We start from the raw sequence: 55,811 nt of genomic DNA on the forward strand, positions 1-55,811 counted from the left end.
CGGTGATCCGCCGCGCCGGCAGCGGGCACCCAGCGCTCGACGCCGCCGATCGGACGCGTTCTCGTGCTTCGCCGAGGGACGTGTCGGGGAGCCCGATGATGCTGAACCCCGGGAGTTGGCTGGTGAGGTGTGCCTCGACCTCGACGAGTCGCCCGCTCACCCCGAGCAGTGCGACCGCGGAGGTCCGGGCGATCTCGGTCACGCGATCGCCTCGACGTGCTCGACGACGGCGTGGTCGCCGAGGAAGTGGACGGCGATGGCGTCGATCCGGATGTCGCGCGCCGACGTCTCCGGGTGCGCGGCGAACCAAGCGGGTACGAGCCGACGCAAGCGCCTGCGTTTCGCTGCCGTGATCGATTCGAGCGGGTGCCCCGTGCTCGCACTCGCCCGGGATTTCACCTCGACGAAGACGACGTCGCCGGATTTCCCGGCGACGATGTCGACTTCACCGCGGGCGCACCGCCAGTTCCGGTCGACCACCGTGTACCCGTGCGCTTCGAGCCATTCGACGGCGATCGTCTCGCCGCGGGCTCCCAATGTCGCTGTTCCCATGCAGCCAGCGTCGCCACGTGCCCGCGAATCCGAACGGCACTGAGCAGACCGGTGGAGAACCGATGACGAACACAAACCTGTGGAGGAACGACGAAACCCGGCCGACCATCACGGTCGACCGGGCTCGGAGCAGTGCGCTCAGTGCGCGGCTGCGTACGCTTCCTGCACCTGGGTGGAGATACGACCACGGGTCGAGACCTCGTACCCGTTCTCCTTGGCCCATTCACGGACCTTCGCGAGCTCTTCGGAATTCCCCCGCTTCGGCGCGGACTTCGACGCGGTCCCGCCGGTGCGGCGCCCGCTCACCTTGCGCGCGGCGGCGACGTAGTCGGAGATCGCTTCACGGAACTTGTCGACGTTGTCGTTGCTCAGGTCGATCTCGTAGGTGGAACCGTCGAATGCGAATTCGACGGTACGGCCTTCGCCTGCGGTGATCGGCGAGTCGTCGAGGTCGTCGACGAGCTGCACGGTGACCTTCTGTGCCATTGGGTACTCCTCTGCACGATGGATGAAATCTCGTTCATCGTAGCGGCGAATACTTCACGCACGGAAATGCACCCGGCGTTTCCCAGCGATTCCGTCGAATTGACGATCACTCGTCGAGTGCGAGTTCCTTCGGGAGTTCGAGTTCACGCGTGGTGAGTTCTTCGACATTGACGTCCTTGAACGTCAGGACCCGGACGGACTTCACGAAGCGATCTGAACGGTAGACGTCCCAGACCCAGACGTCGTTCATCGTCAGTTCGAAGTAGAAGTCGTGTTCGGTGTCGCGGCGCGCGAGTTCCACCTCGTTGGCGAGGTAGAACCGTCGCTCGGTCTCGACCACGTAGCGGAACTGCGACACGACGTCGCGGTACTCACGGTAGAGGGCGAGCTCGACCTCTCGGTCGTAGTCGTCGAATTCGTCGTCATCCATTGCGCCCACAGTCTACGGCGCAGACGCGCCCCTCGGACGAACGTCAGCCAGCGAGCTCGTCGAACCCGTCCAGCGCGACGCTCGACGCCGCATGCAGCCAGCTCTTCCGGTGCAGCGCGTGCGGTCCAACGGCACGGATCGCGTCGTAGTGCGCCGTCGACCCGTACCCCTTGTTCGACGCCCAGGCGTAGTGCGGCGCGTCGTCGTGCGCCGCCACCATCAGCGCGTCCCGCTCGACCTTGGCGACCACCGAGGCCGCCGCCACGGATGCGCAGTCGCGGTCCGCCTTCACGCGCACCACGACGTCGAGCGGCGACGAGACCGGCGCCAGTGTCGGCGGGAGCGCCCGTGAGAGCCAGTCGAACGACCCGTCGAGGACCACGATCGCCCCGTCGAACGACACACCCGATGCCGCCAGGGACGACAGGGCCCTGGCTCCGGCGAGTCCGAGCGCCGGCACGATCCCCTGGTCGTCCACGAACTCGGCGGACGCCATCCCCACCGCGGTCCTGGCCCACCGTGTGACGACCGGCACGAGCTCGGTCCGTCGTGCGGCCGAGAGCAGCTTCGAGTCGGCCAGACCCTGCGGGACGCGGCGGACGTCCACCGTCACCGCGGCGACCCCGACCGCGACGGGTCCGGCGATCGCTCCGCGCCCGACCTCGTCGACGCCGATGACCGTCACGCGCCCCTCGGCGAAGTAGGACTTCTCGAGCCGGAGCGACGGACGGACGGGGGTCACTGGTCCTTCTCCTCCACGCCGGCGAAGACGTTCGGGTAGTCGTCGAGCCACGTCCAGCGGCTGGTCGGCCAGGAGATCACGAACGCACGGCCGGTGACGTCCGACAGCGGCACGAAGCCCTTCGACGGGGTGTCGCCGTTGTACCGGGAGTCCTTCGAGTCGTAGCGGTTGTCGCCCATCACCCAGATCGTGCCCTTCGGCACCGTGACCGAGAAGTCCGTCCCGGATGCGCGGGTCTCCCCCGTCGGCAGCTTCAGGTACGGCTCCTTGAGCGGGACTCCGTTCACCGTCATCTGCCCGAGGTCGTTGCAGCACGCGACCTTGTCGCCGGGCAGACCGATCACACGCTTGATGAGGTGGTCGTCGCTGTCGCCGGTCCCGAGCCCCACCTGGGTCAAGAGCCAGTCGATCGCCTTCGCGGGCTGCGACGTCGGCGTGACGCTCGGCACCTCGGAGCCGGTGAGCCATCCCCCCGGGTCCTTGAACACGACCACGTCGCCGCGCTTCAGCGACACCGCGTCCGGGACGAGCTCGTTCACGATCACCCGGTCGTTGATCTGCAGCGTGTTCTCCATCGACGCCGACGGGATGTAGAACGAGCGGATCAGGAACGTCTTGACGAGGAACGAGACCAACAATGCCGCGAGGAAGATGATGAGCAGGTCGCGGAGGAAGGTCAGGACACCGTTCCGCTGCTTGTGCGGACGAGGCCTGCGCCCCGGCTCCTCGGTGGTGTCGGTCATTTCCGCTCTCGTTCAGGACACAGGCCGGCGCAGCACACCGGCCCACGCGGGCGGTACCCGCGCAAAGGGAAAGCCCCCCGTCGATGCACAACCGTACATGGACGAGGGGCTGCCAGCGGAGTCCGGCTCGCGGACGCTCGCTGTGAAGGCGATCAGTTGTCGCGCTTCTCCTTGATCTTGCGACGGGCCGCCTTGCCGCGCAGTTCGCGCAGGTAGTACAGCTTCGCGCGACGGACGTCACCGCGGGTGACGACCTCGATGTGGTCGATGATCGGCGAGTGCACCGGGAACCAGCGCTCGACGCCGACCTGGAAGCTGACCTTGCGGACCTTGAAGGTCTCGCCGAGGCCGTGGCCCTGACGGCCGATGACGACACCCTGGAAGACCTGGATACGCGAACGCGTGCCTTCGACGATGTTGACGTGGACCTTGACGGTGTCACCGGCGCGGAAGTCCGGGACGTCGGTACGCAGCGATGCTGCGTCGACGTTGTCGAGGAGCTGGCTCATGATTGGGTCACTCTCTGCGGACGCGCACGGGTCGCCGCGGATCGAATTCGGAAAAGTGGTGATGGTGCCCGGTGTCGGCGACTCCCCCGTGGCAGAGTCCAGCCAGGGCACAGCGATCCATCATGCCACACCGACGAGCACCGACCAAACGCGGCCGACCGTGCAGGATGGACGCATGATCGAACTCCGCACCCCCGCTGAACTCGACGGACTCCGCGTCGCCGGGCGGTTCGTCGCCGACGTGCTCGACGAGCTCCTCACGACGGTGGACGTCGGCGTGAACCTGCTCGACCTCGACCGGGTCGCCGCGCGGATGATCGCGGAGCGTGGTGCGGTGAGCTGCTACGTCGACTACCACCCGTCGTTCGGCAAGTCGCCCTTCGGCAAGAACCTCTGCACCTCCGTGAACGACGCCGCGCTGCACGGTCTGCCGTACGACCGCACCCTGCAGGACGGCGACCTCGTCAGCCTCGACTTCGCCGCGAGCGTCGACGGCTGGGTCGCGGACTCCGCGGTGACGGTGCAGGTCGGCACGCACCAGGCCGAGGACCAGCGCCTCATCGACACCGTCGAACGCGCACTCGCCGCCGGCATCGCACAGGCGGCACCCGGCAACAAGCTCGGCGACGTGTCCCACGCCATCGGCGCGGTCGCGCACCAGGGCGGCTACGACGTGAACCTGCAGTTCGGCGGACACGGCGTCGGGCGCACCATGCACGGCGACCCGCACGTCCCGAACGACGGCCGCCCGGGGCGCGGCCTGAAGCTCCGCCCCGGACTCGTCGTCGCGATAGAGCCCTGGCTCATGCAGGGCACCGCCGAGCTCTACCAGGACGACGACGGCTGGACCCTGAAGAGCGTGGACGGCTCCCGTGCTGCGCACGTGGAGCACACCGTCGCGGTCACCGAGACCGGCCCCGAGGTCCTGACCCTGCGTCGCGCACAGCGCGCAGCGTGACCACCTGACGGCCTGGAGGCCCGGTGCCAGCCCGCACCGGGCCTCCCGTCCGTCGATCGGTCCTTCCCACACCGCGCTCCATGGAAAGCGAAAACGCGCGTAGGCGGTCGAAAGAAACGACCACCTACGCGCGATTCAACTCCCCACGCGCGAAACAACCGACCCCGCGCGAACGACCCCGCGCGCGAAACGACCCACCGCGAACGACCGCTCGCACCCCGCCCGCTACGCGTCCGGCAGCAAGTCGGGCCGGACGCGCCGCGTCCGCTCCACCTGCTGCTCGTGCCGCCACGCGGCCACGCGGCCGTGGTGCCCGCTGAGCAGCACCTCGGGCACGTCGAGATCCCGCCAGGAAGCGGGCTTCGTGTAGGACGGGTACTCGAGCAGGCCGTCCTCGTGCGATTCCTCGACGAGGGACTCCGGGTTGCCGACCACACCCGGCACGAGTCGCCCGACGGCCTCGATCATGGCCATCGCCGCGACCTCGCCGCCGTTCAGCACGTAGTCGCCGAGCGAGAGCTCCACGACGGTGCAACGCGACGCCGCCCACTCGAACACGCGGGCGTCGATCCCCTCGTACCGCCCGCAGGCGAACACGAGGTGGTCCGACTCTGCGGCCAGCGACCGGGCGATGGACTGCGTGAACGGCGTGCCGGCGGGCGTCGGGACGACGAGCGTCGACGACCCGTCCGGTCGCAGCAGCGCGGACAGCGCCTGCGCCCACGGCTCCGGCTTCATCACCATGCCGGCACCGCCGCCGTACGGGGTGTCGTCGACGGTGCGGTGCCGGTCGGTGGTCCAGGAGCGGAGGTCGTGCACGTGCAGGTCGAGGAGCCCGCCCTGCCGTGCCTTGCCGAGCAGCGAGACGTCGAGCACCCCGAAGAACTCCGGGAAGATCGTGACGATGTCGATGCGCACGGCTAGAAGGTCTCGGGTCGGGACGTGTCCTCGGGGTCCTCGAACAGGCCCTGCGGCGGCGTGACCGTGACCTGGCCCGCGGCGATGTCGACGGAGGGCACGATCGCGGAGACGAACGGCACCAGGACCTCGCCCCGGTCCGGCGTCGACACGGCGAGCAGGTCCTGTGCCGGCAGGTGGTCGACGCGGGCGACCGTGCCGACGGTGACGCCGTCACGGACGACGTCAAGGCCGACCAGCTGGTGGTCGTACCAGGCGTCTTCCTCGCCGGTCTCCTCGTTCGGGTCCTGGTCGACCCACAGGATCGCCCGCGCGAGTGTCTCGGCGCCGGAACGGTCCGCGATGCCCTCGAAGAAGGCGACCGGGTGGCCGTTGTACCAGCGGAGCTCGTCGATGGCGATGGTCTTCCCCGACCACGGAGAGTCGTCGGGGACCTGGAGCGTGAAGACCGCTCCGTGCGTGAACCGACGATCCGGGTCGTCGGTGTAGAGCTCGAGCTTGAGACCGCCCTTGAGCCCGTGCGCCTTGGTGATGCGACCCACCCGGAGTTGGGTCGCCTCGTCAGGAATCGGTGTCGACCACGTCGACCCGCACCCGCTTGCCATCGGCGAGAGCCGTGACGAGGGTGCGGAGCGCCTTGGCGGTCCGACCGGCGCGTCCGATCACGCGGCCGAGGTCCTCGGGGTGCACGCGCACCTCGAGGACCTCGCCCCGCGCGGAGGTGGAACTGGCGACGCGCACGTCGTCAGGGTGATCGACGATCCCCTTGACGAGGTGCGTCAGCGCGGATTCGAGCAAGGAATTACGCCTCGGTCGTCTCTGCGTCGGCGTCGGCCTCGGCCGGAGCGGCCGGGGCCTTCTTCTCCGACTTGGGCTTCAGGACCGCCTTCTTCGACGAGTCGACGACGAAGGCCTCCTTCGGCTGCTTGACCTTGACCTTGGACTCGGTGTCCTTCTCGCCCTTGAACTTGGCCCAGTCACCGGTGAGCTTGAGGAGCGCCGCGACCTGCTCGGTCGGCTGCGCGCCGACGCCGAGCCAGTACTGCGCACGGTCGGACTTGACCTCGATGAACGAGGGCTCCTCGGTCGGGTGGTACTTGCCGATCTCCTCGATGACGCGACCGTCGCGCTTGGTGCGCGAGTCGGCGACGACGATGCGGTAGTACGGCGCCCGGATCTTACCGAGACGCTTGAGACGGATCTTGACAGCCACAAATGCTCCTGTTGCGTGTTGTTGTGGTTGAACCGGAACCGCGGGCGTGGGGGCACGCGCGGTGGAAGCTCGAGAGAATACGTGATCCGCTGGATAGAGGGTCGAGCGGACACGTTTCGACCGTTCATTCTTACAGATGTCGGCCCGAGAAGCGAGCCGGGACGCGCCGCTACGGCGCGAGTGTGCGCACCGCTTCGAGCGCTTCGGACGTCGCGCGGACCGCGTCGACGCTCCGGGCGTCGCGTGCGCCGCCGACGACGGCGAACGGCACACCGACTGCCTGGAGGCCCGACACCAGTCCGGCGGGGTCGTCACCGTCGGTGTCGATCGCCTTCTCCTGCCCCGCGCAGATCACGACGTTGTCCGCCGGCACCATGCGCTCCGCGCCGTCCTCGTCCCGGATCCAGAGCGCCCCGGGTTCGATGCGCAGGTACTCCTGGACGCCGCCGACCATGCGCACGCCGGCGTCCCGCAGCCGGCCGAGCGCCACCCACCGCGAGGTCAGCCCGACGCCCTGGCCGAACTTGCCCGAACGCCGGAGCACGGTGACCTGGTCGCCCGGACGGATGGTCCGCACGGCGACCGGCTGGCGCTGCGGCAGGTCGCCGGTGAGCTCGTCCGCCACGGTCAGGTCCCAGCGCGCGCCGAACTCCGCGGCGCGCACGACCTCGTCCGGGGACTCGGTGAGGAAGGCCGCCGTGTCGACGCCGATGCCTCCGCCGCCGATGATCGCGACCGTGCCCTCGGGGACGCCCTCGCGCAGGGCCTGCTCGTAGGAGCGGACGTGCGGCAGGTCGGCGCCGGCGATGTCGACCGTGCGCGGGACCACCCCGGCCGCCAGCACGACGCCGTCGCTCGACGCCAGGTCGGCTGCCGTCGCGGCACGACCGAGGTGCACGGTGGCCCCGCGGTCCCGCAGCTCGGCGCGCGCGGCCCGGACGGTGGCGGCGTAGTCCTCTTTGCCGGGTACGAGCGCGGCGAGGCCGAACTGGCCGCCGAGCTCGTCCGAGGCCTCCCACAGGGTGACGTCGTGCCCGCGCCGGGCGGCGTCCACGGCGGCGGCCAGCCCGGCCGGTCCCCCGCCGACGACGTCGATGCGCTTCGGGTCCGTCGTCGGGCGTGCCGGGAACGCCACCTCACGGGCGGCGCGCGGGTTGACCAGGCACGAGACCGGCTGGCCGATGATCGAGCGGTCGAGGCATGCCTGGTTGCACCCGATGCAGGTGTTCACCAGCTCGAACCGACCGGCGATCGACCGCGACACCAGCGCGGGGTCCGCGAGGAACGGTCGTGCCAGGGCGACGGCGTCGATGAGTCCGTCGGCGAGCACGGCCTCGCCGTCGCGCAGGTCCGTCATCCGGTTCGACGCGATCACCCGGACGTCCGGGTGCTCGGAGTCGCGGACGACCCGGGCGATGCGCTCCGCGTAGGACAGCCACGCCCCGTGCGGCACGGCGGCCTGCACGGTCGGCGTGCGGGACTCGTGCCAGCCGATCCCGACCGAGATGCCGTCGAGGCCGAGCGGCAGGAGCTCGTGCACCAGCGCGTCGACGTCCTGGTCCGTGGAGGACCCGGGCATCAGGTCGGCGCCGGAGAGCCGGATCGTCACGGCGATGTCCGGCACCGCGGCGCGGATGGCGCGGACGACGGCGACCGGGAACCGGCGACGTGCGGCGGCGGACCCGCCCCACTCGTCGTCACGGAGGTTCGTCAGCGGCGACGCGAACTGGTTGATCAGGTAGCCCTCGGACGCCATGATCTCGACGCCGTCGAAGCCGATGTCGCGTGCGGTACGGGCGGCCGCGGCGAAGTCGGCGATCGTCCGCTCGATGTCCGACGCGGTCATCTCGACCGGCACGACGCCCCGGGCCGCTGCCCACGGCAACGCCGACGGTGCGATCGCGCGCTGCGGCTCGCCGTTCCGGTCGGTCATGCCGCCGACGAGCGCGTACCGGCCGGCGTGGAACAGCTGCGCGAGGATCGTCGCGCCCTCGTCGTGCACGGCGTCGACCGCCACGCGGAAGCGCTCGTCGGCGCCCCCGACGCCGAACACCGCGAAGTCCGGGCCTCCGCGGGCCTCGTCGTTGACCGCGATGCCACCCGTGATGATGCACGCCGCTCCCCCGGCGGCACGCTCACGGTAGAACGCCGCCATCCCGACGCCGCCGTCGTCGTGCACCTCGAGTCCGGTGTGCATCGAGCCCATCACGACCCGGTTGGGCAGGTGCAGCGGGCCGAGCGTCCACGGGGACGCGACGGTTGCGACGGCGGTGTCGGGAGCGGCGACGGTCATGGCTACGAGGCCGAGGCGTCCGTGACGGAGCCGTCGGACGGCAGCACGGCGTCACGGAGCGGCGACGTGGTGTCGGCCCAGTACGGCGGCGCGATGACGGTCAGGCCGCCGTCGACGGAGAGGACCTGGCCCGTGATGTAGGACGCCTTGTCGGACAGCAGGAAGTCCACCGCGTCGGCCATGTCGTCCGCGGTGCCCGGACGCTGCAGCGGCAGCTTCTCGTACACGGTCTCGATCGGCGCCTGGCCGGGGACCTTCGTGTAGAAGTACTCGAGCGAGTCGGTGTCGATGAGCCCGCCGTTGACCGCGTTCACGGTGATCTGGCGCGGGCCGAACTCGACCGCCATGTACTTCATGTAGGACTCGCTCATGGCCTTCGCTGCACCGAGCGCGGCGTAGGTCGGGAACGCGCGGAGCGAGCCGTACGACGTGACGACGACGATCCGGCCGCCCTTGTCCATCAGCTGCGCGGCGCGCTGGGCGCCCAGCACGAACGACCGCGCGTTGGTGGCGTAGCTGCGGTCGAGGTGGTGCAGCTTCAGGTCCGCGACGGGCTTGAACGCGCTCGCGGCGGCGTTCGCGACGAAGTAGTCGAGGCGGCCGTACGTGTCGCGCACCAGGTCGAACAGGGCGTCGATCGACTCCGGCTGCTCGATGTCCACCTGCGCGGTGATGCCGTCGCCGCCGGCGGCCTTGACGTCGGCGAGCGACTCCTCGGCCAGGTCGGCGTTGCCCTTGTACGTCACGACGACGGTCGCGCCGCGCTGGCCGAGCTTCTGCGCGAGCAGCCGGCCGATGCCGCGGGAGGCGCCGGTGATGAGCGCGATGGGTGCGGTGCTGTCGGTCACTTCAGTCCTTTGCGTTGCGTGAGCAGGATGCGGACTGGAGGCTCGTGGCGGGGCCGCCACGAGCCTCCAGGACGGTGCGTGGTGCGGTTCAGAACCCGGCCTGGCCGGTCACGACGGCGCGGCCGACGACGAGCTTCTGGATCTCGTTGGTGCCCTCTTCGAAGCGCTGCGCGCGCGCGTCGCGGTAGACGCGCTCGATGGCGTTGCGCTTCCAGTAGCCCTGGCCGCCGTGCACCTGGAGCGCCTTGTCGGTGACGCGGGCGAGCATGTCGACCGCGACCATCTTCGAGGCGCTGGAGAGCGTGCCGGCGTCGGGGCGGCCCTCTTCGTAGGCGCGAGCCGCCTCGAGCACCAGGGCCCGCGCTGCCGCGATGTCGGCGTAGTTCTCCGCGATGTAGAACTGGATGGCCTGGCGGCTGGAGAGCTTCTTGCCGAACGTCTCGCGCTCGTTCGCGTACTCGACGGCGAGCTCGTTCGCCCGCTCGGCGAGGCCGACGGCGCTCATCGCGACCGAGACGCGGCTCGGGAGCAGGAACCCGCCGAGTGCGACCTCGAGGCCCTGGCCTTCCTCGCCGAGCAGCGCGCTCGCGGGGACGGGGGTGTCGGTGAAGCGCAGGATCGCGTGGTCGGTGCCGCGGATGCCCATGGTGTCGGAGTCGTCGATCACCTCGGCGCCCGGCAGGCCGGTGTTCGGCATGAGGAACGCGACCGTGCCGTCCTGGCCCGTCGTCCCCTCGAGCCGGGCCGCGATGAGCCAGTAGTCGCACTTGACCCCGAACGTGATGAGGTGCTTCTCGCCGTTCATCACGTAGGTGTCGCCCTCACGGCGGACGGTGGTGCGGATGTCCGCGCCGGTGCCGGCCGTGGCCTCGGTCAGGGTGAACGCGACGAGCTTGTCGCCGGCCACGGAGGGCTTGACGACCTCCTCGATCTGCTCCGGGCTGGCGTAGGGGGCCATCGCCCGCCACGTACCGTTGATGACGTGCACGAGCATGCGGATCGACGCGTGCGAACGCGACACGATCTCCATGATCTCGAGGTAACGCGAGAACGGGATGTCCCGGCCGCCGAGCTCGGTCGGGGCCGCGAGGCTCAGCCAGCCCTTGTCCTTGAGTTCCTGGAAGAGCGCGGGCGAGACCTGGCCGGTGCGCTCGATCTCGTTCGCCCAGTCCTCGCCGCGGCCGCGCACCCATTCGGTGACCTCGGCCTTGAGCTGCTGGAAGTCGGCCTCGTTGAACGTGGTCATCTTCGTTACTTCTCCTTCGTCGCGACGAGCGCCGCAGCCTGCTCGCGCAGGACGTTCTTCTGGACCTTGCCGACCGCGTTGCGCGGCAGTTCGGCGATGTACTCCAGGCGCTCGGGCCAGTAGTACTTGGACACGCCGGCACCCTCGAGGTACTGCTGCATCGCGTCGAAGTCGAGTGCTTCGTCCGCGCGGGCACTCACGACGAAGGCGCAGGCGCGCTCCCCGAGGCGCTCGTCGGGCATCGCCACGATGGCGACGTCGGTGACGAGCGGGTGCTGGTAGAGCAGGTTCTCGATCTCGACCACCGGGATCTTCTCGCCGCCGCGGTTGATGACGTCCTTGATGCGCCCGGTGATGGACAGGAAGCCCTGCTCGGACAGCTTCGCGAGGTCGCCGGTCTTGTACCAGCCGTCCTCGGTGAAGACGTCGTCGGTGAGGTCGGGTCGGTCGAGGTAGCCGTCGAACATCGTCGGCGAGTACAGCTCGAAGTTGCCCTCGGTGTCCGCCGGCAGCTCGTTGCCCTCGTCGTCGACGATCCGGATCGTGATGCCCGGCAGTGCACGGCCGTCGTGGCCGTAGGCGTCCGCCGGGTCGTCCGTCGGGCTGGAGAGCGCGCCGAGGCACGTCTCGCTCGTGCCGAACGCGCCGAGGATCGCGGTGCCGAGCACCGTCGCCGCGCGCTGGGCCAGTGCCCGGGGAACCGCGGCCCCGGTCGGGACGAAGATCCGGAGCGCCTCGGGCTGCGGGGCGCCGGCCTCGACCAGGTCGACCAGGTCGGTCAGGAACGGCGTCGCGCACTGCACGAACGTCGCGCCGGCCGCGCCGAAGGCCTGCTCGAGGGCGACCCGTCCGTCCCACACCGGCTGGATGACCTGTGCGGCACCGAGGCGGAACGCCAGGAGCATGCCGTAGAGGAACCCGGTCTGGTGCGCGAGGGGCGACGGGATGTAGATCCGGTCAGCGCTCGTCAGACCGGACTGCGCGACGTGCATCGCCGTGGCGAGGCCGAGCGTGCGGTGCGGGTGCTGCACGCCCTTGGGCTCTCCGGTGGTGCCGGAGGTGAAGAGCAGCTGGCAGATGTCGTCCGGGGTCGGCGCGTGCGAGGCGATCTGGTCGAGGTCCACCTGGACGCTCTCGAGCGCCGTGTCGAAGTACCGCCAGTTCCACTCGCTCGCCGCGACGCGCTCGGCGGCGTCGGCGGGCAGGGGCGCCTGGTTGGTGGGGGTGTCCCCCTGGCCGCGTGCCTCCGAGCGGATGACCACGACGTGCTCGACCGCGAGGCGCCGCTTCTGCGCCTTCGCCTCGTCGACGACGTCGAGGAGCTCGAGCGCCGGGCGGCGCTTCCGGAACACGTTCGGCAGGAACACCACGCGGGCGCGGGACCGGGCCAGCGTCATCGTGGTCTCGCGCGGGCCGAAGACCGGCATGATCGGCGTCGCGACGGCACCGATCTGGATCGCGCCGAGGGTGATCGAGACGAACTCGCGCCAGTTCGGGAGCTGCATCGCGACGGACTCGCCGGTGCGGACGCCGAGCTCGAGGAGCAGGGCGGAGACCTTGTCGGCCTCGTCCTGGAGTTCCTTCCACGTCGTGTTGACGGGCTCGGGACCGCCGACCTCGATCACGGCGAGGCCGTCCGGGTCCTGCTGGGACAGGGTGCGGACCTTCTCGCTGAGGACCAGCGGGTCGGCGTCCACTCCGGTCAGCTCGGGGAGGTCCTCGGCGCGGGTGACCGCGTCGGTGTCCTCACCGAGGTCGGTGTGCTGGTTCGCCACGTCCGCACGGTCGGCGCGGGCATCCGCGGCGGCCATCGCGGCCTCGGCGTCGCCGACCTCCATCTCGAGGCCGACGGAGTTCATCGCCTCGAGGAAGGTCGGGTAGGAGATCCGGTAGGCGCGGGGGTACGTCAGCGCCGAGACGCCGTCGGCTTTCGACGCGGCGACGGCGAGCGACATCAGCACGCGGTGGTCGTTGAACGAGGACATCGAGGCCCCGTGCAGCTCACCCGGGCCGACGCCCGTCACGCGGAGCTCGTCGGCGCCCTGCTCGGCACGGCCGCCCATCCGGTTCAGCTGCAGCATCGCCGCGACGCGGTCGGACTCCTTGAGGCGGATGTGCGCCACGTTCCAGAGCCGGGTCGTGCCCTCGGCGAAGGTCGCCATGGTGGACAGGATCGGCAGGAGGTCCGGGATCGGCTGGCAGTCGATGTCGAGGGGCCTGAGCGGGGAGCCGTCGTGCTCGATGCGGACGAAGCCGGTCTCCTCGTCGATGCGCATCGGCACGCCCATCGCCGTCGCGAGGTCGAGGAACTCGCTCTCCGGGTGGTCGGTGTCGGCGGTCGTGAAGGACGTCATGCCGCGGAGCAGCACGTTCGACTCGCGGATGCCGGCGGCGGCGATGCCGAAGGCCGCGGAGCCGATGTCGGGCGGGATCACGTAGTCGTGCGGGGTCGCCTGCTGGTTCGCCGGGATCCGGTACTCGAGCCAGTCGTCGGAGACCTCGACCGTCAGGCCGAACTGGCGCATCATGCGCACGGTCAGCTCGACGTAGGGCTGCTCGTTCAGCCGGCCCCCGGTGATGTGGATCCGGGTCTCCTGGTCGGCGAACGGCGCGACGAGGAGCAGGCCGGAGATCCACTGCGACAGCGTGCCGGCGATCTGCACGTCGCCACCACGCGGGCGCTTGGGCTGGACGGTGACCGGCGGGCAGTCGTTCGTCGCCTCGAGCTCGACGCCCATCTGCGTCAGCGAGGTGAGCAGCGCCTTGATCGGGCGACGCTGGAAGTACTTCATGCCCGACAGGGTCATCGGCTTGTCCGCCAGGGACGCCAGACCGGTCATGAAGTAGAGCGTCGTGCCGGATGAGCCCATGTTGAGGACCCCGTCGGCGCCACGCGACCCGTGGTCGACGACGTCCGTCGCCTCGTACCGCCCACCGAGCCCGGTGACGTGGTACTCGTTCCCGCGGCGCTTGATGTCGATCCCGAGCGCACGGAGCGTCCCGACGGTCCACTCGACCTGTCGTGTGGTGCTGATCCCGGAGACGATGCTCGTCCCCTTCGCCAGGGACGCGAGCACGAGCGCGCGGTGCGCGTGGTACTTCGAGACCGGGATGTCGAGCTCTCCGACGAGCGGTGCGGACGTACCGCGTACGACCAGCTGCATGCGTTCCTCTTCCCTGTTGAGCGCTTCTACGGTAGTCCCGGTGGGAAGGTCCTGAGAAACCGATCCGCACGATGGGGACAACTGTTCCTTGTGCGTGTCCGACAACGCCCCGGCAGGATGGCTGCATGGACATCCGCTTCACCGAGTCCCGCCCGTCGACCATCGGCGTCGAGTGGGAGCTCCCGCTGGTCGATCGCGAGACCGGCGACCTCACCCCGCGTGCCCCCGCCGTGATCGCCGCCGTGCACGAGCGGCTCGGCGACCACGACAAGGTCACCGAGGAGCTCCTGACCAACACGGTCGAAGTGGTCACCGGTGTGCACTCCCGGGTCCGCGACGCCACGAGCGAGCTGTCCGACACCATCGGCGAGGTCATCGACGCCGCCGCTCCGCTCGACGCCCAGGTCATGTGCTCCGGTACGCATCCGTTCGCCGTCTGGGACCAGCAGGAGATCACCCCGGACAGCGAGCACTACACGACACTGATCGACCGGACGCGCTGGTGGGGACGCCAGATGCTGATCTGGGGCGTGCACGTGCACGTCGGCATCGACGACCGCGACAAGGCACTGCCGATCCTGGGCGCGATGCTCGCCTACGTGCCGCACGTGCAGGCGTTCACCGCCTCGAGCCCGTTCTGGGCGGGGACCGACACCGGGTACGCGTCGAACCGTGCCCTGATGTTCCAGCAGCTCCCCACCGGTGGGCTCCCACCGCAGCTCGGCGCGTGGGCGAACTTCGAGGAGGTCGTCGGCGACCTCACGCACACCGGGGTCATCGAGGGCGTCGGCGACCTGCGCTGGGACATCCGGCCCTCGCCGAAGTGGGGCACGCTGGAGAACCGCGTGTCGGACGGCATCTCCACCCTGCAGGAGGTCGGGGCCGTGACCGCGCTCGTGCAGTGCCTGGTCACCGCGTGCTCCGACCGACTGGACGCCGGCGAGACCCTGCCGACGATGCAGCCGTGGTTCGTCCGCGAGAACAAGTGGCGCGCCGCCCGCTACGGGATGGAGGCGGAGATCATCACGAACACCGCCGGGGACGAACGGCTCGTCACCGACGAGGTGCACGACCTGGTCGCACGCCTCGACCCCGTGGCCGAACGGCTCGGCTGCCAGGAGGAACTGCACCACCTCGACACGATGATCGAGCGCGGCGCGTCCTACCAGCGGCAGCGCAAGGTCGCGCGGGAGAACGGCGGCGACCTGCGCGCCGTCGTCCGCCACCTGGTCCAGGAGTTCACCGACTCCCTCTGACGCGCCGGTCGGATCGCGCGTCACCAGACGACGGACGGGAGGCCCGGTGCCAGCTGGCACCGGGCCTCCCGTCCGTCAGGTGGTCGCGTCAGCGACCGAGGAACTTCTGCAGGCTCGCGAGCTCTTCCTCGGTGGGCGCCTTGCCACCCTTGGCACCGCCGCCCAGGCCCAGACCGGACCCCTTCGGCGCCTGCTGCGGCGCGGCGGCCGTGCCGGCCGCGATCGCCGCACGCTTGGCCGGGTTGCCGACCTTGGACTTCTTCTTGCCGCCGCCCTGCTGCTGCTTCTTGCCGCCGTGCATGCCCGGGATCGGACCCATGCCCGGCATCTGCGGCACCCCGCCGCGGGCGACGGTCTTCATCATCTTCGCCGCCTGCTCGAAGCGGTTCACGAGCTGGTTGACCTCGGTGACGGTGGACCCGGCGCCCTTGGCGATGCGGAGCCGACGCGAACCGTTGAGCAGCTTCGGGAGCTCGCGCTCCTTCGGGGTCATCGACTGGATGATCGCCTCGGTGCGGACGATCTCGCGCTCGTCGAAGTTGTCGAGCGCCTCGCGCATGCCCTTCGCGCCCGGCAGCATCCCGAGCATGCCCTTGATCGAGCCCGCCTTGCGGAGCTGCTGCATCTGCTGCAGGAAGTCGTTCAGCGTGAAGTTGTCGGTCGCGATCTTGTCCGCGACCTTGCGCGCCTCTTCCTCGTCGAAGGCGCCCTGCGCCTGCTCGATGAGGGAGAGGATGTCGCCGAGGTCGAGGATGCGGCTCGCCATGCGGTCCGGGTGGAACGGCTCGAAGTCGTCGAGCGACTCCCCCGTGGACGCGAACATGATCGGGCGGCCCGTGACGCTGGCGACCGACAGGGCCGCACCACCGCGGGCGTCGCCGTCGAGCTTCGACAGCACGACGCCGGTGAAGTCGACGCCCTCCTGGAAGGCACGCGCCGTGGTGACGGCGTCCTGACCGATCATCGCGTCGATGACGAACAGGACCTCGTCGGGGTCGACGGCCTTGCGGATGTTCGCGGCCTGCTTCATCAGCTCGGCGTCCACACCGAGACGACCCGCGGTGTCCACGATGACGGTGTCGTACTGCTGGTCGACCGCGGCCTTGATCGCGTTCTTCGCGACCTTCACCGGGTCACCGACGCCGTTGCCGGGCTCCGGGGCGAAGACGTGCACGCCGGCCTGCTCGCCGACGACCTGCAGCTGCTGCACGGCGTTCGGACGCTGGAGGTCCGCCGCGACCAGCATCGGGGTGTGGCCGTCCTTCTTGAGCCACTTGCCGAGCTTGCCCGCGAGCGTGGTCTTGCCGGCGCCCTGCAGGCCCGCGAGCATGATGACCGTCGGCGGCTTCTTCGCGAACTCGAGACGGCGCTGCTGCCCGCCGAGGATGCCGACGAGTTCCTCGTTGACGATCTGGACGACCTGCTGCGCCGGGTTCAGCGCGCGGTTGACCTCGTCGGAGAGGGCACGCTCGCGCACCGACGCGGTGAAGGCCTTGACGACCTCGAGCGCGACGTCGGCGTCGAGCAGGGCCCGACGGATCTCGCGGACGGTGCCGTCCACGTCCGCCGGGGAGAGTCGTCCCTTCGTCCGCAGGTTGCGGAAGGTCTCGGTCAGCCGATCAGAGAGAGATCCGAATTGCGCCATGATCCGACGATTCTACAGGCCCCTGTATCGACGAGCTCGTCACGACGACAACCAGTTGTTGGACGGAGTCCAACAACTGCCGTACGCTCGCCGCATGCCGGAACTCGAGGTCGTCCGTCTACCGGGCCTGCTCCCCTACGCGGACGGGCTCGCCCTGCAGCGCACCCTCCGCGCCGACGTCGTCGCCGGCCGTTCCCCCGGTGCGCTCGTCCTCTGCGAGCACCCGTCCGTGTACACCGCCGGCAGGCGCACGGAGCCCGCCGACCTGCCGACGAACGGTGCCCCGGTCGTCGAGGTCGACCGCGGCGGCCGCATCACCTGGCACGGTCCAGGGCAGCTCGTCGCGTACCCGATCGTCCGGCTCGCGGAGCCGCTCGACGTCGTCGCGTGGGTGCGCGACCTCGAGCAGGTGGTCATCGACGCCGCGGCCGCCGTCGGGGTCGTCGCCGAACGGGTCGACGGCCGCAGCGGCGCCTGGGTCCGGAATCCGGATGGCACGCACGACAAGGTCGGCGCGATCGGGCTGCACGTCGCCGAGGGCGTCACGAGCCACGGCATCGCGATCAACTGCGGCAACATGCTCGACGCCTACGACGCGATCGTGCCGTGCGGGATCGCCGACGCAGGTGTCACGACGCTCAGCGCAGCGGCGGCGCGGCCCGTCAGCGTCGACGACCTCGCCGACGTCGTGGCGCATCGTGTCCAGGACGCGGTCGACGGCATGCACACCGGCGGACGCATCAGCACGAGTACCAGCAGCACGAAGGAACGGATCCCCGCATGACCCTCACCCCCGAAGGCCGCCGCATGCTCCGGGTCGAAGCGCGCAACGCCGAGACCCCGATCGAGACCAAGCCCGCGTGGATCAAGACCCGCGCCACCCAGGGACCGGAGTTCCGCGACGTCTCGGCGCTCGTGCAGAGCAAGCAGCTGCACACCGTCTGCCAGGAGGCCGGCTGCCCGAACATCTTCGAGTGCTGGGAGGACCGCGAGGCGACCTTCCTGATCGGCGGCTCCCAGTGCACCCGACGCTGCGACTTCTGCCAGATCGACACCGGCAAGCCCGAGCCGCTCGACCGTGACGAACCCCGGCGCGTCGCGGACTCCGTCGCCGACATGGGTCTGCGCTACGCCACGGTCACCGGGGTCGCCCGCGACGACCTGGACGACGGCGGTGCCTGGCTCTACGCCGAGACCATCCGGGCGATCCACGAGCACTCCCCCGGCACCGGCGTGGAGATCCTGGTGCCCGACTTCAACGGCCGCCCCGACCAGCTCGGGCAGGTCTTCGACGCCCGCCCCGAGGTCTTCGCCCACAACGTCGAGACGGTCCCGCGCATCTTCAAGCGCATCCGGCCGGCGTTCCGGTTCGAGCGCTCGCTCGACGTCATCACGCAGGGGCGCGACGCGGGCCTGGTGACGAAGTCGAACCTGATCCTCGGCATGGGCGAGGAGCGCGCCGAGATCGAGGACGCCCTGCAGCAGCTCCACGACGCGGGCACCGACATCATCACGCTGACGCAGTACCTGCGCCCATCGCCCCGGCACCTGCCCGTGGCGCGGTGGGTACGACCGGAGGAGTTCGTCGAGCTCCGCGAGCTCGCCGAGCAGATGGGCTTCGCCGGGGTGCTCGCCGGACCGCTGGTGCGGTCCTCGTACCGCGCCGGGCGCCTGTGGGCACGCGCGACGGTCGCCCGCGGCGGCACCGTGCCGACGCACCTCGCGCACCTGGTGGACGCTCCGGTGGGGCGCCAAGCGGTCTGAGCGCGGCGGAAGCGACAGCGCACGACCATCTGCGCGCCGCAGACCGGCGTACGTCGTCGCTTTCGGCGCGTGCACGCGACCAGGACGACGAACGGGAGGCACGGTGCCAGCTGGCACCGTGCCTCCCGTCGGGTGTTCCGCGCCTATGCGCGGCCGCGGATGCTCCGCAGCAACCATCCGATGACGGCCAGGATGATGAGGACGATCCCGACCCACAGCAGGAACTTCAGTGCACCGACGAAGATGCCGCTGAAGAGCAGGACGAGGCCGACGATGATCGCGATGATCAGCAGTGCTGGCATGTGGGGACTCCTTCCGACGTACCTGGACGATCCCTGTACCGCAGAGACGGTACCCGGAATCAGCCGACGAGGTTCTGCACGAACACGTGCGGGGTGAAGCCGGTGAGGTCGTTGATGCCCTCGCCCTGGCCGATCAGCTTGATCGGGATGCCGGTCTTCTCCTGCACGCTGAGCACGAAGCCGGCCTTCGCGGAGCCGTCGAGCTTGGTGATCACGAGCCCCGTGACGCCGGCGCCCTCGATGAAGGCCTGGGCCTGCGCGAGGCCGTTCTGCCCCGTCGTCGCGTCGAGCACCAGGAGCACCTCGGCGATCTCGGTCTGCTTCTCGACGACGCGCTTGATCTTGCCGAGCTCGTCCATCAGGCCGGCCTTGGTGTGCAGGCGGCCGGCGGTGTCGATGACGACGATCTCGGTGCCGTCGGCGATGGCCTTCTCGACGGTCTGGTAGGCCACCGACGCCGGGTCCTGGCCGGGCTGCGACGGGCGGACGACGTCGACGCCGGCGCGCTGCGCCCAGGTCGCGACCTGCTCGACCGCTGCGGCTCGGAAGGTGTCCGCCGCGCCCACGAGCACGGTCCGGTCGTAGGTCTTCAGGAACTTGGCGAACTTGCCGATCGTGGTGGTCTTGCCGACGCCGTTGACGCCGACGACGAGCACGACGGCGGGCCGGGCGCTGAGCTTCAGCGTGGTGTCGAGCTTCGAGAGTCGTTCCTCGAGCACTTCGCGCAGCATCCGCTGCAGGTCGGCCGGGTCCGTCGTGCCGTAGCGGTCGACGCGGGCACGGAGGTCCTCGATGATCCCCTCGGAGATGTCCGGGCCGAAGTCCGCGCCGATGAGCGCCGTCTCGAGGTCGTCCCAGGTGGTGTCGTCGATGGTCTTCCGCTGGAAGAGACCGCGCAGCCGGGAGGACAGTGACCAGGAACTCGCCATGCTCCCAGCTTAGGGCGCGGCGCTCGCGCCCGGTCCCCGGTATGCTCGGACCCACGAAGGGGAGTATTCCCTCTCGGTGACCCCGTCAGTACGGCCCGGAACGACCCGGGCCCGGGGCGCCGGTCGTGATCGGCCCGGATCCCGGACCACTCGCGGCGGAAGAGACCTTCAGGCCTCGGCGTACCCACCTCTGGGTGTGCCTCTCGACCTGAAGGAACTCCGTTGGACGTCCCCACCTCAGTCTGGCTCATCACCATCGCCGGCATCCTCGCGCTGCTGGTGTTCGACTTCTTCTCGCACGTGCGCACCCCGCACGTGCCACACATCCGCGAGTCGGCGATCTGGTCGGCGGTCTACATCGCCCTCGCCATCGTGTTCGGCATCGGCGTCTGGGTCTTCGGTGGACACCAGGCGGGCGGTGAGTACTTCGCCGGGTGGCTGACCGAGAAGGCACTGTCGGTCGACAACCTGTTCGTCTTCCTCATCATCATGAGCTCGTTCGCGGTGCCGAAGGAGTTCCAGCAGAAGGTGCTGCTCGTCGGCGTCGCGATCGCCCTCGCCGCCCGCGGTGTGTTCATCGCACTCGGCGTCACGATCATCGACAACTTCTCGTGGGTGTTCTACCTGTTCGGTGCGCTCCTGTTCTGGCTCGCCTGGTCGCAGGCCCGCAGCGGCAACGACCACAGCGCCGAGGAGGGCGACTCCCGGCTCATCCGCATCCTCAAGCGGGTCATCCCGACGTCCGACCACTACGACGGCGACAAGCTGACCACGCGGGTCGACGGCAAGCGCCTGTTCACGCCGATGCTGCTCGTGATGGTCGCGATCGGCCTCACCGACGTGCTCTTCGCGCTCGACTCGATCCCCGCGATCTTCGGCCTGACGCAGGACGCCTTCATCGTGTTCACCGCGAACGCGTTCTCGCTGCTCGGGCTCCGGCAGCTGTACTTCCTGATCGCCGGGCTGCTCGAGCGCCTCATCTACCTGGGCCAGGGCCTCGCGGTGATCCTCGGGTTCATCGGCGTGAAGCTCGTGTTCCACGCGATGCACGTCAACGAGCTGCCGTTCATCAACGGCGGCGAGCACATCGAGTGGGCGCCGGAGATCCCGATCTGGTTCTCGCTCGGGTTCATCATGCTGACGATCGCCGTCGCGACGGTGGCCTCGCTCGTGGTGTCGAGCCGGCGCCAGGCGCGCGGGCTGACCCCGACGGGCTCGCAGCCCACGGTGTCGTCCGACGCCTCGTAGCGTTCCGGTCAGGCGACGGCGGGCTCAGCGTCCGCCGTCGCCGGCTCGACCGACCGGCGCTGCACGCGCTGCCCCACGACCGCGGACACGCCGTCCTGGCGCATCGACACCCCGTACAGCGCGTCGGCGATCTCCATCGTGCGCTTCTGGTGCGTGATCACGATGAGCTGCGAGGCCTCGCGGAGCCGCTCGAACACGGTGAGCAGCCGGCCGAGGTTCGCGTCGTCGAGGGCGGCCTCGACCTCGTCCATGATGTAGAACGGCGACGGCCTGGCGGTGAAGATCGCCACGAGCAGCGCCACCGCCGCCAGGGACCGCTCCCCGCCGGACAGCAGCGTCAGCCGGTCGATCTTCTTGCCGGCGGGCTTCACCTGCACGTCGATGCCCGTCGCGAGCAGGTCCGTCGGGTTCGTCAGCGTGATCGAGCCCGAACCGCCCGGGAAGAGGATCGGGAAGATCACGTCGAACGCGTCCTTCGTGTCGTTGAACGCCGACTCGAAGATGGTCTGCATCTTCGCGTCGAGCTCATCGATGATCGTCATCAGGTCGGTCCGGGTCTTCTGCAGGTCCTCGAGCTGCTCGGCGAGGAACGCGTGCCGCTGCTCGAGCGCCTGGAACTCCTCGAGCGCGAGCGGGTTCACCTTGCCGAGCTGGCCGAGGTCGCGCTCGGCGGCCTTGAGACGGCGCTCCTGCTCCGCGCGGACGTAGGGCACGGTCGCCACGCCGGCGAGGTCGACGTCGTCGGTCGCGTCGAACTCCGGCAGCGCGTCGGGCAGCGCGGGGCCGCCCGGCAGCGTCGACTCGGCCTCGACGAGCGCGATCGAGTCAGCGTCGTCAGCGTCGTCGGTGTCCACGACGTCCGCGGTGTCCTGCTCCACCGTGTCTGCGGCGTCGGCGGGGTCGGCCGCCGCGGCAGCAGCCGCCCGCTCGGCCTCGCGGTGCTTCCGGGCCAGGACGCGCGGGTCCACCAGCACGTCGACGGGCACCGGCACGTCCGGGCCGTACTCCGCCACGAGCACGGCCTCGACGAGCCCGAGCTCGCTCTGCGCCCGGTCGAGCACGCCGGACACGTGCAGCTTCTTCTCGTAGATCTCCATCTCGAGCGAGTGCACCCCGTCGGTGATCGACTGCAGCCGGTCCCGGAGCTCGCGTTCCTCGTTCCGGATGGTCTGCAGCTCGGTGTTCCGCTTCGAGCGCTCCGACTCCTCGGTCGCCAGCTGCACCCGGGCCTGGGCGAGTGAGCGGTCCACCGCGGCGAGTACCTCGGGCAGGTCCGCGAGGACGCTCTCCGCCGTCGCCATCTGGCCACGGCGGATGACCGCGAGCCGTGCCGCCTCTTCGGCCGCGGCCCGTTCCGCCTCGAGCTGCCGGCCGAGCTGGGCGGCACGACCGCGCTCGGACCGTGCGCGTTCGCGGACGGTCTCGATCTGGATGCGCTGCTCGATCTCGGCGGCACGTGCGGCCTCGAGCGCGTCGAGCAGCGCGGGACGCTCGGAGGCGTCCACGGTCGGACGCTGCTCGGCGGCGTGCGCCTCGCGCGCCTGCTCAGCCTCGGCGAGCACGGCCTCCGCCGACTCCACGGCGCCGTCGGTCTCGCCGAGCGCGGCCCGCAGGCGCTCGACCTCGGCGTTCGCGTTCTCCGCCCGTGCCCGCACCGAGGCACTGGTCCGGTCGTACTCCGCCACCGCGGCGGCGTGCGCACGGCTCGCGCGGTCGGCATCGTCCGCAGCGCGTCGCGCGTCGTCGACGGCGCTCCGCGCGGCCTGGAGGCTCGTGGCCACGTCCTCCGCGTCGGTCGCGATCGCGTCGCGGCGCGCCACGGCGTCGTCGCGTTCCGCCACGAGCTCGATCCGCGAGGTGGTGCGCTCACCGCCACCGGTCACGCGGACCGCACGGACGAGGTCACCCGACCGTGTCACGACCGTCGCGCGCGGGGCGGCGGCGAGCACGGCCTCCAGGTCGACGTCGTCGTCCACCGCGACCAGCGTGTCGGCCAGGATCGCGGCGAGTGCGGGCGGGCCGGTGACCAGGTCGAGGGCACGGCGGACGCCGGCGGGGATGGTCGCGGTGTCTGCCGGTCCGGGGGCGCCCCCGTCGGCGACGACGACGTCGATGCGGCCGATGTCCTGGTGCCGGGCGTGCGCGACGGCGTCGAGCGCCACCGTGCGGTCCTCGGCGAGGACCGCGTCGGCCAGGCCGTCGAGCGCGGCCGCGATGGCGCCCTCGAATCCCGGGGTCACCGTGAGGTGGTCGGCGAGGCGGCCGACGATCCCGGCGCGGCCGGCGTCGATGAGCGCCTGCGAACCGTCGCGGACGTCGATCGACATGCCGAGGGCGGCCACGCGGGCGTCCAGGGCGTCGCGTTCGCGCTCGAGGGCGTGCAGCCGGTCGCGCAGGTCGTCGCGGGCGGTCTGTGCCCGCTCGAGCCGGTCGCGCGCGGCGTCGAGCGTGGTCTGCAGCGTCTCCGGGTCCGTCTCCGCGGACGGGTCGGTGCCGACGTCGGCGAGGGCGGCGTCGGCGACGCGGGCGCGCTCGGTCGCCTCGGTCAGGGCGCGCTCGCGGCGTTCGCGGTCGGCGACGGCGGAGCCGCGCTTCGACCGGGCGACGTCCACCGTGCTGGCGAGACGCTGGGCGTCCAGGTCGTGCTGCGCGACGAGCGCGGCCTGCGCGGCGATCCGCTCGTCGAGCGCGTCGAGGGCGGCGCGGGCGCTCCGGACGGTCTCGGCGGCCGTGGCCTGCCCGCCGGCCATCTCGGCGGCCCTGACGTCGAGCCGGTCGGCCTCGGCGCGGACGCCGGCGACGCGTTCGGGCGTGATCGTGGGGCCCTGCTGCGGGGCGTCGGCCTGCTGCGCGAGGAACATCAGGCGCTGGTTCGCGAGGCTCGACAGTCCGCGGAGCCGCTCCTGCACGCTCTCCAGCCGGTGCACGACGGTCCGGGCGCGGTCCACGTCGTCGCCGACCATGCTCTGCTCGACGTGCTGCTGGCGGGCGCGGGTCTGGTCGAGGCGCTCGGTGAGGACGATGCGCTCCGACTTCCGGCCGGCCTCGACCTCCTGGTGCTCGTGCAGCTCGCGGCGCAGGCGGACGACGTCGTCCGCGAGGATGCGGGCCTTGGCGTCACGGGCGACGGCGGCGACGGACTGCGCCTTGCGGGCGACCTCGGCCTGGCGCCCGAGGGGCTTCAGCTGGCGGCGGATCTCCCCCGCCAGGTCGGACAGGCGGGTCAGGTTGGTCTGCATCGCCTCGAGCTTGCGGAGGGTCTTCTCCTTGCGCCGGCGGTGCTTGAGGATGCCGGCGGCCTCCTCGATGAAGCCGCGGCGGTCCTCCGGGGTGGCGTGCAGGACCTTGTCGAGCTGCCCCTGCCCGACGATGACGTGCATCTCGCGGCCGAGGCCGGTGTCGCTCAGCAGCTCCTGGACGTCGAGCAGGCGGCAGTTCTCGCCGTTGATCGCGTACTCGCTCCCGCCGTTCCGGAACAGCGTGCGGGAGATCGTCACCTCGCTGTAGTCGATCGGCAGCAGCCCGTCGGCGTTGTCGATCGTCAGGAGCACCTGTGCACGACCGAGCGGACCCCGGGTCGAGGTGCCGGCGAAGATGACGTCCTCCATCTTGCCGCCGCGGAGGGTCTTCGCCCCCTGCTCCCCCATCACCCAGGCGAGGGCGTCGACCACGTTGGACTTGCCGGAGCCGTTGGGACCGACGATGCAGGTGACGCCGGGCTCGAACGCGAAGGTCGTCGGCTGCGCGAAGGACTTGAACCCCTTGATGGTCAGGCTCTTCAAGTACATGCGGTCTCCGGGTGGGTCGTTCCTTGCGGTACTGGCTCGCTTCCGGGCAGGCTAACGCGTCCGGACCCGCGGGCGCGGTTGGCACACGGGGCAGACGTGGCTCGAACGGTTCATGAACTCCTGCCGGACGATCGTCGTGCCGCAGCGGGGACACGGCTCCCCCTGCTGCCCGTAGACGTTGAGCCGCTGCGAGAAGTACCCGGACTGCCCGTTCACGTTGACGTACTGGGCGTCGAAGCTCGTGCCGCCGTCCTCGAGGGCACGCGCGAGCACGCTCCGCACCTCGTCCAGGAGCAGCTGCACCGACGCACGCGGCAGTCGGTCGGCGGGCCGGTCGTAGTGCAGCTTCGCGGCCCACAGCGACTCGTCGGCGTAGATGTTCCCGATGCCGCTCACGACCCCCTGGTCCAGGAGGACCCGCTTGATGCCGCTCGAGCGCTTCCGGGCCATCTGGACGAACCGGGCGTCGTCGAACGCCGGGTCGAGGGGATCGCGGGCGATGTGCGACACCTGCCCCGGGATGTCCCGACGCCACGGTGCGTCGGGCTCACGCTCGTCGACGGCGCCGGCGAACCCGGCGGGAGCACCGTCGATCGTCGGCACCATCGTGTCGAGCGCCATCGAGCCGAACGTGCGCTGGTCGACGAACTCCAGCTCGACGGGTCGTTCGGGGCTGCCGTCGCGGTCGGTGCCGGCCGGCTGGACCTCGAGCAGGATGCGGCGGTGCTTCGCCACGGGGCGGTCGCGGCCGAGCAGGATCTGCCCGCTCATGCCGAGGTGGGCAACGAGGGCCTCGGGGCGACCGTCCTCCCCGGGTTCCACGAGGGGCATCCAGAGGAACTTGCCACGGCGGACGGCCGCGGCGATGGTCCGGCCGGTGAGGCGGTGTGCGAAGTCCTCGGCAGGGCCGTCGTGCCGGGTCAGGGCGCGGTCGTCCACGACGTGCACGGCGAGGACGCGGGCGCCGCTGACGGCGGGTTCGAGGCCGGCGCGGACGACCTCGACCTCGGGGAGTTCCGGCACGCCCTACGCCGCCGGGGTGCCGGCGGCCGCGTCCGCTGCCGGGGTGCCGGCGGCATCTGCCGTGTCGCTGCTGCGGCCGGAGAGGCGTGTCCAGGCGTCGAGCGCCGCGGCCATCTCGGCCGTCTTCTTGCTGGAACCGGAGCCGGTGGCGACGTCCTCGCCGTGGAGCACGACGGTCGCGTGGAAGGTCTTGTCGTGGTCGGGGCCCTCTTCGGTCACCCGGTAGGCCGGGTTGCCGAGGGACAGCGACGACGCGAGCTCCTGCAGGCTCGTCTTCGGGTCCATCGCGGCCCCGAACCGGTCGGGGTCGATGAGGAGCGGCTCGACGAGCCGGAGCACGAGTGCGGTGGCCTCGTCGGGGCCGGCGGACAGGTAGGTCGCGCCGATGATCGCCTCGACGGTGTCCGCGAGGATCGAGGACTTGTCCCGACCGCCGGTCTGCTCCTCGCCCTTGCCGAGCCGGAGGTAGGCGCCGAGCCCGTTGATCCGGGCGATCTCCGCGAGTGCGACCGTCGAGACGAGGCTCGCCCGGCGCTTGGCCAGGTCGCCTTCGTCGAGGTCGGGGAAGTCGCGGTACAGCTTCACCGTCACGGCTTGGCCGAGGATGGAGTCCCCGAGGAACTCGAGGCGTTCGTTGTGCTTGATCCCGCCGTGCTCGTACGCGAACGAGCGGTGGGTCAGTGCGAGTCGGAGCAGCTCCGGGTCCACCTGGACCCGGAGGAGCTCACCCAGACGAGCGACGTCCGACCCCGCGGGGTTGGACCCCGCGGAGCCGGACGTCGTGCTCATGTGGTTCGTCCGATCAGACGTCGGCGACCTTGCGGCCCTTGTACTCCATGTACAGGGGGGTGCCGGCCGAGTCCTCGACGACCTTCGCACGGTGCGGGAGGCTGTAGGTGACCTGACCGTTCTCGATCGTCTTCACGAGCTGGACCGGCGCGGCCTTCCACTGCGAACGACGGGCGTGCGTGTTGGCACGGGACTGCTTGCGCTTGGGAACGGCCATGGTGGTTCTCTTTCGGTTGGTCGGTGGTCAGTCGGTGGGAGTGCGGTCGCTGTCGTCGAACATCAGTCCGCCGAGTGCTGCCCAGCGGGGGTCCGTGGGCTCGGAAGCCGCGCGGTCACCCAGGTCTGCCAGGCGTTCGCCCGTCTCCGGGTCGAGTCCGGGGCAGTCCGGCCGGCAGACCGGCTGGAACGGCAGTGACAGCACCACCGCGTCTCGAACGACCGGTTCACAATCCACGTGGTCATCGTGAACATGGAAGTCGAAATCCTCCGAGGGATCATACGCGAACAGCTCGGCGAAATCGACTTCGACCGGTTCGGAGATGTCGATGAGGCAGCGCGAGCACTGCCCCGTCGCCTCGGCGGAGGCGTGTCCGGAGACGAGCACGCCCTCGTGGAGGCCCTCGAGCCGCAACTCGATGTGCATGTCATCGCCCTCACGGACGGCCACCACGCCGGCACCGAGGGTCTCGGGGACGGCGATGTCGAGCGTGTGCTCGCGCATCTCGCCCGGGCGGTGCGCGAGGTCACGCACGCGCAGGGCGTAGGGGCTGTTCACGGGGGAAGACACGATCGACCATCCTAGCGCGGGTACGCCGCCACGTCGAGGAGCGGCGTGCCGTGTCGCGCTCCGGCTCAGCTCCTGCGGCTCCGGAGTGCCCGGTCGACCACCGCGGGGACGTACGGGCTCACGTCGCCCCCGAGGGAAGAGACCTGACGGATGAGCGAGCTGGACACGTGCGCACGGGACGCCTCGGGCAGCAGGAACACGGTCTCGACGTCCGCGAGGTGGCGGTTCATGATCGCCATCGGGGTCTCGTACGCGACGTCCTCACCGGAGCGCACGCCCTTCACGAGGACGGTCGCGCCGACCTGTCGGCAGTAGTCGACGAGCAGCCCGGCGGTCCACTCCCCGACCCGGATGTTCCCCGGGGCGCCGGCCTCGGCGAGGGACTCCTCGATCAGCCGGACCCGGTCGACCGCGTCGAACATCGCGGAGGGCTTCTCCGGGTTGTGGACCACGAGGACGTGCACCTCGTCGAAGAGTCCGGCGGCTCGGCCGATCACGTCGAGGTGCCCGAGGGTCACGGGGTCGAAGGAGCCGGGGACGACCGCGATCTGCGCCATGCCCCCGACGATACCGGGACCACGCGCGCGCGCGCCCGACGGGTCAGTTCTTGCCGAGGAACGCGGCGTCGGACTCGTCGAGGCGCCGGGCCAGGGCGTCGCGGAGTTCGGCCTGTCCGTCGAGTTCGGGGTCGAGCTCGAGGACCCGCTCGGCTTCGCCCCTGGCGTCGATGATGAGGTCGGCGTCCCGCACGACCCGGAGCAGGTTGAGCGAGGAGCGCCCGCCCGACTGCCGTTCGCCGAGCACGTCGCCCTCTCGCCGGAGCTCGAGGTCCACGCGCGCCAGCTCGAACCCGTCGTCCGATGCGGCGACGGCGTCCACGCGCTCTCGGGAGACCGTCTCCGCCGCTGCCGTGGTCACGAGGAGGCACACGCCGGCGTACTGCCCACGGCCGATGCGCCCGCGGAGCTGGTGCAGCTGCGAGACGCCGAACCGGTCGGCGTCGAGGATCGCCATCATCGAGGCGTTCGGCACGTCGACCCCGACCTCGATCACGGTCGTCGCGACCAGGACGTCCACGTCCCCGGCGGCGAACGCCGTCATCACGCGGTCCTTCTCGTCGCCGGACATCCGGCCGTGCAGGACCTCGATCCGCCGGCCGTCGAGCACCGGCATCGTGCGCATGCGCTCGGCCGTGGCCAGGACGGTCGACGGCGCACGCGTCGGGGTGTCGTCGTCCGGGGCCGGCTCGCCGTCGTCCTCGGCGTGGGCGTCGTCGATCGCCGGGCAGACCACGAATGCCTGCCGCCCGGCGCTGAGTTCCTCGGCCATCCTGGTCCAGATGCGGGACTCCCAGCCGGGGTGCTCCGCGAGCCCGACGGCGAAGGTCTCGACGCCGGCTCGGCCCGAGGGCATGCCGGCGATCGTCGAGACGTCGAGGTCGCCGAACACGGTCATCGCCACGGTGCGCGGGATCGGTGTCGCGGTGAGGACCAGCACGTGCGGCGGGGTCTGACCCTTCGTGCGCAGGGCTTCGCGCTGCTCCACACCGAAGCGGTGCTGCTCGTCCACCACCACGAGCCCGAGTTCGGCGAAGTCGACGCGGTCGCCGAGGAGCGCGTGCGTGCCGACCACGAGCCGCGAACCGCCGGACGCCGCGGCCAGCAGCGCCCGCCGGCGTTCGTCGGTGGACTGTGAGCCGGTGAGGATGACCGGGCGGAGTTCGGCGGCGAGGTCGGGGCCGAGGAACTTCACGATCGACCGGAGGTGCTGCGCCGCCAGGACCTCGGTCGGGGCGATGAGCGCGGACTGGCCACCGGACTCGGCCACCGTGAGCATCGCCCGGATCGCCACGAGGGTCTTGCCGGAACCGACCTCGCCCTGGACGAGTCGGTGCATCGGCCACGACCCGGCGAGGTCCGTCGCGATCTCGGCGCCCACCGAGCGCTGGTCGTCGGTGAGCGTGAACGGCAGGGTGGCGTCGAAGCGCTCCAGGATGCCGCCGGGAGACGCCGTGCGCGGCGTGGAGGCGGTCGCCCGGGCGGCGATGCGTCGCTTGACCAGGGCGGCCTGCAGGACGAACGCCTCTCGGTAGCGCAGGGCGTCCTGCGCGCGCTTGAAGTCGGCGACCTTCTCAGGGCGGTGCAGCAGCTCGAGCGCGCGTCGGAACGGGACCAGGTCGAGCCGGGTCCGCGCCGAGGACGGGATCGGGTCGGCGATGTCCGGCAGGGTGTCGAGCACCACCGCCATGGCCTTCGCGATCTGCCACGAGGACAGCGACGCGGTGGCGGGGTAGATCGGGATGGGCTGCCGGGAGAACCGGATGGCTTCGTCGGACTCGGGGTCGGCGGTGGCCCGTGGGTCGTCGGCGTCGAAGAGCTCGTAGTCGGGGTGCGCCAGCTGCCGTGCACCGCGGTAGTCCCCGACCTTGCCCGCGAAGATGCCCCTGGCGCCGACGACGAGGTCCTTCGTGCGCCAGCCCTGGTTGAAGAACGTCAGGGTCAGGAGCCCCTTGCCGTCGCCGATCTTGGCTTCGAGGATGGAGCCCCGACGGGCACGCATCGTGCGCTCGCGGACGTCGACGACCTCGGCCACGATGGTGACCGACTCCCCGATGGCGAGCGAGTCGAGTGCGGTCAGCGCCCCGCGTTCGGCGTACCGGCGCGGGGCGTGTTCGAGGAACTCCCCCACCGTGCGGTACCCGAACGCCTTCTCGACGGCCTTCGCGGTGCGGCCGCCCAGGACGTTCGCCAGGCGGGTGTCCAGCGGCGCCGGGCCCCAGTCGGTGGCGACAGGCGCATCCGACGGGGCGTCGGGCGTCGTGTCGGCCGGTGCGGCGGCTCTGGAGGTGACCACACGGCAACGGTACCCGGCACGACCGACCTGCACCGAGCCTCCCGGTCGGCCTGTGGACGACGGGACCGCCTGCGGACGACGGGACCGACTGTGGAGAACGCTGCCGCTACGGTTGCAGCATGACCCGCATCATCGCCGGCGCCGCCGGTTCCCTGACGCTCCGGGTGCCGAAGTCGGGCACCCGTCCGACGAGCGACCGGGTGCGGGAGGCGCTGTTCTCCTCGCTCGAGGCGCGGGGACTCGTGGACGACACCGCGGTCGCGGACCTCTACGCGGGGACGGGCGCCCTCGGGCTCGAGGCGGCGTCCCGCGGGGCGGTGGAGGTCGTGCTCGTCGACCGGGCGTCCGCGGCGGCGACCTCGTGCCGCGAGAACGCTCGGGCGGTGCAGAAGCGGGTGCCCGGCGTCCGGATCGACGTGCACGCGCAGCCGGTGCTCGGGTTCCTCCGGGGCACCGTGCGGACGTTCGACCTGGTGTTCATCGACCCGCCGTACGACGTCGCCGAGTCCGAGATCGCGGACGTGCTCGAGGCGCTGGTCCCCCGGCTCACCGCGGACGCCGTGGTCGTCGTGGAGCGGAGCAAGCGCTCGCCCGAGCCGACCTGGCCCGCGGGGCTCGAGCCCTTCAGCAAGCGGAGCTACGGCGAGACCATCGCCTGGGAGGCCGTGCTCGCCGACGCCTGACCGCCGGCGCGGGTGCGGCGTCCGACACGACATCGGTCGATCGACCGGCGCCGTGTCGGACCATGCGGACGTACCCGGTGCCTCCGCATGCTTCGACACGGCAGAGCGCGATCGACCGGCGCGGTGTCGAATCCGCGCCGCGAACGCCGCGGGGCGCGAGGCGCGAGGCGCCGCGCGCGCTCAGCCCGCGACGCCGTCCCAGTCGGCGTAGGGGTCCCACCCCGTGGTCGGGACGGCCACCCCGTCCCGCACGAGGTCCGCCGCTCCCCGCGGGAGCACCACGCCGATCGCGCGGAAGCCCCCGGGGAGCGCCACGTCCGGCGGGAACGTCGCGAGCAGCCCGTGGTCCTCGCCACCGTGCAGCGCGGGACCGTGCAGCGGGACACCGTCCGCCCCGGACAGCGACAGCGTCACGCCGCTCGCCCGTGCCAGCCGCCCGGCGTCGATCGCCAGCCCGTCCGACAGGTCGAGCATCGCCGTCGCCCCCGCAGCGGCGGCAGCGGGCCCGTCCCCGATCGGCGGCACCGGGCGACGCTGCCGCCCCACGTCCGGGTCCTCGTCCGCCCCGCTCGCCCGGGTCGCCGCCGCCGATGGCAGCCCGGCCGCGTCCACCCCGTCGTGGAACAGCCGCGAGAGCCCCCGCGCCGCGCGTCCGAGCTCCCCCGACACGGCGAGGACGTCACCCGCGCCGGCGCCGGACCGCAGGACCGGGGGTCGCCCGCCGAGGTCGCCGAACGCCGTCACCGCGACCGTGAACGCCGACGAGGTGGACAGGTCCCCGCCGACGACCCCGCAGGCGGGTGCCAGGGCCGCGACCGCCTGCCGGAACCCGTCCGCGATGCCCTCGAGCACCGCGACCGGCGTGTCCTGCGGCGCCGCGATCGCGACGACCAGCCCCGAGGGCGACGCCCCCATCGCCGCCACGTCCGAGAGGTTCGTCGCGGCGGCCTTCCACCCGACGTCCTCGGGCGAGGACCACGCCCACCGGAAGTCCGGGCCGTGCACCATCATGTCCGTCGTCACCACGAACCGGCCGTCCGGGGCGGCGACCACGGCGCAGTCGTCCCCGGGTCCGACGATCGGCGACCCCGCCGGCAGCCGCGAGGTCACCCGGTCGAGCACGACCAGCTCCCCCAGCTCCCCCACCGTCGGGCCGGCCCAGTAGTCCGGCGCTGCCGGTTCGTCCCTCGCGTCCACACCAGAACGGTAGCGCCCGCACCCGCACCGAGCGGCCGCCCGGGAACGGCAGCACCCGCACCCGCACCGGGCGGCCGCCCGGGACCGGTAGCCTGGAACCGATGGACACCGTGCGCCGCCCCACCCGGATCCTCGCCGCGCTCGGCGTCGTCATCGCCCTCGCCGCCGGCCTCACGGGCTGCACGAACGCCGTCTCGATGACCGCGGCACCCTCGGCAGACGCCGCCGCGTGCGCCGCCGCCCAGGTCCGCCTGCCCGAGACCGTCGACACGAAGTACGAGCTCCGCAACACGAACGCGCAGTCGACCGCGGCGTGGGGCGATCCGTCAGCGGCGCTGTACCACTGCGGTGTCGCGGTCCCGACGGTGTCGGACCTGCCGTGCTTCTCGCAGGGGTCGGTGGACTGGATCCGTGACGACCAGGACAAGCGCATCGTCTACACGACCTTCGGTCGCGACCCCGCCGTCCAGGTCGTCATCGACACGTCGAAGACGACGAGTCAGGTGCTGCAGGACATCGGCACCGCGGTCGACACCCTGCCGAAGGACGGCCACAAGTGCCTCGACCCCTCGGACGTACAGGGCTGACACGACCCGACCGGTCGCAACGCGACCCGCAACCCGTCGCGCGGGCAGAGATGACGCGACCCGCCACCGGACGGGAGGCACGGGGCGGGCCCGCACCGGGCCTCCCGTCCGGTGTGGAACCGGCCATGCACCGTGGTGCGGTCAGCGGACCGCCGCGCGTCCCAGCTCGATGAGCTCGGTGACGAGCTCCGGGTAGGTGACCCCGGTCGCTGCCCAGCAGCGCGGGTACATCGAGAACGGGGTGAAGCCCGGCATCGTGTTGACCTCGTTCACGACGAAGCCGTCGTCGGTGAGGAAGCAGTCCACGCGGGCCAGCCCGGAGCCGCCGATCGCCTCGAAGGCACGGGCGCCGATGGAGCGGACCTCGTCGGTCTGTTCTTCGGTCAGGGGCGCAGGGCAGAGGAGCTGCTCGTCGCCGCCGAGGTACTTCGCGGCGAAGTCGTAGAAGCCGTCCTCGGCGACGACGATCTCGCCGGGGAGACTCGTGCGCGGGACACCGTCGCGGCCCTCGAGCACGGCGACCTCGACCTCGCGGCCGACGACCCGGGGCTCGACGATGACCTTGCTGTCGTGCTCGAAGCCGAGCCGCATCGCGCTCGCGAGGTCCTCCGGCGTGTCGACGCGGGACACGCCCATGCTCGACCCGGCGCGGGCGGGCTTCACGAACAGCGGCCAGCCGTGCGCCGCGATCCGCTCGGCGACGTCGAGTTCGTCGGCTTCCCACTCGCGGCGGAGCACGGTGGTCCACGGTGCGACGCGCAGTCCGGCGTGCTCGAGGACGGCCTTCGCGACGTGCTTGTCCATCGCGAGGGCGCTCGCCAGCACGCCGTCCCCGGCGTACGGCAGTCCGGCGGTCTCGAGGAGGCCCTGGATGGTGCCGTCCTCACCGAAGGGGCCGTGCAGGATCGGGAACACCAGGTCGACGGGGATCGTGGTGACGCTGCCGTCGGGGTGCTCGACCGTGAGCGCACGGGCCTCGGCCGCGCTCGGGAACCGCACCCGCGTGCCGTTGTCCGGCACGGTCGGCAGCTGCTGCCCGACGAGGGCCCACTGCTCCGGGTCGTCCGGCTGCAGCGTGAACGCGCCGTCCTTGGTGATGCCGACGGGGACGATGTCGTACGCGGCTCGGTCGACCGCGTCCATGATGCCGCCGGCGGTGACGCAGCTGATCTCGTGCTCGCTGGACCGGCCGCCGAACAGGACGACGACGGTGGTGGTGCTGGTCATGGGCGCTCCCGGGTGCAGAGTGGCCGGACCGGTCACTCGCCCTGGGGCTCGTCGGTCTCGGTGAGGTGCGGCGCGATGTTGCGCGGATCGAGCCTACCGGCGAGCACCTCGGCGACCTGTCCCACGATGGGCATGTCGACGCCGTTGGCCGCGGCGAGCTCGAGGATCGGCGCGACCGACGCCAGACCCTCGGCGGTCTGGTTCATCTGCCGGACGACCTCGTCGAAGCGGTACCCCTGGCCGAGCAGGCGCCCGGCGGTGTTGTTCCGGGACAGCGGCGACTGGCACGTCGCGATGAGGTCGCCGAGACCCGCCAGGCCGGACAGGGTCGAGGGCTGCGCGCCGAGGGACACCGCGAAGTCGGTCATCTCGGCGAGGCCGCGGGTGATGATCGACGCCTTCGTGTTCTCGCCGTAGCCGACACCGTCGACGATGCCGATCGCCACGGCGATGAGGTTCTTCAGCACGCCGCCGAACTCGGTGCCGATCACGTCGGTGTTGATGAAGGACCGGAAGTACGGGTTCGTGGCGACCGCGGCGACGGCGCTGGCGGTGTCGGCGCTCGACGAGGACACGACGGCGGCGGTGGGCTGGCGCCGGGCGATCTCGAGCGCCAGGTTCGGGCCACTCGCGACGGCGATGCGGTCCTGGTCGATGCCGAGTCCCTCGAGCAGGACCTCGCTCATCCGCAGGCCGGTCGCCTTCTCGACGCCCTTCATCAGGCTGACCACGGGCACGCCGGCGGGCAGGAGCTCCCGGATCGCGGCGAGGTTGGAGCGCAGCGTCTGCGACGGCACCGAGACGTAGACCTGCTCCGCGCCGTCGAGCACCGATGCCAGCGACGTCGACGCGGTCAGCGTGCGGGGCAGGTTGATGCCGGGCAGGTACTCCGAGTTCCGCTTGGTCTCGGTGATCTCGCGTGCGACCTCCGGACGGCGGGCCCACAGGACGGTGGACGCCCCGCCCTCGGCGAGGACCTTCGCGAACGTGGTCCCCCAACTGCCCGCGCCGATCACGGCGACACGCGGCTTGTCGGTGGACTGCATCACCACGCGGATCGCAGCGGTGTCCACGGCACCGCGAGCGGCCGCGGTGGGGTCCGGGTGGTCGTCGTGCGGTCGGAGGCCTGGGGCGCCGACGGCGCGTGCGTCACTCAAACTTGCCGGTTTCCTTCTGGTTGTTCGCGGACGGGTCCCAGCGGGTCGCCGGTGCCTTCTCGCCGCGGAGCTGCTCGACGAGCTCGGTGATCCGGTCCATCACGATCGCCGTCGCCTCGATGAGCATCTGCTGGTCGATCGGACGGCCGCGGTACGCCGACAGGTCGACGGGGTCGCCGAAGACGATGTCGACACGCGACGGCGGGAACAGCCGGAGCTTGTTCGAGTACCGCGCCATGATCTTCTGCGTGCCCCAGTGGGCCATCGGGATGAGCGGGACGTCGTTCTCGAGCGCGATCCGCACCGCCCCGGTCTTGCCGCGCATCGGCCACAGGTCGGGGTCGCGGGTGAGCGTGCCCTCCGGGTAGACGATCACCGCGCCACCCGACTCGACCAGGGACTTCCCGCCGCGGAGCGGGTCGTTCAGCCGCGTGCGGCCGGAGCGCTCGACCGGGATCTGGCCCATGCCGCTCATCAGCTTGCCGAGCACCGGCACACGGAACAGCGACGCCTTCGCCAGGAAGCGCGGCTGCCGGCGGCTGATGTACACCGCGGTGCCGACGACCAGGGGGTCGATGTTCGTGTAGTGGTTCGGGGCGAGCACGAAGGCGCCGTCCTCGGGGAGGCGGTTCGGGCCGTGCCAGTGGTAGCGCGCGGTGAACCGGAACGTCGGGATCACGAAGACCGCGGTGATCCGGAACGCCAGATTCAGGTCGCCGCGCTTCCACCGGCGGCCGGGGTTGGGCAGGCCGGTCGTGACCTGGTCCAGGTCACGGCCGGCGTCGTTCGATGCCATCGAAGCCGACCCTGCGCCTAGCCGGCGAAGTCGAAGTCCGCGCCGAGCTTCCGCAGCTTCGGGATGAAGTGCTCGTACCCGCGGGAGATGATGCCGACGTTCGTGATGTGCGACTCGCCCTCGGCGGTCAGCGCCGCGATGAGGTGGCTGAAGCCGCCACGGAGGTCGGGCACCCGGACGTTCGCGCCGTGCAGCTTCGTCGGGCCGGTGATGACCGCTGCCTGCTCGAACGGACGACGGGCGACACGGCGGTCGTGCCCGGGCAGCCCCTCCTTGTGCACGACGATGTCCGCGCCCATCTCGTTGAGCGCGTCGGTGAACCCGAACCGGTTCTCGTAGACGGTCTCGTGCACGACGCTCCGGCCCTCGGCCTGCGTCAGCGCCACCACGAGCGGCTGCTGCCAGTCGGTCATGAAGCCGGGGTGCACGTCCGTCTCGATGACGACGGGCTTCAGGACGTCGAGCTCCCGGTAGAACCGGATGCCGTCCTCCTGGATGTCGAAACCGCCGCCGACCTTGCGGAAGACGTTGAGGAACGTCATGAGCTCCTGCTGCTTCGCGCCCTCGACGAAGATGTCGCCGTTGGTCGCGAGGGCGGCGGACGCCCAGCTCGCTGCCTCGTTGCGGTCGTTGATCGCACGGTGGGTGTAGCCGCGGAGCGACTTGACGCCCTCGATGAAGATCGTGCGGCTCGGCTCGACCGTGATGATCGCGCCCATCTTCTGCAGGATCGCGATGAGGTCCATGATCTCGGGCTCGATCGCGGCGTTGCGGAGCTCGGTCACGCCGTCGGCCAGCGTCGAGGACAGCAGGACCTGCTCGGTCGCACCGACGCTCGGGTAGGGCAGCTCGATGTTCGCGCCCTTGAGGCCGTTCGGCGCCGTGATGTGGATGCCGGAGATCTGCTTGTCGACGACCGCACCCATGGCGCGGAGCGCGTCGAGGTGGAAGTCGATCGGACGGTCGCCGATGCGGCAGCCGCCGAGGTCGGGGATGAACGCCTCGCCGAGCTTGTGCAGCAGCGGGCCGCAGAACAGGATCGGGATGCGGCTCGACCCGGCGTGCGCGTCGATCTCGGCGAAGTGCGCCGACTCGACGTTCGACGGGTCGAGGATGAGCTCGCCTCGTGCAGGATCGGTGATGCGCACACCGTGCACCTCGAGCAGCGCGCGGACGACCTTGACGTCGGAGATGTCCGGGACGTCCTTGAGGATCGAGGGGGTGTCGCCGAGCAGCGACGCGACCATCGCCTTCGTCGCGAGGTTCTTCGCGCCGCGCACCTCGATGCGTCCGACCAGCGGCTTCCCGCCGCGGATGACGATCTCGTCCGACTTGAGTCCCACACGCGCCCCTGCAGCTGCTGCGTCCTGTACGAGAGAGTTCACTACTTCACCGGCAATGTTTTCGGCCGCCAGGTTCCCCGGCGGGATTCGAACTCCGTGATCGAGGTCTCGTCACGGAGGGTGAGCCCGATGTCGTCGAGCCCTTCCATCAACCGCCAACGAGTGTAAGCGTCGATCTCGAAAGCCACGTCCACATCGCCCAGCGACACGCGCTGGGTCGCCAGGTCCACGGTCGCCTGGATGCCCGGGTTCGCCTCGATCTCGGCCCAGAGCCGCTCGACTTCCGGTTCGGTCACGATTGCGGTGACCAGGCCCTGCTTGCCCGCGTTGCCCTTGAAGATGTCCGCGAACCGGGGCGAGACGACGACCTTGAAGCCGAAGTCCCGGAGTGCCCAGACCGCGTGCTCACGGGACGACCCGGTGCCGAAGTCGGGGCCGGCGACGAGCACCTGGGCGCCCTGGTACTCGGGCTGGTTGAGCACGAAGGCCGGGTCCTGGCGCCATCCGGAGAACAGCGCGTCCTCGAAGCCGGTCTTCGTGACGCGCTTCAGGTAGACCGCGGGGATGATCTGGTCGGTGTCGACGTTCGACCGCTTCAGCGGTGCGGCGATCCCGGTGACGGTGCCGATCTTGTCCATCAGAGCGCCCCTTCCAGAGCCGTTGCTTCGGTGTTCTCCAGGTCCCACGGGCTCGAGAGCGTCCCGCGGACCGCGGTGGCGGCGGCGACGAGCGGCGAGACCAGGTGCGTCCGGCCGCCCTTGCCCTGCCGGCCCTCGAAGTTGCGGTTCGAGGTCGATGCGCAGCGCTCCCCCGGCGCGAGCTGGTCGGGGTTCATGCCGAGGCACATCGAGCAGCCGGCGAAGCGCCACTCGGCGCCGAAGTCGGTGAAGACCTTGTCGAGCCCCTCGGCCTCGGCCTCGAGCCGGACGCGCGCCGATCCGGGCACGACCATCACCCGGACACCCTCGGCCTTGGTCCGGCCCTGGATCACGGACGCGAACGCCCGCAGGTCCTCGATGCGCGAGTTCGTGCACGAGCCCATGAAGACCGCGTCGACCGCGATGTCCTTCATCGGCGTGCCGGCCTCGATGTCCATGTACTCGAGCGCACGCTGCGCTGCGGCCTGGTCGTTCGGGTCGGCGTAGTCCGCGGGCGACGGCACCGACTCGGAGAGCGAGACGCCCTGCCCCGGGTTCGTGCCCCACGTGACGAAGGGCTCGAGCGTGTCGGCGTCGATGAACACCTCGGCGTCGAACACCGCGTCGTCGTCGGTGTTCAGCGTGTCCCAGTACGCGACCGCTTCGTCCCAGTCGGCGCCGGTCGGCGCGTGGTCGCGGCCCTGCACGTAGTCGTACGTGATCTGGTCGGGGCCGACCATGCCGGCGCGGGCACCGGCCTCGATCGACATGTTGCAGATCGTCATGCGGCCCTCCATCGAGAGCGCCCGGATCGCCGAGCCGCGGTACTCGAGCACGTAGCCCTGTCCGCCGCCGGTACCGATCTTCGCGATGACCGCGAGGATGATGTCCTTCGCCGTGACGCCCGGACGGAGCGAGCCCTCCACCGTGATCGCCATGGTCTTGAACGGCTTCAGCGGCAGGGTCTGCGTCGCCAGGACGTGCTCGACCTCGCTCGTGCCGATGCCGAACGCCATCGCGCCGAACGCCCCGTGCGTCGAGGTGTGCGAGTCGCCGCACACCACGGTGATGCCGGGCATCGTCAGGCCGAGCTGCGGGCCGACGACGTGCACGATGCCCTGTTCCTTGTCGCCGAGCGAGTGCAGGCGGACACCGAACTCGGCGCAGTTGCGACGGAGCGTCTCGATCTGGGTGCGGCTCGTCGGGTCGGCGATGGGCCGGTCGATGGCGAGCGTCGGCGTGTTGTGGTCCTCGGTCGCGATGGTGAGGTCGAGACGGCGCACCGGGCGGCCTGCCTGCCGCAGACCGTCGAAGGCCTGCGGGCTCGTGACCTCGTGCACGAGGTGGAGGTCGATGTAGAGGAGGTCCGGGTTCCCGTCCTCACCCTTGACGACGACGTGGTCGTCCCACACCTTCTCGGCGAGCGTCCTGCCCATGCTCTCGACCCTTCGGTTCGCGTTCGTCGGACACCGCTGTCGCGGCGCGATCCGGCGAGTCTAGCACTGGTATACCAACTGGCTCACCTCCGTCGTCGGCCCGGTTCCACCCGGTCTGGAGGCTCGGCGTGCGTTCTGCGACACCTGCCGCGGTGGGAGGATGGTCGGGTCATGACGAACCCCGCGCACTCCTCCCGAACGGTCAACCTCGAGGGCGCCGCGCGCGCCGCGATCGCCGGCGGGGCACCCCTCGCCCTGCTCATCGCGCTCGGGATGCCCGGGTACGCGGCCTTCGCGATGTTCGCCGGCTTCACCGCCATCTTCGGAGCGACGGAGCAGTACCGGCAGCGTGCCGTGACGACCGGCGTCGCCGGCGGCCTGCAGATGCTGTGCATGTTCGCAGGGATCGCGGTGTCGCTCGCCGGGTCGCAGGTGTGGTTGCAGGCCGTCGGGCTCGTCGTGGTGCTCGTCGTCGCGGTGTGCACCCTGAGTGCGCTCCGGACGATCCCGGCCCAGCCGATCTTCCCCACGTTCGCCTTCGTGGTGTCCGCACTCGTGCCGCTGAAGCCCGCCGACCTGCCGCTCGTCGCCACGATCATCGTCGGGTCGGTCGTGTGGGCCTGGCTCGTCGCGATGTCCGGTCTCGTGATCCGTCGGCTCTGGCACCCCCGCGCGCCGCACCGCTTCCGGCCGCTGGCGCCGCTGAAGGAGCGCGGCCTCGGGATCCTGCGCACCGGTGCACTGTGGGAGACGGTCGGGCTCAACGTCGTCGGGGCGCTCGTCGCCGGCGCGATCGCGGAGTCGATCCCCTGGCTCGGGCACCCGTACTGGGCGGTGATCGCCGTCGTGTCGACGCTGCCGGCGCTCCGCCAGCGGCACACCGTGATCCGGGCGTTCCAGCGTTTCATCGGCACGATCGGCGGCACCGTGATCGCGGTGGGGATCCTGCTGCTCGAGCCCGGGGCGTGGTGGATCGTCGTGATCGCGGTCATCGGGCAGTTCTTCGCGGAGATCTTCGTCGCGCGGAACTACGCCGTGTGCCTGCTGTTCCTCACGCCCCTGGCGCTCGCCGTGTCGTGGCTGAGCCTCCCCGAGGCGCCGGAGCTCCTGGCGCTCGACCGTGTCGCCCAGACCACGCTCGGCGCACTCGTCAGCGTCGCACTGCTGTTCGTCGGCCGCGGGATCGAGCGGCGCCGCGGCCGGGCGCTCGGCGCCACCGCGAGCATCCGTACCGTCTAGCGCCCCGCCCCGCCCCGCCCCGCAGTGTGCGAGGTTCCGGACAGCGTGCGAGCCGCGCCGGGTCGCACGCTGTCCGGAACCTCGCACGGTGGCGCGCGCCGTCGCACGGTGCGAGGGCGCCACAGCCGGCTAGAGCGGCTGGATGTTCCAGGCGTCGATGACCGGGCGACCGTGCTCGTACCCGAGGACGCTCACCGAGGCCGTGCCGAGCTTCAGGACCGCACCGTCCTGCGGCGCGAGCCGGATCCACGCGGCGCCGATCGCGCGCAGCACGTGTCCGTGCGCGACGAACACCGCGTCCTGGCCCTCGGCGAGCACCGGGCGCGCACGGTTCAGCACGCGTTCCGCGCGGACCCGGACCTCGGCGGCGCTCTCACCGGGGGTGTCGCCCTCGGGGACGCCGTCTGTCCAGAGGTCCCACGGTCCGTGCCGCTGCACCTTGATCTGCGGGGTGGTCAGTCCCTCGTAGGCGCCGTAGTCCCACTCGTACAGGTCCTCGTCGAGCTCCGGATCGACGCCGATCAGCGCCGCGGTGTCCCGCGCGCGCTGCAGCGGACTCGAGAGCGCGAGGGCGAAGTCACGGTCCGCCAGGTACCGGCCGGCGCGCTCCGCCTGCTCGATGCCGTTCTCGGTGAGCGGGATGTCGGTGCGGCCGGTGTGCTGACCGCTCTTCGACCACTCCGTCTCTCCGTGGCGGACGAGGACGAGTTCGCCGGGGCGTTCCGAGGTCATGGGTTCCTTCCGATCCAGAGGCCGAGCGCGGCTGCGCCGACCGAGACGACGAGCATCCCGAGGCCGTTCAGGACGGCGAGCCGGGTCTTGCCGGATCGGAGGAGCTGCACGGTCTCGACACTCGCCGTCGAGAACGTCGTGTACCCACCCATCATGCCCGTCCCGAGGACGGCGACTCCCGGGATCGACAGCGCACCGGACTCCCCGAGGCCCGTCAGGAGCCCGAGGACGAACGACCCGGAGACGTTGATGACGAGCGTGCCGAGCGGGAAGCCGGTGACCCGCGCCTTCAGGACCCCGTCCAGGACGAACCGCAGCGCGGCACCCACACCACCGCCGATCGCCACCAGGAGCAGCTCGAGCGCGCTCACCGGAGGCTCCCCCGCGGACGGAGCAGCGACGCGACCCAGAGTCCGGCGACGACCGCTGCGAGCCCGGCCACGACGGTCAGCAGCGCGTACCCGGAGCCCGCGCCCCACCGCCCGACGTCGAGCAGCCGCGCGGTGTCGTCCGCCAGCGTGCTGTAGGTCGTGAAGCCGCCGAGCACGCCGGTGCCCACGAACAGCCGGACCGTACGACGCCGCCCGACGTCCGGACCGCGGCGCGCGAGGTGGTCGAGGAGCAGTCCGAGGCAGAACGCCCCGACGACGTTGATCCCGAAGACGGTCCAGCTCACGCCGTCCACGGCGGGGAACCGGTCGGCGAGGACCGCGCGCACCGCGGTGCCGATCGCTCCCCCGAGTGCCACGAGCCCGATGAACCCCCATCGCAGGTGGGGTGGTCGTTGGTCCGGCACGAGTGCACGATACCGGCTGGCGCAACGACGAAGGTCCCCGTCCGGGTGGACGAGGACCTTCGGTTGGTGACCCCAGCGGGATTCGAACCCGCGTTACCGCCGTGAGAGGGCAGCGTACTAGGCCGCTATACGATGGGGCCGCGGCAGGCATGTTGTCGGACTCGGAGGACAGCCACCTGTGGTGACCCCAGCGGGATTCGAACCCGCGTTACCGCCGTGAGAGGGCAGCGTACTAGGCCGCTATACGATGGGGCCGTTCCGACAACTCGACAAGTATGGCACACGGCTCGCGACCTGCCAAAACGAGGCGTGTCGCCCGGGTGTGCCGCCATGCCTGCCGGAGCATACGGTGGGTCGATGACCGCGCGGATCGGGCTCTCGGGGTGGCAGTACGATGGCTGGCGCGGCGACTTCTACCCGGAACGGCTGGCCAGACGGCGGTGGCTGGAGTACGTCGCCGAGCGGTTCGTCACCGTCGAGCTGAACGGTTCCTTCTACTCACTGCAGCGGCCGGAGCGGTACCGGTCGTGGCGCGCTGCCGTCCCACCGGGGTTCCGGTTCGCGGTGAAGGGTGGTCGGTACGTCACACACATGTTGCGGCTCCGGAACGCCGAGACAGCGCTGGCGAACTTCTTCGCGTCCGGCCCGCTCGAGCTCGGGGACACGCTCGGTCCTGTGCTGTGGCAGCTCCCGGAGACGCTCACCCCGACTCCGGAGGTGCTCGACACGTTCCTCTCGATGCTGCCCGGGTCCCAGGGTGACGCCGCCGAACTCGCGGCCCGCCATGACGACAAGGTGGCGGACACCCCCGTCGTCGCCGAGGACGCGACGCGGGTGATCGACCACGCCGTCGAGTTCCGCTCGACGGTCACGCCGGAGCACCTCGACGTCCTCCGACGGCACGGCGTGGCCCTCGTCGACTCGCACGCCGGCGACTTCCCGCGCCTCCGTGCGGACACGGGCGCCCGGTTCGCCTACCTGCGTCTGCACGGTGCGCCGCGGACGTACCACGACGGGTACTCGCCGCAGGCACTCGGCCGATGGGCGAACACCGTGGTCGCGCACCTCGACGCGGCGCGGGACACGTACGTGTACTTCGACAACGACGCCGAGCGGCACGCGCCGTGGGACGCCCTGGCACTCGACCGGCTCGTCGGCGACCGGCTGCGGACGCGAGCGGCGGGGCGGCGGCGAGCCGGGCCTCCAGACCGAGCGTGACGGCTCAGATGGTGAGGGACTCGCCGGGCCGGAGCACGACGAGCGCGCCGGTGGGTTCGACCGCCTCGCGGAGACGCCCGGTGTGCATGTCGTACCCGATCTCGGAGAGCGTCGCTTCGTGCACCGGGTACGCGCGCTGCGGTGCGACGAGGGCGACGTAGTCCATCATCTCGGCGACCTTGAGCCACGGGGCGCCGACGGGTGCGGCGAGGACCTCGACCGGCACGCCGGGGTCGGTGTAGCCGTCGCCCGGGTAGAACAGCCGCCCGTTGACGAACACTCCGGTGTTGTCCACGACCGGGACGGACGAGTGGATCAGGTTGTGCCGGGTGCCGTGGAAGGTGAGCTCGAACGGCCCGACGACGCGGCGGTCCCCGTCCGTGACGACGTCCACGTCGACGTCGGGCAGCGCCGACGCGACCCCCGCCGGCCCGAACACGAGCGCTCCGGGGTTCGCGGCGAGGACGGCGTGCAGCTGGGTCGGCGTGACGTGGTCCGGGTGCTCGTGGGTGATCACGACCGCGACGACCCCGCTGACGTCGACCGGTCGGGTGAAGCCGCCGGGGTCGATGACCAGCCGGGCTCCGTCCGCCTCGACGACCTGACAGGCGTGTTCGAGCTTCGTGACCTCCATGCCGCTGAGCGTACGCGCGGCGCCGGCAGCCGTGCCGTTCGTCGTCGCAGAACCGGAACCGTCTCGAACCGCGGAAGTCCGTGGTGCGAACCGGCTTCGGTTGTGCGACGCCGGCCTGCATCACACGATGCCGCGTGCCGCGTCACGCGCGCCGCGTCACCCGCGCGGCGGCCCCGTGCTCGACCGCACCACGAGCGACACCGGCGCCGCCGCCACCGTCCGCGGCCGGGCCCCGTCGACCTCGGCGAGCACGGCCCGCGCGGCCGTCCGGCCCTGGGCCTCCGGGTCCTGCGCGACGGTGGTCAGCCCGGCCGCGACGCCGTACTCGTGTCCGTCGATGCCGATCACCGACAGGTCGCCGGGGACGTCGATCCCCAGCCGGGCGGCGGCGAGCATCACCCCGAGCGCCATCTCGTCGGACGCGCAGAACACCGCGGTCGGCCGGCCGTCGCGCGCAGTGCCCTCGAGCAGCGCCGACCCGGCGGCCACCCCGCCCGCGAACGAGAACCGCCCGTCCGCGATCCACGTCGCCGGCACCGGCAGCCCGGCGGCCGCCATCGCGTCGAGGAACCCGTCGCGCCGCCGGAACGGCACCGCGACGTTCATCCCGGCCTCGTCCTGTCCGCCGACGTACGCGACCCGCCGGTGCCCGAGTCCCAGCAGGTGCGACACCGCCAGGTGGGCGACCACGTCGTCGTCCACCCCGACGTTCCGCAGACCGGGCGCGGGTCCGCCGATCACGATCATCGGGTGCTCGCTCAGCTGCAGCTCGGACCGTTCGGTCTCGTCCAGGACGAGCGAGAGCAGCACGAGCGCGTCCACACGCTGTCGCAGCATCGACCGTCGGAACGCCCGGTCGCGGTCGCCGTCCGGCCCGCCGAGGTTGTACAGCACCAGGTCGTACCCGGCCTGGCGGAGTTCGGCGTCCACACCCCCGAGCGCCTTCACGTAGAACCACCGGTCGAGCACCGGCACGACGACACCGACGGCCCGCTGCCGACCGGTCGCCAGGCCGGCCGCCGCCGAACTCGGGACGTACCCGAGCTCGTCGGCGACCCGCCGCACCTGGTCGATCGTGGTGTCGGCCACCGACGGCAGACCGCGCAGCGCGCGGGACACCGTGGCCTTCGACAGTCCGGTGACGGTCGCGATCTCCTGGATCCCCACCGCTGTGCCGCCGGGAGGCCCGTCAGCCGTCCGTGCCGTGCGTCACGTCACCGACGTCCCGGCTCCCACGCCCCGCACCGGTCACCGCGACGGCTCGCGGTCGGGGGCGACGGGGTGCCGGGTCGTCCCACCCGGCGTGGGCGTGGTCGCGGAACACGGTGGTCACCCGCTGCTGCCCGCCAGGGACGTGGACGCCGACGGGGTGGGTGTCGCGGCGGACGGGGCGTCCGGCTGCCTCGGCCGCGGCGGCCTCGGTGCGCCGGACCACCCGGACCCGCCATCGGTCGAGCACCACGACGACGAGCACGCACGCCAGCAGCGTGAGCGCCCAGCCGAGTGCCGGTCGACCGGTGAACTCGCAGAACACGGTGACGGCGAGGAACGCGATGCCGAAGAAGCCGACGAAGCCCATGGCCTCCTCGATCGGTGCCGAGGGGCGACGCGGAGCCCGGAGTGCCATGGCGCTCAGCCCTTCACGCCACCGGCGGTGAGGCCGGCCACGATGCGTCGCTGGAAGATGAGCACCAGGATGACGAGCGGGATCGTGACGATCGTGCCCGCCGCCATCACCGCCGTGTAGGGCTCCTGGTGCGGCTGCGTGCCGGCGAACGAGGCGATCGCGACCGTCACCGGCTGCGTGGCGTCGCTCGAGAGCTGCGAGGAGATCAGGTACTCGTTCCAGGAGGAGATGAACGCCAGGATCGCCGTCGTGAACACCGCGGGGGCGGCCAGCGGCAGGATGATCCGCCGGAAGGCCTGCACGCGGGTGCAGCCGTCGATGCGCGCCGCTTCCTCGAGGTCCCACGGCATCTCGCGGAAGAACGAGGCCAGCGTGTAGACGGTCAGGGGCAGCACGAACGAGATGCTCGGCAGGATCAGCGCCTGGTACGTGCCCATCCAGCCGATGTCCGTGAAGAGCTGGAACAGCGGGGAGATCAGCGCGACGCCCGGGAACATCGACGCCGCCAGGATCGCACCGGCGATGAGCGACTTGCCGCGGAACTCCAGCCGGGCGAGCGCGTACGCGGCACTCGTGCCGACGAGGAGCGCGATGATCGTCACGACGCCGCCGATGATGAGGCTGTTGAGCAGCGCCCGTCCGAGGTGGTTGCCGAGTGACGTCGCGAACGCCGTCGCGTAGTTGTCGAGCGTCACGTGGGTGGGCCACGGTGTCGCGTCGAAGGTGAACCCGACGTCGCGGAAGCTCGTCACCACCATCCAGTAGAAGGGCAGCAGGCACCAGACGGCGATCACCACCGCCTGGATGCCGGTGCGGATCCGCGGGCCGGTGTCCCGCTTGACGCGGACCTCGGCGCGGTCGATGGAGCGTTCGCGGGAGCGGGTGCTCGAGCGGGGTCGGTCTGCTGCGAGGGTCACTTGAGTTCACCCTTCTGCTGTGCCGCCTGCGTCTGCACGACGTTCGCGCCGAGGAACCGGACGAACAGGAACGCGACGATGAAGATGATCAGGAACGTGATGGTCGACAGGGCCGACGCGGAGTTGAACCCCTGCCGGATCTGGTCGACGACCAGGATCGAGAGCGTGGTGGTGGCGTTGCCGGAACCACCGCCGCCGCCGGTCAGGATCGCGGGCAGGTCGTACATGCGCAGGGCGTCGAGCACGCGGAACAGGATCGCGACCATGAGCGCGGGCTTCAGCAGCGGCAGCGTGATGAGCATGAAGCGCTGCACGGTCGAGGCGCCGTCCATCTTGCCGGCCTCGTAGACCTCTTCCGGGATGAGCTGCAGCCCCGCCAGGATGAGCAGCGCCATGAACGGGGTGGTCTTCCACGTGTCCGCGATGATGATCGCGAACCGGGACGCCCACTCGCCGCTCGTCCAGAGGACCTGGTGGCCGATGACGTGGTTGAGCACGCCGTTCGCGTCGAAGATGAAGTACCAGAGCTTCGCGGTGACGGCGGTCGGGATCGCCCACGGCACCAGGATCGCGGCGCGGACGAGCGCGCGGCCCTTGAAGTTGCGGTTCATGATGATCGCCATCCAGACGCCGATCAGCGTCTCGAGCAGCACGGTCACCACGGTGAAGAAGAACGTGTTGCCGAACGACACCCAGAACTGGGAGCCGAGGCTGCCGGGCGGGCAGACGGTGTTGCCGCACTGCTGGCCGAGCCAGTGCACGTAGTTGGTGACGCCGGCGAAGCCACCGGCGACGAACAGCCCGGTCGCCTTGTCGAGTCCGGCGTCGAGCTGGAACGACTGGATGGTCGCGCTGACCACCGGGTAGCCGATGACGACCGCCAGGAGCACGATCGTCGGGCCGATGAGGTACACGGCCCACCGGCCGTGCTCCGCGTTGAGTCCGCCTCGTCGCCGCTGCTGCGGCTCCATCCCCTGGGGGTTCGGGATGGCTGCTGGGATCTCGGTTGCTGCTGACACTGACGGCCTCCTTGCCGGTGTCGGAACGCACGTTGGGAGGACGGGAGGCACGGGTCGGGGCCGACCCGAGCCTCCCGTCCGGTGCGGCGTGAGCCGCGCGACCGTGGTCGCTAGTTGCTGGTCGTCGCCGCCTTGAGGGCGGCTTCCATGTCCTTCATCGCCTCGTCGACGCTCTTCGACCCCTTCAGGGCCGCGTATGAGTTGTCCTGGATCGCCTTCGTCACGGCCGGGTAGTACGGCGTGACCGGGCGGGGCTCCGCGCTCTGGATCGACTTCAGCAGGGTGGGCAGGTACGGCAGCTTCGAGGTCAGCTCGGAGTCCGTGTAGAGGTCACCGACGACCGGGGCGAGCGAGCCCTGGGTCGCGAAGAACTTCTGCGTGTCGTTCGAGGTGAGGAACTCGAGGAAGTCGTGCGCCGTCGCCTTGTGCTTCGAGTACACGCTGATCGCGGCGTTGTGCCCGCCGAGCGTCGATGCACCGACGCCGTCGGCACCCGGGATCGGGGCGATGCCGAAGGTGTCCTTCACCTTGCTCGACCCGTCGGTCTTCGCGAGGTTGTACACGTACGGCCAGTTGCGCAGGAAGAGCAGCTTGCCGCTCTCGAACGCCGTGCGGCCCTGCTCCTCCTGGTAGGTGATCGCCTCGGCCGGGATGTTCCCGTCCTTGAACGCGTCGACCAGGTTCTGCAGGCCGGCCTTGGCCTTGGACGTGTCGACGTCCGGCGCGCCGCTCTTGTTCAGGATCGAGCCGCCGGAGCCGTTGACCGCCTCGGAGGCGTTGACCGTCAGGCCCTCGTACTTCGCGAACTGGCCGGCGTAGCAGCCGATGCCGTTGTCCTTGGCGATCTGGCAGTCCTGCATCATCTCGGCCCAGGTGGTCGGGGGCGTCTTGACGAGGTCCTTGCGGTAGTAGAGCAGGGCGCCGTCGGAGGTCTGCGGGGCCGCGTAGAGCGTGTCGTTGTACGTCGCGGTCTTCACCGTCGCCGGCAGGAGCTTCGACGTGTCGATCTTCATGTCGCCCTTGAGCGGCGTCAGCCAGCCCTTCGCGGCGAACTCCGCGGTCCAGACGACGTCGACGTCGACCACGTCGTAGCCGTCGTCCTTGGCCTGGAAGTGCTGCACGAGGTCGTCGTGCTGCTGGTCGGCCTGGTCGGACTGCTCCTTGAAGGTGACCTTCTCCTTCGGGTGGGCCTTGTTCCACTTCGCGATCAGCGGGCGGACCACGTTGGAGTTGTCCTTGCCCTGGACGTAGGTGATCGGGCCGTGGCTGTCGGTGCCGCTCTGGGCGTCGTCCGATGCCGAGCTGCCGCTCGAGCAGCCCGCGAGGGTGAGGCCGATCACGGCGACCCCCGCCGCCGATGCAAGACGCATCTTCGCGCGTGTGTTCTTCACAGCGTTGTCTCCTCATCGAGATCACCAGGGTGCGTCGATCGGGTGTCGACGATGCACTCCTGGAGCAGGCGACGCTGCCTGCTGGGCGTGGACGCTACGCCCGCCTCCGGCGTTCCGCAACCGGTTGCATCGATCCCGTGACCTGAGTGTGACCTTCGGAGTTGCCAAGTCTTCCTGGGTGAGCGCTCACTCCGGCACGAAGGTCGTTGCGGGGCCCGGTGCGGGGTCCCGCATGATCCCCGCCACGGTCACCGACTGCCGTTGTGGGGCCGCGGAAGGCGACCGTAGCGTCCCCGACATGGCATCCCTCTCCGCCGTCACCGTCCCCGGACCGCGCCGTGTCATCGGCGTCAACCTCGACGGTCCGCTGCCCGAGCTCGTCGCCGACGAGACCGGCTCCTCCGCGCTGGTCATCGGCTACCGCGACGGCTACCCCGTCAGCACCCTCGACGTGCTGCTCACCGACGACCCCGCCGACGCCACCCGTGCGCTCGCGCCCCTCGTCGACTCCATGGTCGAGGCCGGCGCGTTCGACGACCACGCCCCCGTGACCGACGACCAGCTCCCGACGATCTCGGTCGTGGTCTCCACGGTCGTCGACCGCGTCGAGGACCTCGGCAAGCTGCTCGACGTGCTCGAGCACCTCGACTACCCGCGCCACGAGGTCGTCCTGGTGGACAACCGCGTCACGGTCCCGGACATCGACGCGCTCCCCGCGCTCCTGGAGGGCCGCGACGTGCGCCTCGTCACCGAGCGCCGGCCCGGACTCTCCGCCGGACGCAACGCCGGCGTGGCGGCAGCGACGGGCGACGTCATCGCGTTCACCGACGACGACGTCCGCGTCGACCCGCAGTGGCTCCGCGCGATCGGCACCCGCTTCGTCCGGGAGCCCGGGCTCGACGCCGTCACCGGCGTGATCCTGCCCGTCGAGCTCACGACCCCCGCCCAGATCTGGTACGAGGCGTACTACGGCGGGTTCAGCGCCGAGCGCACCTTCTCGCCGGTGACGATCGTCCCCGACGACGTCCACGGTGCGATGCGGCACGCCCGCGTCTCCGCCGTGCGTCCGGACGGCACCGTGCGGAAGCACTTCGCGGTGTACGGCATCGGCGCGTACGGCGCCGGGGCGAACATGGCGTACCGCCGCTCCCTCATCGAGACCGTCGGCGGCTTCGACACCACGCTCGGCGCCGGCTCCCCCGCCCGCGGCGGCGAGGACCTGGCGATGTTCATCGAGACGCTCTGGCGCGGCGGACGCATCGGCTTCGAGCCGCACGCGGTCGTGCACCACCGGCACCGCCAGACGATCGAGGACCTGCACAAGCAGCTGCACGGCAACGGCGTCGGGTTCACCGCGCTGATGTGCGCGCTCGCCGCGAAGGACCGCCGCCACCTGACGGTCCTCGCGCGCCTGATGCCGCTCGCCGCGAAGGTCAAGGCGAAGCAGATGGCGTCCCGGCTCGCCGGCCGTCGTGACGCGGCGACGGAGACCACGAACGAGGCCTCGACGACCCACATCCCGCGCTCGCTGGCCTACCACGAGCTCCGGGGCTTCCCGGCCGGCCCCGCCGCCTGGTTCCGGAGCCGCCGGCGCTGGCGTGACGTCGAGGCCGGGCGCTTCCGCGCGTAGCGCGGAGCCGGCGTGCGGGGCGTCAACGGCGACGTCCCGCACAACCAAGAGCACTCGGCACCACGGATCTCCGTGGTGCCGAGTGCTTTTGGTTGTGCGACGCCAGGTCGCACCGCGACAGCGCGGCGCAGGCGCGCGCGGGCGCGCCCGTGCCGCGCCCGCCGCTACGCGCGGTCGCCCGCGTGCAAGCGGCCGAGCACGTAGCGCCACGGGCCGCCGAGCGCGGCGACGAGCTCGACGCGCTTGAGCCCGGCGGTCGCGGCGCGGAACTCGTCGTCGACCGGCCACGTCGCCGCGGCCGACACGGCAGCCGACACCTGGTCAGCCCCCGAGCCCTGCCCGAGCGCCCCGAGCTGCCGGAGCGCACCGGCGGCCCGACGGAACACGGCGACCGCGGTGCGCGGACGGGTCATCAGCTTCGCGACCCACGCGCCGAGTCCGGTGCCGTAGCCGAGCGCCTGGGAGCGCAGCGCCTCCCGGTCCGAGCGGTGCTTGTGCCACACGAAGGCGGACGGCTCCACGGCGAGCGCCCCGCCGGAGAGCAGCACGCGGGTGAACAGGTCCGGGTCCTCGCCCGCACGCGACGGGGTCCCGGGGCCGAGCGCGACGTCGAACCCGCCGAGGGCGAGCGCCGCCGTTCGACGGAGCGACATGTTCGCGCCGGTGCCGAACGCGCCGACCGAGAACGGGAACAGCGGCAGGTCGGCCGGCGGCGTCGCGGTGCGGAACACCCGGCGGTCGAGGTTCCGCGCCCAGGTCACCCGCTCGTCGAAGTACCGTTGCGTCGGGGACCGGAGTTCGCCGCTCGGGACCAGTCCGGTCACGCACACGACGTCCGCGTCACGGGCGTACGCCTCGGCGAGCGCCGCGAGCCAGTGCCGGTCGACCACGACGTCGTCGTCGACGAACGCGACCACGGCTCCGGAGGCGAGGGCGAGACCGGCGTTCCGTGCGCGCGAGACGCCGGGTCGGGCCTCCAGGACGTAGTGCAGGCGCGCGTCCCGGAACGACGCGACCACGTCGCGGGTCGCGGTGGTGGTGGGGGCGTTGTCCACGACCAGGACCTCGAAGTCGTCGTACGCGGAGGCGAGCACCGACGCGACGCAGCGGCGCACGTCCTCGGGGCGGTCGCGGGTGCCGATGACGACCGTCATGCGGCCGGTCGCGTCGCCCTGCGGGGCGGACGGGAGGCTGGTGTCGCGGAGGCCGCGGAGGGCCGGTCCCAGCTCGGCCGGGTCCACGTCGCCACCGGCGTCGACGGCGACGTCGACGAAGCCGGCGACCTCGCGGCCGTCGCGGACGAGCAGTCGGGCGCGTCGGAAGCCCTCGGCACCGGCGAGCGCGACGGCGGACGCGGCGAGCGCCTCCTGTCGGTCCACGGCGCCGACCCACGCCGCGCCGGCCCAGGTGGGGACGTCGGGCGACGGCATCGCGGGGGCGATCGTGAGCACGCGGGACGCGGTGGCCTGGTGGTCGGTCATGTTCCGATGGTCCGGGTGCTCCGCCGGCCGCGCAACGGCGGGTCCCGGCGGTTGCGGCGACCCCCGTTCCTCTTGCGGTTTGCCGCCACCGACCAGGCAGTTCCCCGTAGGATCGCAGGGAGGATCCGGCGGGTGCACGCCGGCAACGAGGAGGACGAATGCCGCTGGGCCCCAGGACCGAGCTCGGTGCCGTCCTCCCGTCCGAGGAGACCATCGTCGTGGTGGACGCCGCGACCTGCGTCTGCGGGCACGTGCGGGACGCACACGAGCACTACCGGCCCGGCAGCGACTGCGCCCTCTGCGACTGCCAGAAGTTCCGTAAGAAGCGCTGATCAGGGGCGCTTCGCCGGCCCTGGTGCGGGAAACCGCCGCGAACCCGCAGAGGGCGTCGGATCGCCTTGTCCGCCCCGGAACGGCGCGGTTAGCGTCGCTCCCATGGCCATCTCCCCCGCGGCTCCCGCGTGCATCGTCCTCGCCCACGAGGACCCGCAGCACGTGCGCCGACTCGTCGAGGCGCTCGACCCGTTCCCGGTGTTCCTGCACTGCGACGCGCGCACGCCGGAGTCGGTCTTCCGCGCGATGACCGACGGTCTGCCGGCCCGGGTCCGTGTCCTCCCCCGCATCCGCACCGGATGGGCGAAGTGGGAGAACGTCGAGGCCGAGGTGTCCGGGTACCGGGCGGCGTTGGCCGAGACGGACGCGACGCACGTCGCCGTGCTGACGGGCAGCGACTACCCGCTCGCGAACGCCGCGGAGATCTCCGGGCTGCTCGAGGCGCACCGTGAGGACTCGTTCGTCGCCGTGCACGAGCTGCCGTGGGCGGAGTGGGGCCGCGACGGCGGGACCGGGCGGATGCGCTTCCGGCACTGGGCGTGGCGGAAGCACATGCTGCGCCTGCCGATCCCACGCCGGGTCCCCCGGGACGTGGTGTTCGCCGGTGGCTCGCAGCTCAAGGTCCTGGCGCGGCACCACGCCGCAGCGGTCGTCGACGTGGTGGACACCCGTCCGGACCTCGTCCGGTTCTGGCGTCGCACGTGGATCGCGGACGAGACCTTCGTGCCGTCGGTGCTGAGCACGCCGGGGCTGACCCCGGGCTTCGCGGACGAGCACGTGCCGCACGCGCTGTGGTTCATCGGGTGGGACGGCACGGCGATGAAGAGCCCGCCGTGGCTGACCACCGCCGACGCCGGGCAGCTGCTCGAGCGTCGGACGACGCCGGACGTGGAGCTGCCGCACGTGTTCGCGCGGAAGTTCTCCACGGAGCGCAGCTCGGACCTGCTCGACATCGTCGACGGGGCCTTCGGGCTGCGCGAGGGTGTACGGGCGACGGCGGCATCGGCGGTGGTCGCACCGTGACGCTCCCTCCCCAGACCCGGCGCGAGGCGCGGGCAGCACGTGAGGCCGCAGCGGCGGTCGAGTCGCCGGTCGCTCCCGTGCCGGAGTCGATCGACACCGGCTCGGTCGCCGTCCGCAAGGGCTCCTCCGTCCTGTTCGGCCGCGGCCTGCTCTACGTCGTCGTCTGGTCGATGCAGCTCGTCGTCTCGTCGCTGATCAGCCCGGTGCTCGCGCACCTGATGCCGCCGTCCGAGTTCGGCGTGCTGGCGTCGGCGATCGCGCTGTACCAGGCGCTCGTCGTCCTCGCGGTCGTCGGCATCGACCAGGCGACGGTGCTCCAGCGCGCGGAGGACGGCGACGACCGCAAGGCCAGGGGGCTGATCGCGGTCGGCATGGTCACGGCGAGCATCGTGACGGTCCTCGCCCTGACGACGATCCCGGTCTGGGGCGATGCGGCCGGCTTCATCGGGAACCACCCGCTCCTGCTCGTGGCGGTGCTCTGGACCGGGCCCGCTGCGATCGTGCAGATCTCGCTCGCGCTGCTCGTGGCCCAGGACCGCATCAAGGTCTTCGCGCTGACGAGCCTGCTGTCCTCGATCGGCGGGTCGATCATCGGCCTCGGGCTCCTCACGCTCGTGCACGCCGATGCCGTCACGTACGCGTGGGGCGGGGTCGTCGCGCAGGTCGTGGCCATGGTGATCGGCATCGCGGCGACGCGGCCCCGGATCGCGGGGATCGTCGACACGAAGACGATGGCGCGGGCGTTCAAGCTCGGCATCCCGATCACGCTCGGCAACCTGTCCTACTTCGTGCTGAACGTCGGCGACCGGCTCGTCGTGCAGCGGCTGCTCGGCCCGGACGAGGTCGCCCGGTACCAGATCGCCTACGTCGTGGGCTCTGCCGTCATCCTGCTGCTGACGTTCACGAACTCCGCGTGGGCCCCGCACTTCGCCGCGCTCCGTGACGCCGTCGCCCGTCGGCAGCTCGCGATGCACTCCCGCGACGAGCTGTACCGGATGCTCGCGCCCGTGCTCCTCGCCGTGACGCTCGTCTCCCCGGTGGCGCTGCCGATCCTCGCGCCGGCGTCGTACCGCGTCCACGAGCTCACCGTCGTGGTGTTCATCGTCGCGATCACGGCGTTCCCCGTCGTCGCCAGCGGTGCCACCGGTCGGCTGCTCCTGGTCGAGCGCCGCGGTGTCGCCGTCGGCGTGATCGCCGCGATCGCCAGCGCGGTGAACATCGGCGCCAACCTGGTCTTCGTCCCGCTGCTCGGCATCGCCGGTGCCGCGGTCGCCACCGTGATCGCGTACGTCGTGCTCGCCGCGCTGCAGCAGATGGCCCTGCCGGACCGTCGCGAGTGGCGCGGGCCGGGCCTCCGGGTCGTCCTGACCGTGACCGCCACGCTGCTCGTGGCGACCGCATCGGTCTTCGTCCCGCAGGACGCCCTCTGGAACTGGATCCGCATCGCCGGCGTCCTGGCATGCCTGCCCTGGTTCTTCCGTCGGCTGCGAGCCGCTCGAGGGAGCGTGTGAAGTCCGTGTCACCGAACAGCACGACGGCGACGAAGCCGGGTCCCACCGACGGACGTCGGCTGCGCATCGGCGTGGTGACGAACGGCCTCGCGATCACCGGGGGCGTCGAGCGCTGCGTCCTCGAGGACACCCGCGAGCTCGTCGCCGCCGGCCACGACGTCGCCCTCTGGCACCGTCCGGAGGAGCCCGGCCGCACCGAGGACGACCAGGCGCCGTTCGCGCGGATGGGCGTGCGCCTGGTGGCCGCGTCCGACTACCGCTTCGGCATCAGGACGGCGCTCCGCGACACCCTCCGGTTCGCCCGCGAGGGGCTCCGCATCCGGCGCGCCCGCCTGGACGTCCTGTGGCTGAACCGGCCGGAGTTCCTGCCGTTCGGCCGGGTCGCGTCGATCGTGTCCGGTGTCCCCCTCGCGGTGCACCTGCACCACGCCCCGAACTACCGTCGGCTGGCGCCGATCGCCGGCGGCCGGACCCGGTACTTCGCCGTCTCGCACGCGATGGCGCGCGCCTGGGCGGCGGTCGGGGTCCCCGTCGAGCGGATCACGATCGTGTCGAACGGCGTCGACACGACGGCGTTCCCGCCGCCGACGCCGGCCCAGGTGCGCAGCACGCGCGCCGCGCTCGGCATCGGCGACGCCACCCCGACGGTGCTCTACTACGGCCGGCTCACGCGGGCGAAGGGCGTCCTGGCCCTCCTGGAGGCATGGGAC

56 protein-coding genes and 2 tRNA genes (2 of these 58 cut by a window edge) are annotated in these 55,811 nt (G+C 71.2%); 14 read left to right on the plus strand and 44 right to left on the minus strand.

Annotation, left to right across the window (positions count from 1 at the left end; genetic code table 11):
• From ACIPJY_RS04245 to rplS, 7 genes are all read right to left on the minus strand, one after another.
• Window positions 1-202 carry the beginning of a YifB family Mg chelatase-like AAA ATPase gene (locus ACIPJY_RS04245; protein ID WP_400459040.1) on the minus strand. Its footprint begins 1,331 nt before the window's first position, so the window shows 202 of its 1,533 coding nt (coding positions 1-202); the start codon lies at window positions 200-202; its stop codon lies off the left edge, out of view.
• Window positions 199-552, minus strand: a complete 354-nt coding sequence (locus ACIPJY_RS04250; RefSeq protein ID WP_400459038.1) for a YraN family protein — start codon at window positions 550-552, stop codon at window positions 199-201. The genes ACIPJY_RS04245 and ACIPJY_RS04250 overlap by 4 nt, the downstream gene beginning before the upstream one ends.
• Window positions 553-690: 138 nt before the next feature.
• A complete protein-coding gene (locus ACIPJY_RS04255) occupies window positions 691-1,038 on the minus strand; it encodes an Lsr2 family protein (protein WP_400459035.1) in 348 nt (115 codons plus the stop codon).
• A 106-nt stretch (window positions 1,039-1,144) separates the two neighbouring features.
• Complete coding sequence (locus ACIPJY_RS04260; protein ID WP_214978948.1) at window positions 1,145-1,468, minus strand: DUF2469 family protein; 324 nt, start codon at window positions 1,466-1,468, stop codon at window positions 1,145-1,147.
• A gap of 43 nt (window positions 1,469-1,511) precedes the next feature.
• Window positions 1,512-2,210 carry a ribonuclease HII gene (locus ACIPJY_RS04265; RefSeq protein ID WP_400459032.1) on the minus strand — a complete coding sequence of 233 codons (699 nt, stop codon included), beginning with the start codon at window positions 2,208-2,210 and terminating at the stop codon, window positions 1,512-1,514.
• Window positions 2,207-2,953: a signal peptidase I gene (gene lepB, locus ACIPJY_RS04270; protein ID WP_400459030.1), complete on the minus strand. Its 747-nt coding sequence runs from the start codon at window positions 2,951-2,953 to the stop codon at window positions 2,207-2,209. Before lepB ends, ACIPJY_RS04265 begins: the two co-directional genes overlap by 4 nt.
• A 152-nt stretch (window positions 2,954-3,105) precedes the next feature.
• Window positions 3,106-3,462, minus strand: a complete 357-nt coding sequence (gene rplS / locus ACIPJY_RS04275; RefSeq protein WP_400459027.1) for a 50S ribosomal protein L19 — start codon at window positions 3,460-3,462, stop codon at window positions 3,106-3,108.
• A 175-nt stretch (window positions 3,463-3,637) separates the two neighbouring features.
• On the opposite strand from rplS, the gene map reads away from it, so the two are divergent.
• Complete coding sequence (gene map, locus ACIPJY_RS04280; protein WP_400459025.1) at window positions 3,638-4,420, plus strand: type I methionyl aminopeptidase; 783 nt, start codon at window positions 3,638-3,640, stop codon at window positions 4,418-4,420.
• Window positions 4,421-4,645: 225 nt separating this feature from the next.
• Here the strand turns inward: map and trmD are convergent, their stop codons facing one another.
• The 8 genes from trmD to aroA form a co-directional block, all read right to left on the minus strand.
• Window positions 4,646-5,338, minus strand: a complete 693-nt coding sequence (gene trmD, locus ACIPJY_RS04285) for a tRNA (guanosine(37)-N1)-methyltransferase TrmD (RefSeq protein ID WP_400459023.1) — start codon at window positions 5,336-5,338, stop codon at window positions 4,646-4,648.
• A gap of 2 nt (window positions 5,339-5,340) precedes the next feature.
• A complete protein-coding gene (gene rimM / locus ACIPJY_RS04290) occupies window positions 5,341-5,943 on the minus strand; it encodes a ribosome maturation factor RimM (RefSeq protein ID WP_400459020.1) in 603 nt (200 codons plus the stop codon).
• The gene (locus tag ACIPJY_RS04295; protein ID WP_022905822.1) at window positions 5,900-6,136 is read right to left on the minus strand and encodes an RNA-binding protein; all 237 of its coding nucleotides are present in this window, start codon (window positions 6,134-6,136) and stop codon (window positions 5,900-5,902) included. Before ACIPJY_RS04295 ends, rimM begins: the two co-directional genes overlap by 44 nt.
• A 4-nt stretch (window positions 6,137-6,140) precedes the next feature.
• On the minus strand, window positions 6,141-6,551 hold the full coding sequence (rpsP, locus tag ACIPJY_RS04300; protein ID WP_400459018.1) for a 30S ribosomal protein S16: 411 nt from the start codon (window positions 6,549-6,551) through the stop codon (window positions 6,141-6,143).
• Between the two features lie 169 nt (window positions 6,552-6,720).
• A complete protein-coding gene (locus ACIPJY_RS04305) occupies window positions 6,721-8,844 on the minus strand; it encodes an FAD-dependent oxidoreductase (RefSeq protein WP_400459016.1) in 2,124 nt (707 codons plus the stop codon).
• Between the two features lie 2 nt (window positions 8,845-8,846).
• Entirely contained in the window at window positions 8,847-9,692 is an 846-nt protein-coding gene (locus ACIPJY_RS04310; protein ID WP_400459013.1) for an SDR family oxidoreductase, read from the minus strand.
• An 88-nt stretch (window positions 9,693-9,780) separates the two neighbouring features.
• Complete coding sequence (locus ACIPJY_RS04315; protein WP_400459011.1) at window positions 9,781-10,938, minus strand: acyl-CoA dehydrogenase family protein; 1,158 nt, start codon at window positions 10,936-10,938, stop codon at window positions 9,781-9,783.
• A gap of 5 nt (window positions 10,939-10,943) precedes the next feature.
• Window positions 10,944-14,102: a 3-phosphoshikimate 1-carboxyvinyltransferase gene (gene aroA / locus ACIPJY_RS04320; protein WP_400459008.1), complete on the minus strand. Its 3,159-nt coding sequence runs from the start codon at window positions 14,100-14,102 to the stop codon at window positions 10,944-10,946.
• A gap of 125 nt (window positions 14,103-14,227) precedes the next feature.
• Between aroA and ACIPJY_RS04325 the strand changes: the two genes are divergently transcribed.
• A complete protein-coding gene (locus tag ACIPJY_RS04325) occupies window positions 14,228-15,358 on the plus strand; it encodes a glutamate--cysteine ligase (protein WP_400459005.1) in 1,131 nt (376 codons plus the stop codon).
• A gap of 88 nt (window positions 15,359-15,446) precedes the next feature.
• Here the strand turns inward: ACIPJY_RS04325 and ffh are convergent, their stop codons facing one another.
• Window positions 15,447-17,003 carry a signal recognition particle protein gene (ffh, locus tag ACIPJY_RS04330; RefSeq protein ID WP_400459002.1) on the minus strand — a complete coding sequence of 519 codons (1,557 nt, stop codon included), beginning with the start codon at window positions 17,001-17,003 and terminating at the stop codon, window positions 15,447-15,449.
• A gap of 94 nt (window positions 17,004-17,097) precedes the next feature.
• Here ffh and lipB point away from each other — a divergent pair, with 94 nt between their 5' ends.
• Together lipB and lipA are read left to right on the plus strand one after the other, a co-directional pair.
• Window positions 17,098-17,787, plus strand: a complete 690-nt coding sequence (lipB, locus tag ACIPJY_RS04335) for a lipoyl(octanoyl) transferase LipB (RefSeq protein ID WP_400459000.1) — start codon at window positions 17,098-17,100, stop codon at window positions 17,785-17,787.
• Entirely contained in the window at window positions 17,784-18,767 is a 984-nt protein-coding gene (lipA, locus tag ACIPJY_RS04340) for a lipoyl synthase (RefSeq protein ID WP_400458997.1), read from the plus strand. The genes lipB and lipA overlap by 4 nt, the downstream gene beginning before the upstream one ends.
• 143 nt (window positions 18,768-18,910) lie before the next feature.
• Here lipA and ACIPJY_RS04345 read toward each other — a convergent pair whose 3' ends face one another.
• Complete coding sequence (locus tag ACIPJY_RS04345) at window positions 18,911-19,069, minus strand: DUF4175 domain-containing protein (RefSeq protein WP_139199230.1); 159 nt, start codon at window positions 19,067-19,069, stop codon at window positions 18,911-18,913.
• Window positions 19,070-19,128: 59 nt separating this feature from the next.
• On the minus strand, window positions 19,129-19,998 hold the full coding sequence (gene ftsY, locus ACIPJY_RS04350; RefSeq protein ID WP_400458993.1) for a signal recognition particle-docking protein FtsY: 870 nt from the start codon (window positions 19,996-19,998) through the stop codon (window positions 19,129-19,131).
• Between the two features lie 222 nt (window positions 19,999-20,220).
• Here ftsY and ACIPJY_RS04355 point away from each other — a divergent pair, with 222 nt between their 5' ends.
• The gene (locus ACIPJY_RS04355) at window positions 20,221-21,246 is read left to right on the plus strand and encodes a TerC family protein (protein ID WP_400458990.1); all 1,026 of its coding nucleotides are present in this window, start codon (window positions 20,221-20,223) and stop codon (window positions 21,244-21,246) included.
• Window positions 21,247-21,254: 8 nt separating this feature from the next.
• On the opposite strand, the gene ACIPJY_RS04360 is transcribed toward ACIPJY_RS04355, so the two are convergent.
• The 7 genes from ACIPJY_RS04360 to ACIPJY_RS04390 all read right to left on the minus strand — a co-directional run bounded on the left by ACIPJY_RS04360 (window position 21,255) and on the right by ACIPJY_RS04390 (window position 30,396).
• The gene (locus ACIPJY_RS04360) at window positions 21,255-25,034 is read right to left on the minus strand and encodes an AAA family ATPase (RefSeq protein WP_400458988.1); all 3,780 of its coding nucleotides are present in this window, start codon (window positions 25,032-25,034) and stop codon (window positions 21,255-21,257) included.
• A gap of 51 nt (window positions 25,035-25,085) precedes the next feature.
• On the minus strand, window positions 25,086-26,057 hold the full coding sequence (gene mutM, locus ACIPJY_RS04365) for a bifunctional DNA-formamidopyrimidine glycosylase/DNA-(apurinic or apyrimidinic site) lyase (RefSeq protein ID WP_400458985.1): 972 nt from the start codon (window positions 26,055-26,057) through the stop codon (window positions 25,086-25,088).
• A gap of 3 nt (window positions 26,058-26,060) precedes the next feature.
• Window positions 26,061-26,846, minus strand: a complete 786-nt coding sequence (gene rnc / locus ACIPJY_RS04370) for a ribonuclease III (protein WP_400458984.1) — start codon at window positions 26,844-26,846, stop codon at window positions 26,061-26,063.
• 13 nt (window positions 26,847-26,859) lie between these two features.
• Window positions 26,860-27,063: a 50S ribosomal protein L32 gene (gene rpmF, locus ACIPJY_RS04375; protein WP_056126067.1), complete on the minus strand. Its 204-nt coding sequence runs from the start codon at window positions 27,061-27,063 to the stop codon at window positions 26,860-26,862.
• A 27-nt stretch (window positions 27,064-27,090) separates the two neighbouring features.
• Window positions 27,091-27,633 carry a YceD family protein gene (locus ACIPJY_RS04380; RefSeq protein ID WP_400468134.1) on the minus strand — a complete coding sequence of 181 codons (543 nt, stop codon included), beginning with the start codon at window positions 27,631-27,633 and terminating at the stop codon, window positions 27,091-27,093.
• Between the two features lie 65 nt (window positions 27,634-27,698).
• Window positions 27,699-28,190 (minus strand): pantetheine-phosphate adenylyltransferase, encoded by a 492-nt coding sequence (coaD, locus tag ACIPJY_RS04385; protein ID WP_400458980.1) that lies wholly within the window; start codon window positions 28,188-28,190, stop codon window positions 27,699-27,701.
• 43 nt (window positions 28,191-28,233) lie between these two features.
• Window positions 28,234-30,396: an ATP-dependent DNA helicase RecG gene (locus ACIPJY_RS04390; RefSeq protein WP_400460854.1), complete on the minus strand. Its 2,163-nt coding sequence runs from the start codon at window positions 30,394-30,396 to the stop codon at window positions 28,234-28,236.
• 209 nt (window positions 30,397-30,605) lie between these two features.
• Between ACIPJY_RS04390 and ACIPJY_RS04395 the strand changes: the two genes are divergently transcribed.
• Complete coding sequence (locus ACIPJY_RS04395; protein WP_400458978.1) at window positions 30,606-31,169, plus strand: RsmD family RNA methyltransferase; 564 nt, start codon at window positions 30,606-30,608, stop codon at window positions 31,167-31,169.
• Window positions 31,170-31,349: 180 nt separating this feature from the next.
• Here ACIPJY_RS04395 and thiL read toward each other — a convergent pair whose 3' ends face one another.
• Window positions 31,350-32,366, minus strand: coding sequence for a thiamine-phosphate kinase (gene thiL / locus ACIPJY_RS04400; RefSeq protein ID WP_400458976.1), 1,017 nt, complete (start codon window positions 32,364-32,366; stop codon window positions 31,350-31,352).
• A 101-nt stretch (window positions 32,367-32,467) separates the two neighbouring features.
• Between thiL and ACIPJY_RS04405 the strand changes: the two genes are divergently transcribed.
• Window positions 32,468-32,953, plus strand: a complete 486-nt coding sequence (locus ACIPJY_RS04405) for a DUF3515 family protein (protein WP_400458974.1) — start codon at window positions 32,468-32,470, stop codon at window positions 32,951-32,953.
• 141 nt (window positions 32,954-33,094) lie between these two features.
• On the opposite strand, the gene ACIPJY_RS04410 is transcribed toward ACIPJY_RS04405, so the two are convergent.
• The 6 genes from ACIPJY_RS04410 to leuC form a co-directional block, all read right to left on the minus strand.
• A complete protein-coding gene (locus tag ACIPJY_RS04410; protein ID WP_400458972.1) occupies window positions 33,095-34,180 on the minus strand; it encodes a D-alanine--D-alanine ligase family protein in 1,086 nt (361 codons plus the stop codon).
• Between the two features lie 32 nt (window positions 34,181-34,212).
• Complete coding sequence (locus ACIPJY_RS04415; protein WP_132049864.1) at window positions 34,213-35,226, minus strand: NAD(P)H-dependent glycerol-3-phosphate dehydrogenase; 1,014 nt, start codon at window positions 35,224-35,226, stop codon at window positions 34,213-34,215.
• A 103-nt stretch (window positions 35,227-35,329) separates the two neighbouring features.
• Window positions 35,330-36,133: a lysophospholipid acyltransferase family protein gene (locus ACIPJY_RS04420; RefSeq protein ID WP_400458970.1), complete on the minus strand. Its 804-nt coding sequence runs from the start codon at window positions 36,131-36,133 to the stop codon at window positions 35,330-35,332.
• A gap of 17 nt (window positions 36,134-36,150) precedes the next feature.
• The gene (gene murA, locus ACIPJY_RS04425) at window positions 36,151-37,518 is read right to left on the minus strand and encodes a UDP-N-acetylglucosamine 1-carboxyvinyltransferase (protein ID WP_123653765.1); all 1,368 of its coding nucleotides are present in this window, start codon (window positions 37,516-37,518) and stop codon (window positions 36,151-36,153) included.
• On the minus strand, window positions 37,518-38,114 hold the full coding sequence (gene leuD, locus ACIPJY_RS04430; protein WP_400458968.1) for a 3-isopropylmalate dehydratase small subunit: 597 nt from the start codon (window positions 38,112-38,114) through the stop codon (window positions 37,518-37,520). The genes murA and leuD overlap by 1 nt, the downstream gene beginning before the upstream one ends.
• Complete coding sequence (gene leuC / locus ACIPJY_RS04435) at window positions 38,114-39,550, minus strand: 3-isopropylmalate dehydratase large subunit (RefSeq protein ID WP_400458966.1); 1,437 nt, start codon at window positions 39,548-39,550, stop codon at window positions 38,114-38,116. The genes leuD and leuC overlap by 1 nt, the downstream gene beginning before the upstream one ends.
• 171 nt (window positions 39,551-39,721) lie before the next feature.
• Between leuC and ACIPJY_RS04440 the strand changes: the two genes are divergently transcribed.
• Window positions 39,722-40,789 carry an FUSC family protein gene (locus tag ACIPJY_RS04440; RefSeq protein WP_400458964.1) on the plus strand — a complete coding sequence of 356 codons (1,068 nt, stop codon included), beginning with the start codon at window positions 39,722-39,724 and terminating at the stop codon, window positions 40,787-40,789.
• A 129-nt stretch (window positions 40,790-40,918) separates the two neighbouring features.
• Here ACIPJY_RS04440 and ACIPJY_RS04445 read toward each other — a convergent pair whose 3' ends face one another.
• The 5 genes from ACIPJY_RS04445 to ACIPJY_RS04465 all read right to left on the minus strand — a co-directional run bounded on the left by ACIPJY_RS04445 (window position 40,919) and on the right by ACIPJY_RS04465 (window position 42,572).
• Window positions 40,919-41,521 (minus strand): histidine phosphatase family protein, encoded by a 603-nt coding sequence (locus ACIPJY_RS04445; protein ID WP_400458962.1) that lies wholly within the window; start codon window positions 41,519-41,521, stop codon window positions 40,919-40,921.
• Entirely contained in the window at window positions 41,518-41,892 is a 375-nt protein-coding gene (crcB, locus tag ACIPJY_RS04450; RefSeq protein WP_400458960.1) for a fluoride efflux transporter CrcB, read from the minus strand. Before crcB ends, ACIPJY_RS04445 begins: the two co-directional genes overlap by 4 nt.
• Window positions 41,889-42,317 (minus strand): fluoride efflux transporter FluC, encoded by a 429-nt coding sequence (locus ACIPJY_RS04455; RefSeq protein ID WP_400458958.1) that lies wholly within the window; start codon window positions 42,315-42,317, stop codon window positions 41,889-41,891. The genes crcB and ACIPJY_RS04455 overlap by 4 nt, the downstream gene beginning before the upstream one ends.
• Before the next feature lie 64 nt (window positions 42,318-42,381).
• A tRNA-Glu gene (locus ACIPJY_RS04460) sits at window positions 42,382-42,457 on the minus strand.
• Between the two features lie 39 nt (window positions 42,458-42,496).
• Window positions 42,497-42,572 (minus strand) — tRNA-Glu (locus tag ACIPJY_RS04465).
• A gap of 102 nt (window positions 42,573-42,674) precedes the next feature.
• Here ACIPJY_RS04465 and ACIPJY_RS04470 point away from each other — a divergent pair.
• A complete protein-coding gene (locus tag ACIPJY_RS04470; RefSeq protein WP_400458956.1) occupies window positions 42,675-43,535 on the plus strand; it encodes a DUF72 domain-containing protein in 861 nt (286 codons plus the stop codon).
• 4 nt (window positions 43,536-43,539) lie between these two features.
• On the opposite strand, the gene ACIPJY_RS04475 is transcribed toward ACIPJY_RS04470, so the two are convergent.
• The 6 genes from ACIPJY_RS04475 to ACIPJY_RS04500 form a co-directional block, all read right to left on the minus strand.
• A complete protein-coding gene (locus ACIPJY_RS04475) occupies window positions 43,540-44,169 on the minus strand; it encodes an MBL fold metallo-hydrolase (protein ID WP_400458954.1) in 630 nt (209 codons plus the stop codon).
• Between the two features lie 156 nt (window positions 44,170-44,325).
• Window positions 44,326-45,336: a LacI family DNA-binding transcriptional regulator gene (locus ACIPJY_RS04480; RefSeq protein ID WP_400458952.1), complete on the minus strand. Its 1,011-nt coding sequence runs from the start codon at window positions 45,334-45,336 to the stop codon at window positions 44,326-44,328.
• A 22-nt stretch (window positions 45,337-45,358) separates the two neighbouring features.
• Window positions 45,359-45,796 (minus strand): hypothetical protein, encoded by a 438-nt coding sequence (locus tag ACIPJY_RS04485; RefSeq protein ID WP_400458951.1) that lies wholly within the window; start codon window positions 45,794-45,796, stop codon window positions 45,359-45,361.
• A 5-nt stretch (window positions 45,797-45,801) separates the two neighbouring features.
• Entirely contained in the window at window positions 45,802-46,659 is an 858-nt protein-coding gene (locus ACIPJY_RS04490; RefSeq protein ID WP_400460852.1) for a carbohydrate ABC transporter permease, read from the minus strand.
• Window positions 46,660-46,709: 50 nt separating this feature from the next.
• Entirely contained in the window at window positions 46,710-47,684 is a 975-nt protein-coding gene (locus tag ACIPJY_RS04495) for a carbohydrate ABC transporter permease (protein WP_400460850.1), read from the minus strand.
• A 158-nt stretch (window positions 47,685-47,842) separates the two neighbouring features.
• The gene (locus tag ACIPJY_RS04500; RefSeq protein ID WP_400460848.1) at window positions 47,843-49,102 is read right to left on the minus strand and encodes an ABC transporter substrate-binding protein; all 1,260 of its coding nucleotides are present in this window, start codon (window positions 49,100-49,102) and stop codon (window positions 47,843-47,845) included.
• 319 nt (window positions 49,103-49,421) lie between these two features.
• Between ACIPJY_RS04500 and ACIPJY_RS04505 the strand changes: the two genes are divergently transcribed.
• Window positions 49,422-50,753: a glycosyltransferase gene (locus tag ACIPJY_RS04505; RefSeq protein ID WP_400458948.1), complete on the plus strand. Its 1,332-nt coding sequence runs from the start codon at window positions 49,422-49,424 to the stop codon at window positions 50,751-50,753.
• Window positions 50,754-50,917: 164 nt separating this feature from the next.
• Here ACIPJY_RS04505 and ACIPJY_RS04510 read toward each other — a convergent pair whose 3' ends face one another.
• Complete coding sequence (locus ACIPJY_RS04510) at window positions 50,918-52,234, minus strand: glycosyltransferase family 2 protein (protein WP_400458945.1); 1,317 nt, start codon at window positions 52,232-52,234, stop codon at window positions 50,918-50,920.
• Between the two features lie 158 nt (window positions 52,235-52,392).
• Here ACIPJY_RS04510 and ACIPJY_RS04515 point away from each other — a divergent pair, with 158 nt between their 5' ends.
• From ACIPJY_RS04515 to ACIPJY_RS04530, 4 genes are all read left to right on the plus strand, one after another.
• On the plus strand, window positions 52,393-52,566 hold the full coding sequence (locus ACIPJY_RS04515) for a hypothetical protein (RefSeq protein WP_400458943.1): 174 nt from the start codon (window positions 52,393-52,395) through the stop codon (window positions 52,564-52,566).
• 103 nt (window positions 52,567-52,669) lie between these two features.
• Window positions 52,670-53,590 carry a beta-1,6-N-acetylglucosaminyltransferase gene (locus ACIPJY_RS04520; protein ID WP_400458941.1) on the plus strand — a complete coding sequence of 307 codons (921 nt, stop codon included), beginning with the start codon at window positions 52,670-52,672 and terminating at the stop codon, window positions 53,588-53,590.
• Complete coding sequence (locus tag ACIPJY_RS04525; protein ID WP_400458939.1) at window positions 53,587-55,101, plus strand: oligosaccharide flippase family protein; 1,515 nt, start codon at window positions 53,587-53,589, stop codon at window positions 55,099-55,101. The genes ACIPJY_RS04520 and ACIPJY_RS04525 overlap by 4 nt, the downstream gene beginning before the upstream one ends.
• A 5-nt stretch (window positions 55,102-55,106) precedes the next feature.
• Window positions 55,107-55,811, plus strand: the 5' portion of a protein-coding gene (locus tag ACIPJY_RS04530) for a glycosyltransferase family 4 protein (RefSeq protein WP_400458936.1). Its footprint extends 522 nt past the window's final position; the window shows 705 of its 1,227 coding nt (coding positions 1-705); the start codon lies at window positions 55,107-55,109; the stop codon falls past the right edge of the window.

Source organism: Curtobacterium sp. NPDC090223 (genome assembly GCF_044746585.1).
Classification (GTDB): domain Bacteria; phylum Actinomycetota; class Actinomycetes; order Actinomycetales; family Microbacteriaceae; genus Curtobacterium.

Bases quoted from the DNA above. Each gene is read 5' to 3' on its own strand.
- leuC (WP_400458966.1), bottom strand. From the start codon at position 39,550: ATGGGCAGGACGCTCGCCGAGAAGGTGTGGGACGACCACGTCGTCGTC.
- ACIPJY_RS04395 (WP_400458978.1), top strand. From the start codon at position 30,606: ATGACCCGCATCATCGCCGGCGCCGCCGGTTCCCTGACGCTCCGGGTG.
- map (WP_400459025.1), top strand. From the start codon at position 3,638: ATGATCGAACTCCGCACCCCCGCTGAACTCGACGGACTCCGCGTCGCC.
- ACIPJY_RS04495 (WP_400460850.1), bottom strand. From the start codon at position 47,684: ATGGAGCCGCAGCAGCGGCGACGAGGCGGACTCAACGCGGAGCACGGC.
- ffh (WP_400459002.1), bottom strand. From the start codon at position 17,003: ATGGCGCAATTCGGATCTCTCTCTGATCGGCTGACCGAGACCTTCCGC.
- ftsY (WP_400458993.1), bottom strand. From the start codon at position 19,998: ATGGCGAGTTCCTGGTCACTGTCCTCCCGGCTGCGCGGTCTCTTCCAG.
- ACIPJY_RS04485 (WP_400458951.1), bottom strand. From the start codon at position 45,796: ATGGCACTCCGGGCTCCGCGTCGCCCCTCGGCACCGATCGAGGAGGCC.
- rpmF (WP_056126067.1), bottom strand. From the start codon at position 27,063: ATGGCCGTTCCCAAGCGCAAGCAGTCCCGTGCCAACACGCACGCCCGT.
- coaD (WP_400458980.1), bottom strand. From the start codon at position 28,190: ATGGCGCAGATCGCGGTCGTCCCCGGCTCCTTCGACCCCGTGACCCTC.
- rnc (WP_400458984.1), bottom strand. From the start codon at position 26,846: ATGAGCACGACGTCCGGCTCCGCGGGGTCCAACCCCGCGGGGTCGGAC.
- ACIPJY_RS04415 (WP_132049864.1), bottom strand. From the start codon at position 35,226: ATGCAGTCCACCGACAAGCCGCGTGTCGCCGTGATCGGCGCGGGCAGT.
- ACIPJY_RS04520 (WP_400458941.1), top strand. From the start codon at position 52,670: ATGGCCATCTCCCCCGCGGCTCCCGCGTGCATCGTCCTCGCCCACGAG.
- ACIPJY_RS04500 (WP_400460848.1), bottom strand. From the start codon at position 49,102: ATGCGTCTTGCATCGGCGGCGGGGGTCGCCGTGATCGGCCTCACCCTC.
- ACIPJY_RS04410 (WP_400458972.1), bottom strand. From the start codon at position 34,180: ATGACCAGCACCACCACCGTCGTCGTCCTGTTCGGCGGCCGGTCCAGC.
- ACIPJY_RS04420 (WP_400458970.1), bottom strand. From the start codon at position 36,133: ATGGCATCGAACGACGCCGGCCGTGACCTGGACCAGGTCACGACCGGC.
- ACIPJY_RS04260 (WP_214978948.1), bottom strand. From the start codon at position 1,468: ATGGATGACGACGAATTCGACGACTACGACCGAGAGGTCGAGCTCGCC.
- ACIPJY_RS04515 (WP_400458943.1), top strand. From the start codon at position 52,393: ATGCCGCTGGGCCCCAGGACCGAGCTCGGTGCCGTCCTCCCGTCCGAG.
- ACIPJY_RS04345 (WP_139199230.1), bottom strand. From the start codon at position 19,069: ATGCCAGCACTGCTGATCATCGCGATCATCGTCGGCCTCGTCCTGCTC.
- ACIPJY_RS04315 (WP_400459011.1), bottom strand. From the start codon at position 10,938: ATGACCACGTTCAACGAGGCCGACTTCCAGCAGCTCAAGGCCGAGGTC.
- aroA (WP_400459008.1), bottom strand. From the start codon at position 14,102: ATGCAGCTGGTCGTACGCGGTACGTCCGCACCGCTCGTCGGAGAGCTC.
- ACIPJY_RS04440 (WP_400458964.1), top strand. From the start codon at position 39,722: ATGACGAACCCCGCGCACTCCTCCCGAACGGTCAACCTCGAGGGCGCC.
- ACIPJY_RS04505 (WP_400458948.1), top strand. From the start codon at position 49,422: ATGGCATCCCTCTCCGCCGTCACCGTCCCCGGACCGCGCCGTGTCATC.
- ACIPJY_RS04305 (WP_400459016.1), bottom strand. From the start codon at position 8,844: ATGACCGTCGCCGCTCCCGACACCGCCGTCGCAACCGTCGCGTCCCCG.
- lipB (WP_400459000.1), top strand. From the start codon at position 17,098: ATGCCGGAACTCGAGGTCGTCCGTCTACCGGGCCTGCTCCCCTACGCG.
- rplS (WP_400459027.1), bottom strand. From the start codon at position 3,462: ATGAGCCAGCTCCTCGACAACGTCGACGCAGCATCGCTGCGTACCGAC.
- lepB (WP_400459030.1), bottom strand. From the start codon at position 2,953: ATGACCGACACCACCGAGGAGCCGGGGCGCAGGCCTCGTCCGCACAAG.
- ACIPJY_RS04445 (WP_400458962.1), bottom strand. From the start codon at position 41,521: ATGACCTCGGAACGCCCCGGCGAACTCGTCCTCGTCCGCCACGGAGAG.
- ACIPJY_RS04360 (WP_400458988.1), bottom strand. From the start codon at position 25,034: ATGTACTTGAAGAGCCTGACCATCAAGGGGTTCAAGTCCTTCGCGCAG.
- ACIPJY_RS04470 (WP_400458956.1), top strand. From the start codon at position 42,675: ATGACCGCGCGGATCGGGCTCTCGGGGTGGCAGTACGATGGCTGGCGC.
- ACIPJY_RS04405 (WP_400458974.1), top strand. From the start codon at position 32,468: ATGGACACCGTGCGCCGCCCCACCCGGATCCTCGCCGCGCTCGGCGTC.
- lipA (WP_400458997.1), top strand. From the start codon at position 17,784: ATGACCCTCACCCCCGAAGGCCGCCGCATGCTCCGGGTCGAAGCGCGC.
- rimM (WP_400459020.1), bottom strand. From the start codon at position 5,943: ATGGCAAGCGGGTGCGGGTCGACGTGGTCGACACCGATTCCTGACGAG.
- ACIPJY_RS04250 (WP_400459038.1), bottom strand. From the start codon at position 552: ATGGGAACAGCGACATTGGGAGCCCGCGGCGAGACGATCGCCGTCGAA.
- ACIPJY_RS04255 (WP_400459035.1), bottom strand. From the start codon at position 1,038: ATGGCACAGAAGGTCACCGTGCAGCTCGTCGACGACCTCGACGACTCG.
- leuD (WP_400458968.1), bottom strand. From the start codon at position 38,114: ATGGACAAGATCGGCACCGTCACCGGGATCGCCGCACCGCTGAAGCGG.
- ACIPJY_RS04510 (WP_400458945.1), bottom strand. From the start codon at position 52,234: ATGACCGACCACCAGGCCACCGCGTCCCGCGTGCTCACGATCGCCCCC.
- ACIPJY_RS04475 (WP_400458954.1), bottom strand. From the start codon at position 44,169: ATGGAGGTCACGAAGCTCGAACACGCCTGTCAGGTCGTCGAGGCGGAC.
- ACIPJY_RS04325 (WP_400459005.1), top strand. From the start codon at position 14,228: ATGGACATCCGCTTCACCGAGTCCCGCCCGTCGACCATCGGCGTCGAG.